The 55,820-nt window shown below is 59.3% G+C and carries 56 protein-coding genes and 2 riboswitches (1 of these 58 running past the window's edge); of the genes, 46 read left to right on the forward strand and 10 right to left on the reverse strand.

Annotation, left to right across the window (positions count from 1 at the left end):
- Positions 1–188 precede the first annotated feature (188 nt).
- Positions 189–1,055 (reverse strand): helix-turn-helix transcriptional regulator, encoded by an 867-nt coding sequence (locus GXN74_RS06755; protein ID WP_162370169.1) that lies wholly within the window; start codon positions 1,053–1,055, stop codon positions 189–191.
- A 176-nt stretch (positions 1,056–1,231) separates the two neighbouring features.
- On the opposite strand from GXN74_RS06755, the gene GXN74_RS06760 reads away from it, so the two are divergent.
- From GXN74_RS06760 to GXN74_RS06790, 7 genes are all read left to right on the forward strand, one after another.
- Positions 1,232–1,870, forward strand: coding sequence for an RpiB/LacA/LacB family sugar-phosphate isomerase (locus GXN74_RS06760; RefSeq protein ID WP_162370170.1), 639 nt, complete (start codon positions 1,232–1,234; stop codon positions 1,868–1,870).
- Positions 1,871–1,986: 116 nt separating this feature from the next.
- On the forward strand, positions 1,987–2,772 hold the full coding sequence (locus tag GXN74_RS06765; RefSeq protein ID WP_162370171.1) for a gluconate 5-dehydrogenase: 786 nt from the start codon (positions 1,987–1,989) through the stop codon (positions 2,770–2,772).
- Positions 2,773–2,850: 78 nt separating this feature from the next.
- Positions 2,851–3,825, forward strand: a complete 975-nt coding sequence (locus GXN74_RS06770) for a macro domain-containing protein (RefSeq protein ID WP_162370172.1) — start codon at positions 2,851–2,853, stop codon at positions 3,823–3,825.
- A gap of 78 nt (positions 3,826–3,903) precedes the next feature.
- Positions 3,904–4,563 carry a vWA domain-containing protein gene (locus GXN74_RS06775; RefSeq protein ID WP_162370173.1) on the forward strand — a complete coding sequence of 220 codons (660 nt, stop codon included), beginning with the start codon at positions 3,904–3,906 and terminating at the stop codon, positions 4,561–4,563.
- 157 nt (positions 4,564–4,720) lie between these two features.
- Positions 4,721–5,368, forward strand: coding sequence for a metallophosphoesterase (locus tag GXN74_RS06780; RefSeq protein ID WP_162370174.1), 648 nt, complete (start codon positions 4,721–4,723; stop codon positions 5,366–5,368).
- 53 nt (positions 5,369–5,421) lie between these two features.
- Positions 5,422–6,060, forward strand: coding sequence for a metalloprotease family protein (locus tag GXN74_RS06785; RefSeq protein WP_162370175.1), 639 nt, complete (start codon positions 5,422–5,424; stop codon positions 6,058–6,060).
- A gap of 13 nt (positions 6,061–6,073) precedes the next feature.
- Positions 6,074–6,451: a metallopeptidase family protein gene (locus GXN74_RS06790; protein ID WP_246208630.1), complete on the forward strand. Its 378-nt coding sequence runs from the start codon at positions 6,074–6,076 to the stop codon at positions 6,449–6,451.
- 67 nt (positions 6,452–6,518) lie between these two features.
- Here the strand turns inward: GXN74_RS06790 and carB are convergent, their stop codons facing one another.
- Genes carB through GXN74_RS06805 form a run of 3 tightly spaced genes read right to left on the reverse strand, consistent with a single transcriptional unit; the run spans position 6,519 to position 13,267 of the window.
- The gene (gene carB, locus GXN74_RS06795; protein WP_162370177.1) at positions 6,519–9,740 is read right to left on the reverse strand and encodes a carbamoyl-phosphate synthase large subunit; all 3,222 of its coding nucleotides are present in this window, start codon (positions 9,738–9,740) and stop codon (positions 6,519–6,521) included.
- Between the two features lie 52 nt (positions 9,741–9,792).
- Positions 9,793–11,637, reverse strand: a complete 1,845-nt coding sequence (locus GXN74_RS14850; protein WP_162370178.1) for an ATP-binding protein — start codon at positions 11,635–11,637, stop codon at positions 9,793–9,795.
- Between the two features lie 49 nt (positions 11,638–11,686).
- Positions 11,687–13,267 (reverse strand): HD domain-containing phosphohydrolase, encoded by a 1,581-nt coding sequence (locus GXN74_RS06805; protein ID WP_162370179.1) that lies wholly within the window; start codon positions 13,265–13,267, stop codon positions 11,687–11,689.
- Between the two features lie 154 nt (positions 13,268–13,421).
- Here GXN74_RS06805 and GXN74_RS06810 point away from each other — a divergent pair, with 154 nt between their 5' ends.
- Genes GXN74_RS06810 through GXN74_RS06820 form a run of 3 tightly spaced genes read left to right on the forward strand, consistent with a single transcriptional unit; the run spans position 13,422 to position 16,831 of the window.
- Positions 13,422–14,324 carry a radical SAM protein gene (locus GXN74_RS06810; RefSeq protein ID WP_162370180.1) on the forward strand — a complete coding sequence of 301 codons (903 nt, stop codon included), beginning with the start codon at positions 13,422–13,424 and terminating at the stop codon, positions 14,322–14,324.
- An 11-nt stretch (positions 14,325–14,335) separates the two neighbouring features.
- Entirely contained in the window at positions 14,336–15,589 is a 1,254-nt protein-coding gene (locus GXN74_RS06815; protein WP_162370181.1) for a coproporphyrinogen-III oxidase family protein, read from the forward strand.
- Between the two features lie 45 nt (positions 15,590–15,634).
- Positions 15,635–16,831 carry a DUF8173 domain-containing protein gene (locus GXN74_RS06820; protein WP_162370182.1) on the forward strand — a complete coding sequence of 399 codons (1,197 nt, stop codon included), beginning with the start codon at positions 15,635–15,637 and terminating at the stop codon, positions 16,829–16,831.
- Here the strand turns inward: GXN74_RS06820 and GXN74_RS06825 are convergent.
- A complete protein-coding gene (locus tag GXN74_RS06825; protein ID WP_162370183.1) occupies positions 16,828–17,082 on the reverse strand; it encodes a hypothetical protein in 255 nt (84 codons plus the stop codon). The genes GXN74_RS06820 and GXN74_RS06825 overlap by 4 nt on opposite strands.
- Positions 17,083–17,196: 114 nt before the next feature.
- Here GXN74_RS06825 and GXN74_RS06830 point away from each other — a divergent pair, with 114 nt between their 5' ends.
- The 11 genes from GXN74_RS06830 to GXN74_RS06880 are packed head-to-tail and all read left to right on the forward strand — an operon-like array spanning position 17,197 to position 24,976.
- Positions 17,197–17,718, forward strand: coding sequence for an O-acetyl-ADP-ribose deacetylase (locus tag GXN74_RS06830; protein ID WP_162370184.1), 522 nt, complete (start codon positions 17,197–17,199; stop codon positions 17,716–17,718).
- A complete protein-coding gene (locus GXN74_RS06835) occupies positions 17,711–18,235 on the forward strand; it encodes a flavodoxin domain-containing protein (protein ID WP_162370185.1) in 525 nt (174 codons plus the stop codon). Before GXN74_RS06830 ends, GXN74_RS06835 begins: the two co-directional genes overlap by 8 nt.
- Positions 18,232–18,786, forward strand: a complete 555-nt coding sequence (locus GXN74_RS06840) for a carboxymuconolactone decarboxylase family protein (protein WP_162370186.1) — start codon at positions 18,232–18,234, stop codon at positions 18,784–18,786. Before GXN74_RS06835 ends, GXN74_RS06840 begins: the two co-directional genes overlap by 4 nt.
- 13 nt (positions 18,787–18,799) lie before the next feature.
- On the forward strand, positions 18,800–19,150 hold the full coding sequence (locus GXN74_RS06845; protein ID WP_162370187.1) for a hypothetical protein: 351 nt from the start codon (positions 18,800–18,802) through the stop codon (positions 19,148–19,150).
- A 35-nt stretch (positions 19,151–19,185) separates the two neighbouring features.
- A complete protein-coding gene (locus tag GXN74_RS06850) occupies positions 19,186–20,040 on the forward strand; it encodes an ABC transporter ATP-binding protein (protein ID WP_162370188.1) in 855 nt (284 codons plus the stop codon).
- A 1-nt stretch (position 20,041) separates the two neighbouring features.
- Positions 20,042–21,157 carry an ABC transporter permease gene (locus GXN74_RS06855; protein ID WP_162370189.1) on the forward strand — a complete coding sequence of 372 codons (1,116 nt, stop codon included), beginning with the start codon at positions 20,042–20,044 and terminating at the stop codon, positions 21,155–21,157.
- 18 nt (positions 21,158–21,175) lie between these two features.
- The gene (locus GXN74_RS06860) at positions 21,176–22,177 is read left to right on the forward strand and encodes an ABC transporter permease (protein ID WP_162370190.1); all 1,002 of its coding nucleotides are present in this window, start codon (positions 21,176–21,178) and stop codon (positions 22,175–22,177) included.
- 10 nt (positions 22,178–22,187) lie between these two features.
- Positions 22,188–22,706, forward strand: a complete 519-nt coding sequence (locus GXN74_RS06865) for an SOUL family heme-binding protein (protein ID WP_162370191.1) — start codon at positions 22,188–22,190, stop codon at positions 22,704–22,706.
- Positions 22,696–22,863, forward strand: a complete 168-nt coding sequence (locus GXN74_RS06870; RefSeq protein WP_162370192.1) for a hypothetical protein — start codon at positions 22,696–22,698, stop codon at positions 22,861–22,863. The genes GXN74_RS06865 and GXN74_RS06870 overlap by 11 nt, the downstream gene beginning before the upstream one ends.
- Before the next feature lie 56 nt (positions 22,864–22,919).
- Entirely contained in the window at positions 22,920–23,264 is a 345-nt protein-coding gene (locus GXN74_RS06875; protein WP_162370193.1) for a zinc ribbon domain-containing protein YjdM, read from the forward strand.
- A gap of 17 nt (positions 23,265–23,281) precedes the next feature.
- Entirely contained in the window at positions 23,282–24,976 is a 1,695-nt protein-coding gene (locus tag GXN74_RS06880) for an S-layer homology domain-containing protein (RefSeq protein ID WP_162370194.1), read from the forward strand.
- A gap of 58 nt (positions 24,977–25,034) precedes the next feature.
- On the opposite strand, the gene GXN74_RS06885 is transcribed toward GXN74_RS06880, so the two are convergent.
- From GXN74_RS06885 to GXN74_RS06895, 3 genes are read right to left on the reverse strand one after another with little or no spacing between them, the layout of a single operon-like run.
- A complete protein-coding gene (locus tag GXN74_RS06885; protein ID WP_162370195.1) occupies positions 25,035–26,219 on the reverse strand; it encodes an HlyD family secretion protein in 1,185 nt (394 codons plus the stop codon).
- Positions 26,220–26,235: 16 nt separating this feature from the next.
- A complete protein-coding gene (locus tag GXN74_RS06890; protein ID WP_162370196.1) occupies positions 26,236–27,264 on the reverse strand; it encodes an ABC transporter permease in 1,029 nt (342 codons plus the stop codon).
- Positions 27,261–28,004 carry an ABC transporter ATP-binding protein gene (locus GXN74_RS06895; RefSeq protein WP_162370197.1) on the reverse strand — a complete coding sequence of 248 codons (744 nt, stop codon included), beginning with the start codon at positions 28,002–28,004 and terminating at the stop codon, positions 27,261–27,263. Before GXN74_RS06895 ends, GXN74_RS06890 begins: the two co-directional genes overlap by 4 nt.
- A 331-nt stretch (positions 28,005–28,335) precedes the next feature.
- Here GXN74_RS06895 and corA point away from each other — a divergent pair, with 331 nt between their 5' ends.
- The 16 genes from corA (at position 28,336) to GXN74_RS06970 (ending at position 44,312) form a co-directional block, all read left to right on the forward strand.
- Positions 28,336–29,394, forward strand: coding sequence for a magnesium/cobalt transporter CorA (gene corA / locus GXN74_RS06900; protein WP_162370198.1), 1,059 nt, complete (start codon positions 28,336–28,338; stop codon positions 29,392–29,394).
- Between the two features lie 48 nt (positions 29,395–29,442).
- On the forward strand, positions 29,443–30,564 hold the full coding sequence (locus GXN74_RS06905) for an aldo/keto reductase (protein ID WP_162370199.1): 1,122 nt from the start codon (positions 29,443–29,445) through the stop codon (positions 30,562–30,564).
- A gap of 19 nt (positions 30,565–30,583) precedes the next feature.
- The gene (locus tag GXN74_RS06910) at positions 30,584–31,954 is read left to right on the forward strand and encodes an alpha/beta fold hydrolase (RefSeq protein WP_162370200.1); all 1,371 of its coding nucleotides are present in this window, start codon (positions 30,584–30,586) and stop codon (positions 31,952–31,954) included.
- A gap of 13 nt (positions 31,955–31,967) precedes the next feature.
- Positions 31,968–32,693 (forward strand): ABC transporter ATP-binding protein, encoded by a 726-nt coding sequence (locus GXN74_RS06915; RefSeq protein WP_162370201.1) that lies wholly within the window; start codon positions 31,968–31,970, stop codon positions 32,691–32,693.
- Complete coding sequence (locus GXN74_RS06920; RefSeq protein WP_162370202.1) at positions 32,690–34,375, forward strand: ABC transporter permease; 1,686 nt, start codon at positions 32,690–32,692, stop codon at positions 34,373–34,375. Before GXN74_RS06915 ends, GXN74_RS06920 begins: the two co-directional genes overlap by 4 nt.
- Positions 34,376–34,392: 17 nt before the next feature.
- Positions 34,393–35,169 (forward strand): hypothetical protein, encoded by a 777-nt coding sequence (locus GXN74_RS06925; RefSeq protein ID WP_162370203.1) that lies wholly within the window; start codon positions 34,393–34,395, stop codon positions 35,167–35,169.
- A gap of 40 nt (positions 35,170–35,209) precedes the next feature.
- Positions 35,210–36,499, forward strand: coding sequence for a PQQ-dependent sugar dehydrogenase (locus GXN74_RS06930; RefSeq protein WP_246208631.1), 1,290 nt, complete (start codon positions 35,210–35,212; stop codon positions 36,497–36,499).
- Between the two features lie 168 nt (positions 36,500–36,667).
- Positions 36,668–36,752, forward strand: a riboswitch (cyclic di-GMP riboswitch).
- A gap of 12 nt (positions 36,753–36,764) precedes the next feature.
- Positions 36,765–36,893 (forward strand): hypothetical protein, encoded by a 129-nt coding sequence (locus tag GXN74_RS14725; protein ID WP_281355213.1) that lies wholly within the window; start codon positions 36,765–36,767, stop codon positions 36,891–36,893.
- 19 nt (positions 36,894–36,912) lie between these two features.
- Positions 36,913–36,996: riboswitch (cyclic di-GMP riboswitch) on the forward strand.
- A gap of 19 nt (positions 36,997–37,015) precedes the next feature.
- Entirely contained in the window at positions 37,016–37,777 is a 762-nt protein-coding gene (locus GXN74_RS06935; protein WP_162370204.1) for a hypothetical protein, read from the forward strand.
- Positions 37,778–37,915: 138 nt separating this feature from the next.
- A complete protein-coding gene (locus GXN74_RS06940; RefSeq protein WP_162370205.1) occupies positions 37,916–39,685 on the forward strand; it encodes a sensor domain-containing diguanylate cyclase/phosphohydrolase in 1,770 nt (589 codons plus the stop codon).
- Positions 39,686–40,522 (forward strand): DUF434 domain-containing protein, encoded by an 837-nt coding sequence (locus GXN74_RS06945; protein ID WP_162370206.1) that lies wholly within the window; start codon positions 39,686–39,688, stop codon positions 40,520–40,522.
- Positions 40,416–41,432 carry a TraB/GumN family protein gene (locus GXN74_RS06950; RefSeq protein ID WP_162370207.1) on the forward strand — a complete coding sequence of 339 codons (1,017 nt, stop codon included), beginning with the start codon at positions 40,416–40,418 and terminating at the stop codon, positions 41,430–41,432. Before GXN74_RS06945 ends, GXN74_RS06950 begins: the two co-directional genes overlap by 107 nt.
- Before the next feature lie 330 nt (positions 41,433–41,762).
- Entirely contained in the window at positions 41,763–42,071 is a 309-nt protein-coding gene (locus GXN74_RS06955) for a cupin domain-containing protein (protein WP_162370208.1), read from the forward strand.
- Positions 42,072–42,094: 23 nt separating this feature from the next.
- Complete coding sequence (locus tag GXN74_RS06960; RefSeq protein ID WP_162370209.1) at positions 42,095–42,361, forward strand: (4Fe-4S)-binding protein; 267 nt, start codon at positions 42,095–42,097, stop codon at positions 42,359–42,361.
- 21 nt (positions 42,362–42,382) lie between these two features.
- Positions 42,383–43,606 (forward strand): M28 family peptidase, encoded by a 1,224-nt coding sequence (locus GXN74_RS06965; protein WP_162370210.1) that lies wholly within the window; start codon positions 42,383–42,385, stop codon positions 43,604–43,606.
- Between the two features lies 1 nt (position 43,607).
- Positions 43,608–44,312, forward strand: a complete 705-nt coding sequence (locus GXN74_RS06970; RefSeq protein ID WP_162370211.1) for a prenyltransferase/squalene oxidase repeat-containing protein — start codon at positions 43,608–43,610, stop codon at positions 44,310–44,312.
- Between the two features lie 116 nt (positions 44,313–44,428).
- On the opposite strand, the gene GXN74_RS06975 is transcribed toward GXN74_RS06970, so the two are convergent.
- Entirely contained in the window at positions 44,429–44,833 is a 405-nt protein-coding gene (locus GXN74_RS06975) for a DUF4332 domain-containing protein (RefSeq protein ID WP_162370212.1), read from the reverse strand.
- Between the two features lie 184 nt (positions 44,834–45,017).
- Here GXN74_RS06975 and GXN74_RS06980 point away from each other — a divergent pair, with 184 nt between their 5' ends.
- The 8 genes from GXN74_RS06980 to GXN74_RS07015 all read left to right on the forward strand — a co-directional run bounded on the left by GXN74_RS06980 (position 45,018) and on the right by GXN74_RS07015 (position 54,622).
- Positions 45,018–46,568 (forward strand): ClC family H(+)/Cl(-) exchange transporter, encoded by a 1,551-nt coding sequence (locus GXN74_RS06980; RefSeq protein ID WP_162370213.1) that lies wholly within the window; start codon positions 45,018–45,020, stop codon positions 46,566–46,568.
- A 90-nt stretch (positions 46,569–46,658) separates the two neighbouring features.
- A complete protein-coding gene (locus GXN74_RS06985) occupies positions 46,659–47,714 on the forward strand; it encodes a protease inhibitor I42 family protein (RefSeq protein WP_162370214.1) in 1,056 nt (351 codons plus the stop codon).
- 150 nt (positions 47,715–47,864) lie between these two features.
- On the forward strand, positions 47,865–49,217 hold the full coding sequence (locus GXN74_RS06990) for a sodium-dependent transporter (protein WP_212505731.1): 1,353 nt from the start codon (positions 47,865–47,867) through the stop codon (positions 49,215–49,217).
- Positions 49,218–49,398: 181 nt separating this feature from the next.
- Positions 49,399–51,195: a BCCT family transporter gene (locus GXN74_RS06995; protein ID WP_162370215.1), complete on the forward strand. Its 1,797-nt coding sequence runs from the start codon at positions 49,399–49,401 to the stop codon at positions 51,193–51,195.
- Between the two features lie 81 nt (positions 51,196–51,276).
- Complete coding sequence (locus GXN74_RS07000; protein ID WP_246208632.1) at positions 51,277–52,110, forward strand: DUF4846 domain-containing protein; 834 nt, start codon at positions 51,277–51,279, stop codon at positions 52,108–52,110.
- Positions 52,111–52,195: 85 nt separating this feature from the next.
- Complete coding sequence (locus tag GXN74_RS07005) at positions 52,196–52,942, forward strand: glucose 1-dehydrogenase (RefSeq protein ID WP_162370217.1); 747 nt, start codon at positions 52,196–52,198, stop codon at positions 52,940–52,942.
- 22 nt (positions 52,943–52,964) lie between these two features.
- Complete coding sequence (locus tag GXN74_RS07010; RefSeq protein WP_162370218.1) at positions 52,965–54,158, forward strand: CHAD domain-containing protein; 1,194 nt, start codon at positions 52,965–52,967, stop codon at positions 54,156–54,158.
- Complete coding sequence (locus tag GXN74_RS07015) at positions 54,155–54,622, forward strand: NanQ anomerase/TabA/YiaL family protein (RefSeq protein WP_162370219.1); 468 nt, start codon at positions 54,155–54,157, stop codon at positions 54,620–54,622. The genes GXN74_RS07010 and GXN74_RS07015 overlap by 4 nt, the downstream gene beginning before the upstream one ends.
- Before the next feature lie 45 nt (positions 54,623–54,667).
- Here the strand turns inward: GXN74_RS07015 and GXN74_RS07020 are convergent, their stop codons facing one another.
- Positions 54,668–55,282: a 4Fe-4S binding protein gene (locus GXN74_RS07020; protein ID WP_162370220.1), complete on the reverse strand. Its 615-nt coding sequence runs from the start codon at positions 55,280–55,282 to the stop codon at positions 54,668–54,670.
- A gap of 93 nt (positions 55,283–55,375) precedes the next feature.
- Between GXN74_RS07020 and GXN74_RS07025 the strand changes: the two genes are divergently transcribed.
- Positions 55,376–55,820, forward strand: partial view of a Crp/Fnr family transcriptional regulator gene (locus GXN74_RS07025; RefSeq protein ID WP_162370221.1) — the 5' portion only. It continues 212 nt past the right edge of the window; 445 of the gene's 657 nt are visible here — the first part of the coding sequence; its start codon is at positions 55,376–55,378; its stop codon lies beyond the right edge, outside the window.

Below are 55,820 nucleotides of genomic sequence, written 5' to 3' on the forward strand. Positions count from 1 at the left end.
CGCTGTAAACAGGTCCGTGGAATAAATGCCGCTCCCTTGCATCACGCCCAAGACCAAAAAAGCACCAGCAATAGCTGGTGCCTATGTTATAAGTTTTTCGGGACATTTTCAAAAACGCTTGACACAAACGGGAAAATAAAAGAGGGGATCCTGGTCTTTACGGTACCCCGGCGGTGGAGCACCGAAAGCTAAGGGCAGCTGGTCCCCAGCTGGGAGTACTTCTTCGGTGACACCCCCACCGTTTTGGTGAAGGCCTTGAGGAAATTGCTGTAGTCGTTGAAGCCGCAGGCTTCACAGACCTTGTTCACTTCCATGCCGTTGGTCAGGAGGGATTTGGCGATGGTGATCCGCCGGGCGTTGATGTAGCGGTTGATGGTGGTTCCGGTGTGGGCCTTGAAGATGCGGCACACATAGGAGGTGCTGAGGAAGAAATCGTCTGCGATCCGTTCGATGGTGAGGGGTTCGTGGATGTTCTCGTTGATGTAGGCGAGGATCCGGTCCAACTGCCGGTTGTACTGGTAGGAGCCGGCGGGCTGGAGGACGGATCGACCGGCAAGAAAGGACCGGTTGACCAGGACCATCAATTCCAGGAAAGCGGCCCGCACGAGGATGTCGCTGCCGAATTCCTGGGGGACGGTCATCTTTCCGATGTAGTAGAGGAAGCGTGCCTGCTCGTCCTTGGTCAGACGGACCCTGTGGCCCATGGCCTGCTTCTCCAGGGTGAAGCACCCTCCCAGGTCGGTCCTGGGTGTGGAAATGTCCTGTAGGAACTGGGGGTGGATGTTGAGGACAATCCTTTCGTGCACCATCCGGTCGATTTGGGTCAGATAGTGGCTTTCGAATTGGTTGATCAGGAAGAGGTCGCCGGGTTGGATGTCGTAAAGTTCCCTGTCGATGAGGAACTGCTTCCCGCCGGTGACGGAGAAGTAGATTTCGTAAAAATTGTGGACATGCATGTCCATGGTCTTTTCCTCGCTGAACAGATGGGCGATGGAAAAGGACCTGTCCCTGTTGCATGCTTCGACTGCTTCCCTGCAGGAGGAGAACTTTTCCATATTGAATGCTCCTTTGGATGCTTCTTGCTGGATTGGTTTCAACTACAATTATAAACACCGGGTTCATGATATGCAAGTTATTGTGGAGGAAACCACGAGAAAGGTGCATAAATGTATGGTATACTTGATGCAGATAAGGAAATGAAGGCATGACCACCCAAGGAGAAGGAGAACAGATGAAAATCGCATTGATCAATGAAAACAGCCAGGCGGCGAAAAATGAAATGATCCACGCAGCCTTGAAGGAGACGGTGGAACCCATGGGCCACGAGGTGTTCAACTATGGGATGTACGGGGCGGCGGATCCTCATGCGCTCACCTATGTGCAGAACGGCATCCTGGCGGCCATCCTTCTGAATTCCAAGGCGGTGGACTATGTGATCACAGGCTGCGGAACGGGGGAAGGCGCCATGCTAGCCTGCAACGTGTTCCCAGGTGTGCTTTGCGGCCATGTGGTGGACCCTTCGGACGCATACATGTTCGCGCAGATCAACGATGGGAACGCCATCGCACTGCCCTTTGCCAAAGGCTTCGGATGGGGCGCCGAACTGAACCTGAAATACATTTTCGAGAAGCTGTTCGAAGGGGAAAGCGGGCAGGGCTATCCCAGGGACAGGGTGGTTCCGGAGCAAAGGAACAAGAGGATCCTGGACGAGGTCAAGAAGGTCACGCACCAGGACATGAAGACGATCCTGCAGAACATCGACCAGGAGCTGCTGCGGGGTGCGGTCAGCGGGGAGCGGTTCCAGGAGTATTTCTACGCCAACTGTCAGGATGCGGAAATCGCCGCAGCCATCAAGAAAGTCCTGGCGTAGGAGCAGCCAAGCGCATGCCATGAAAGCATCCGGAACGCCAGGGAGGCGGACCGGATGCTTTTATGGTATACTGTTGTAAAAGCGGGATGAAGGGAAGTTCAGAAAGGAGACTGCAAATGATAGGAAAGAACAGATTTTCACTGGAGGGCAAGGTGGCCCTGATCACGGGGGGGGGCCACGGGATCGGCTTTGGCATCGGACAGGCCTATGCGGAGGCGGGGGCAACCATCGTGTTCAACGCAAGGAGCGGGGAGGCGCTGGAAAAAGGGCTTGCGGCCTACAGGGAAGCCGGAATCCAGGCCTTCGGCCATGTGGCGGATGTGACCAAGGAAGAGGAAATCCAGGCGATGGTGGCGAAGGTGCAGGAGGAAGTGGGAACCATCGACATCCTGGTCAACAATGCAGGCATCATCAAGAGGATTCCCATGGTGGAGATGTCCGCGGAAGATTTCCGCCAGGTGGTTGACATCGACCTGACGGGCCCCTTCATCGTGTCCAAGGCGGTCCTTCCAGGAATGATCAGGAAGGGCCAGGGGAAGATCATCAACATCTGCTCCATGATGAGCGAGCTGGGAAGGGAAACGGTGTCCGCCTATGCTGCGGCCAAAGGCGGCTTGAAGATGCTGACGAGGAACATCGCCTCCGAATACGGCCAGTTCAACATCCAGTGCAACGGCCTGGGGCCCGGATACATTTCCACACCCCAGACGGCGCCCTTGCGGGAGGAAGGCCATCCCTTCAACACTTTCATCGTCGGCAGGACACCAGCCGCCCGGTGGGGGACGCCGGAAGACTTGGCGGGTCCCGCGGTGTTCCTGGCGTCGGAGGCGTCGGATTTCGTAAACGGGCATGTGCTCTACGTGGACGGAGGGATCCTGGCCTACATCGGGAAGCAGCCATGATAGGAAACGGCCATAACAGGCAGCAAGGTTGAACCAGTATCCTCTGCGCCCGTCTGACAAGGAAGGGAGAATCCTGTCATGCCGATGCGGATCGTCCGGAACGACATAACCAAGATGCGCGTGGACGCCATCGTCAACGCAGCGAACACGGCGCTCCAGAAGGGGGGCGGCGTCTGCGGCGCAATCTTCGCCGCGGCGGGAGCGGAGGCGCTCCAGGCGGAATGCGACAGGATTGGAGGCTGCGGTGTGGGCAAGGCGGTGCGCACTGGCGGACATGCCCTTCCGGCCAGGCACATCCTCCATGCGGTGGGCCCCATCTGGCAAGGGGGGGGCAAAGGGGAGGCGGAAATTCTCCGTGACTGCTACAGGAACGCCCTGGAGTTGGCCAGGGAGCAAGGCTGCAAATCCGTAGCCTTTCCCCTGATCTCCACCGGGATCTACGGCTATCCCAAGGATTTGGCCCTGGGGGTTGCGGTGTCCTCCATCGGGGAATTCCTCCTGCGCCACGAGATGCTGGTTTATCTGGTGGTCTACGACAAGGCCTCCTTCCAGCTGGGGGGCAAGCTCTTCGCATCCATCGAGGAGTACATCGACAACAACTATGTGGAGGAGCAACTCCAGGAAGGCTTGCGCAGGAAACAGCAGGTGTCTGTTTATGCCGCGGCTTCCTCCGTAGGGATGAAGCGGAGCCTGGAGGACGTTCTGGGACAGCTGGACGAATCCTTTTCCCAGATGCTGCTCCGGCTGATCGACGAGAAGGGCATGACGGACGTGGAGGCCTACCGGAAGGCAAACGTGGACCGGAAGCTGTTCTCCAAGATCCGGAACAACAAAAGCTACAGTCCCAGCAAGGGCACTGCCATCGCCTTTGCCATCGCGTTGGAGCTGAACCTGGACGAGACCCTGGACCTTTTGGGCAGGGCTGGATACACCCTCTCCCAGAGCAGCAAGTTCGACGTCATCATCCAGTACTTCATCGAGGAGGGCAACTACAGGATCTTCGAGGTCAACGAAGCGCTGTTCGCCTTCGACCAGCCCCTGCTGGGGGTGTGATTGTCGCTTCCCAGGCGACCAACCGGACCGCCGGATGTGGTATCCTTACCCTATCAGAAGGAAACGGAGGGAAAGGATATGAAGACAAACATTACGGAACTGGTGTTCATCCTGGACAAGAGCGGTTCCATGGCGGGACTGGAAAGCGACACCATCGGCGGTTTCAACGCGATGCTGAAGAAGCAGCAGGGGGAGCCGGGGGAGGCCTATGTGACCACGGTGCTCTTCGACGACAAGTACCAGGTCCTGCACGACCGGATCGACATCCGGGGGATCCGGCCGATCACGGACGAGGACTATTTCGTCGAGGGCAGCACCGCCCTGCTGGACGCCATCGGAAAGACCATCCTAAAGGCCGTGAACGTGCAGCGGCATACGGAAGAGAAGCTGCGGGCGGACAAGGTCCTGTTCGTCATCACCACCGACGGCATGGAGAACGCAAGCCGGGAGTACACCTGCGAGAAGATCAGCGAAATGGTGAAGGTCCAGACGGAAAAGTACGGATGGGAGTTCCTCTTCCTGGGAGCGAACATCGACGCCGTCGCTTCCGCGGGCAGGTTCGGGATTGCCGCGGAACGGTCGGCCAACTACCATGCGGACAGCAAGGGGACCTTGCTGAACTACGAGGTCGTTGGCAGGGCGGTCAGCGAACTGCGGGCGTCCATGTCCCTGCCGGACGACTGGAAGGCGGAGATCGACCAGGACTTCGCAAGGCGGGGCAAAAAGGGGAAGGGATAGGATGGAAGAGGAAAGCCAACCGCGCATGGATTTAGTGCGCGGTTGGCTTTTTTTGCCTGGAAAGGTTCCATGGCAAAGGGGGAAGGAGTATAATGGTAATCATCAGGGAACGAACGGGAAGGTTTGCTTGAGCCGGGACACGAGGGGAGGTGACTGCATGATCTATGTGATGAGCGACATCCACGGGCATATGGACAGGTACGACAGGATGCTGGACCTTTTGGACCTGCAGCCGGAGGACAGGATGATCGTCCAGGGAGATGTGGTCGACCGGGGGCCGGACGGCATCGGCATCCTGCTGGACATCATGGAACGTCCGAATTTCGAGATGCTGCTGGGTAACCATGAGGCGATGATGCTCCAGGTCCTGGCGCAGGGGGACATGGAGTGGCTCTGGTACTACAACGGAGGCATTCCCACAAGGATGGCCTACGACCGGCTCCCGGGAAGGGAGCGGGAGGCGGTGCTGACGTTCCTGCAGTCCCTGCCGGTGGAAAAGCGGGTGCGGGCTGGAGGAAGGGAGTTCCTGCTGGTGCACGGAAGCTGGCTGGAGGAGGACGGTCCGGAGGGGGCCGTCTGGAAAAGGATCGAACCCGATGCCGTGGTTCCGGAAGGGAGGACGGTGGTGTTCGGACACACCCCCACCTGGCAGTACCAGCCGGACCGGCCCTACGGTATCTGGTTCGGTGGGGACAAGATCGGCATCGACTGCGGGTTGGCCGGCCTGCGGGGGGACCCCGGAAGGGACAGGAACGTCCGTCTGGGATGCCTGCGGCTGGACGACCTGCGGGAGTATTACGTATGAGGACCGTGTTCCGAACAGGCTGAAAGGAAAGGTAGGACGAGGAGGAAGAGCATGTGAAACTGCGAAGGAAGATGCCGAAGTTCAACCAGGAACTGCATGCGGAGTTGCTGGAAACCGGCTGGGTCCTTTTGAAGGAACCCAGACATCTGGCCGGTTCAATCCTCATGTCCGTCCCCCTCATGTTCTTTGCGGTACTCCTCTCCCTTGGGGCGGTCAATGGGTTTTCTTCCGTTTCTTTCGAGGAATTCGGCTTCACGACCGACGCCTTTTCAATCAGAGTGGACCTGGGCGTCGTCTTCCTGCTGCTCCTTTTTACCGTGCTCCATGAGTCGATCCACCTGGTGTTCATACCGGGTTTCCTGCGGTCCGACCGGACCTATGTGGGAATCACCTGGTTCGGCGGCTTCGTGGTAACGGAGGAAGTGATTTCGAGGAGGAGATACCTGGTGGTTTCAGCCGCCCCGTTCGTTCTCCTATCCATCCTCCTTCCCCTGCTGCTGGGGGCTTTCGGAGTGCTGATGCCTGCGGTGAAGTTCCTGGTCCTGCTCAATGCGATGGCTTCCTCCGTGGACCTGCTGAACCTGCTTCTGGCCGTCCTGCAGGTGCCGAAGGAAGGGGCCCTGAGGAACAACGGACCCAAAACCTACTGGAAAAACACGACAAAGGAAAGGAAGACGAATGGTCTCTTTTGAGGAAATTGAAGCGATGCTGGACGAGATAGCGGAAGGGTTCCCCGGAGAGCTCTACAAGGAGCTCAACGGGGGCATCCTACTGCTGCCTGAAGAGAAGCTGAGCGACGTCAGCAGGAAGAGGGACCTCTACACCATGGGGGAATACCACAGCGGCGGGAGCATGGGAAGATACATCATCATCTACTACGGGTCCTTCATGCAGGTGTACGGACATCTGGAGAAGAAAGCCCTGAAGAAGAAGCTGGAGCACACCCTCAAGCACGAGTTCACCCACCACCTGGAATCGCTGGCCGGCGAGCGGGATCTGGAGATCGAGGATGCGGTCTACATTGAGAACTACCTCCGGCGCACCAGGCGGAGAGACGGCCGCACGGAGCGGAAAACGCCATGATACCGACGGCAACAAAAAAGCAACCACACTACGTGGTTGCTTTTTTGTTGCCGTTTTCTTCATGAGGCTATTGGATGTCCCCATGGTACTCCTGCAGGGACTTGGGCTGCGGGGGGGAATCCTTGTGTTCCTGCATGGAAGCGATTCCCTTGGCGCTTGCCAGTGCGGCCGTGATGGTGGTGATGTAGGGGACCTTGTGCCGGATGGCGGATTTCCGGATCATGGAACCGTCGCTCTGGCTCCTCTTGGTGGATGGGGTGTTGACGACCAGGTCGATCTCCCCGTTGGCGATCCCGTCCAGAATGTTGGGTTTCCGCTCGTGCAGCTTGTTGATCTCTTCCGAATCCACACCGTTCTCCTTCAGATAGCTGTGGGTTCCGCTGGTGGCCTTGACCTTGAAGCCGATCCGGCGGAATTCCCTGGCCAGCTCCAGCGCTCCCGGCCTGTCGCTTGCATTCACGCTGATGAGGACCGTGCCTTCCACGGGCAGGGGAGACTGGGTGGCTTCCTGGGCCTTGTAGAACGCATGGCCGAAGGAGTCGGAAAGTCCCAGCACTTCGCCGGTGGAACGCATTTCCGGTCCCAGGAGGGGATCCACCTCGGGGAACATGTTGAAGGGGAACACCGCCTCCTTGACACCGAAATGGGGAATCCGCTTTTCCTGGAGGCTTTCCACAGGATAGTCCTCCCCCTTGGCATGGGCCATGATGATTTCCGTTGCAATCCTGGCCATGGAGATGTTGCAGACCTTGGATACAAGGGGGACCGTCCTGGAAGCCCTGGGGTTCGCCTCCAGCACATAGACCTTGTCGTCCGCGATGGCGTACTGCATGTTCATCAGGCCGATGACATGGAGCTCCTTGGCGATCCTTCGGGTATACTCCTTGATGGTCGACAGGTGCCTGTCGGCAACGGTCGTGGGGGGAATCACGCAGGCGGAGTCTCCGGAGTGGATTCCCGCAAGCTCGATGTGCTCCATGACGGTGGGAACAAATACTGCCTTACCATTGGAAATGGCATCGGCCTCGACTTCCGTGGCGTTGTTCAGGAACCGGTCGATGAGGATCGGCCGCTCCGGGGTCACACCCACCGCTGCGGACATGTAGTGGCGGAGCATGCCGTCATCGTGGACGACCTCCATCCCCCGGCCTCCAAGCACATAGGAGGGGCGCACCATCAGGGGGTAGCCGATACGTGCGGCAATCTCCAAGGCCTCTTCCGCATCCACGGCCATCCCGGATTCGGGCATGGGAATTTCCAGCCGTTCCATGATTTCCTTGAACTGGTCCCTGTCCTCGGCCAGGTCGATGGTTTCCGGGGTCGTCCCCAGGATCCGGACACCGGAAGCCTCCAGCTCCCTGGCGATGTTGAGGGGGGTTTGGCCGCCGAACTGCACGATCACCCCCAGGGGCTTTTCCTTTTCGTAAATGCTCAAGACGTCTTCGACGGTGAGGGGTTCGAAGTAGAGCTTGTCCGAAGTGTCGTAGTCGGTGGAGACCGTTTCGGGATTGCAGTTCACCATGACCGTCTCATAGCCCAGGTCCCGAAGGGTGAAGGCCGTGTGGACGCAGCAGTAGTCGAATTCGATGCCCTGGCCGATCCGGTTGGGGCCGCCCCCGAGGATCATCACCTTGGGCCGCCCGCTTGCGGTGGATGCGTCCGGGGCATTGTAGGTGGAGTAGTAGTAGGATGCGTTCTCCACGCCGCTGACCGGAACGGCCTCCCAGCCCTCGGAGATTCCAAGGGCGGTCCTTCTGGCCCGGATGTCGCTTTCCTTCAGGTTGAGGAGCTGGGCAAGATAGCGGTCCGCAAATCCGTCCCTTTTGGCCTGGAGCAGGAGGGCGTCGGGGAGACTGCCGTCCCGGTGCTTGAGGATTTCCTCCTCCAGCTCCACCAGTTCCCGCATCTGTTCAAGGAAATGGCGCTTGATGAAGGTGAGGTTGGAAAGGTCGTCCAAATCCGCGCCCTTGCGGATGGCCTCATAGAGGATGAAATGCCGCTCGCTGGTCGGCTCCGCTAGGAGGGCCAGCAGGTCCTCCAGGGGTTTTTCGTGGAAGTCCCTGGCGAATCCCATGCCGTAGCGGGCGATCTCCAGGGAGCGGATCGCCTTCTGCAGGGCTTCCTTATAGTTCTTCCCGATGCTCATGACTTCGCCCACGGCCCGCATTTGCGTTCCAAGCTTGTCGATGGCGCCGGGGAACTTCTCGAAGGCCCACCGGGCGAACTTGACCACGACGTAGTCCCCTGAGGGGGTGTACTTGTCGAGGCTTCCCTCCCTCCAGTAGGGCAACTCGTCCAGGGTGACACCCGCGGCCAGCATGGCGGACACGTAGGCGATGGGGAACCCGGTGGCTTTGGATGCCAAGGCGGAGGACCTGGAGGTGCGGGGATTGATCTCGATGATCACCACCCGGCCTGTTTTCGGGTCATGGGCAAACTGGACGTTCGTGCCGCCGATGACCTGGATGGCTTCGACCACCCTGTAGGCGTACTCCTGCAGCCGCTCCTGCAGTGCGGGACTGATGGTGAGCATGGGGGCGGTGCAGAAGGAGTCGCCGGTATGGACGCCGATGGCATCCACGTTTTCGATGAAACAGATGGTGATCATCTTGTTGTTGGCATCCCTGACGACCTCAAGCTCCAGCTCTTCCCAGCCCAGGACGGACTCCTCGATGAGGATCTGTCCGACCCTGCTGGCGGCGATGCCCCGCTGGGCGACGGTACGCAGCTCCTCCACATTGTAGACCAGCCCGCCGCCGGTTCCACCCATGGTGTAGGCAGGCCGGATGACGACGGGATACTTCAGTTCCTGGGCGATCCTTTCGGCCTCTTCCACGGAGTAGGCGGGGGCGCTTCTTGCCATTTCAATCCCTAGGGAGGTCATGCTCTCCTTGAAGGCGATCCTATCTTCCCCGCGCTCGATGGCGTCCAGTTGGACGCCGATGACCTTCACGCCGTAGCGGTCCAGGATGCCGGCGTTCATCAGATCGATGCTCAAGTTGAGCGCGGTTTGGCCGCCCAGGTTGGGCAGCAGGGCGTCCGGCCGCTCCCTTGCGATGATGGTCTCCAGGCTCTTCAGGTTGAGGGGCTCGATATAGGTCCTGTCTGCGATGTCCGGATCCGTCATGATCGTTGCGGGATTCGAATTGACCAGCACGATCCTATAGCCCAGGTTCCGCAAAGCCTTGCAGGCCTGGGTGCCGGAATAGTCGAATTCGCAAGCCTGGCCGATCACGATGGGGCCCGATCCGATGATGAGTATCTTGTGGATGTCTGTTCTCTTTGGCATTTTTACCTCCAGGTTGGAATGGTTTGTGTGTGCGTAGTAAGCAGTGTTTCCTTCAAGGGCCCAGGGGGATGGTCATGGTGAATCTAACCCCTTCCCCCACCCGGCTTTCGCTGCGGATCTGTCCGTGCAGCTTGTGCACGACGATGTTGTAGACGATGCTCATCCCCAGACCGCTGTTGCCCCCCAGCCGGTTGGTGGTGAAGAAGGGCTCGTAGATCCGGGCGAGGTTCTCGGCTTCGATGCCGCATCCATCGTCGGTGTATTCCAGCGTCAGGACCTTGCCCGCCTCATCCATGTGGGCCTTCAGCAGGATCTTGCCCGCGTTCTTGTCCGCGAATCCGTGCCGTAGGGAGTTCATCACCAGATTGGTGAAAATCTGGGAATACATGCCGGAATAGCTGTTCAGCATGATGTCCTCGGGACACTCGTTCACCAGTTGGTGTCCGGCGTTCTTGTATTCGTGCTTCAGGCTCAGGACGACATCCTGGAAGCACTGGTACAGGTTGAAGGGGGCGACGACTTCCTTGCTTTGGTCCACCGCCACCTGCTTGAAGCTCTTGACCAGCTCCGCCGACTTCCGGAGGTTGATCCGGAGAAGCGACAGGGACTCCAGGGTGTCCTCCACATATTCCTTCAGCATGTTTTTCGACAGGCTGCCGTCATTGAGGCGCTGCATGAATTCCTGGTTGATCTTGTCCATGAAGGTGACGGTGGTGATGCTGACGCCCAGCGGGGTGTTGATCTCATGGGCCACACCGGCCACTAGTCCGCCCAGGGAAGCCATTTTCTCGGATTCGATCAGATGGTCCCGGGTCTCGTGCAGCTGGTCGATGGTCCTGTTCAAGGTGTCGTTCTTGTCCTGCAGGTCCTGGTTGACGGAATGGAGTTCCGTCGTTCGTTCCTCCACCAGTTCCTCCAAGCGGTTGGAGTAGGTCCGGATTTCCTCCTGCTTGTCGTCCAGGACCTGCAGGTAGATGGAAAGCCGCCGGCGGGCGCGGAGGAGCAGGTAGGTTGCCAGGCCCGCAAGGACGGACAATGCCGCCGCCAGGAGGAACAGGCCGAGCCGCTCGGCCAGGACGGCATGATGCTCCACCAGTTCCAGGGTGAACACACTGGAGAGGGCGGCGGTCGAACGGTAAAACCGGTAGCTGTAGGGAAGGATTCCCGCCGCTGCTGGTTCCTTTCTCCGGAGGGTCTTGCTTGGTTCGACACCGTGCATGTACTCCAGCTGCAATTCCAGATTTGTCCCGTGCAGGAAAGGGGTGTCCTCCAGCAGAATGGAGGGATCCACCGAAACCGCCAGGAAGCCGCGGATGTGCTCCATGCTCCGCAGGCTGCTGCCTTCCTCCGGAATCATTCCCCCGGTATAGATGGGGGTCAGGACAACCAGATAGCCAGGGTCCCGGTCCACGAACCGCAGGATGGGGGTACCTTCCCGGGCGGAACGGATCAAAGTGACAAGGATGCTCCTGTCTGCGGCCAGGTCATCACCAAACAACGAGGGGTTCCGGGATGTGGACTCATGGTGTTTGAGGGGGAAGCTATGGTTCCCGGGAAGGCCCTCCGAACCTGGGGCGGCTTCCTGGAGGTAGAATTCCACCGTCCGGATGTAGGGGTCCCGGAACATCAGGTTTCTGGATATGTTCCTGAAAGCCGTCCCGTCCAGAGGGGCGTCGGTGCCGTGGAAAACCGCCTGGAGCGTCTGGGAGACCGCCTCCAGGGTCTTCAGGTTCCGCTCCAGGCCGCCGAGGGTCAGCTCGGACTGGATCATGAACAGCTCCCGTTCGGAACGGGTCGCCGACTGGAAAAGCACCGGTGTGAGGACGAGGAAAAGGAGGAGGCCGGTAATGCCTCCCATCAATTTGTAATGGGTCTTCGTAAGCGGATCCCTCTTCACGGCAATCACCTCTCAGGCAGGTCATACGGAGGGACCGCCGAGGACACGGCTAGTCCCGGTATTGCTCGAACAGTTCGACGATCCTATCCTTGTGTGTCAGCACGATGTCCACAAGCTCCGGATCGAACTGGGTTCCCTTGTGCTCCGCGATGTAGGCGAACACCTTGTCCATGGGCCAGGCTTCCTTGTAGTACCTTCGATGGGCTAGGGAATCCATCACATCCACCAGTGCGACAATCCGGGCGCTGAGAGGGATGCTGTCCCTCGTCAGATGGTTGGGGTAGCCGGTACCGTCATACCATTCGTGGTGGTTCAGGCAGATGCTGGCCGCCTCCCGGAGGACAGGCAGCCTGGAATGCTCGAAAATCTTGTGGCCGATGATGGTGTGGATTTTCATCCGTTCGTACTCCTCTTCCGTCAAGGAAGCGGGTTTCGTCAGCACCTGGTCGGAGATGCCGATCTTGCCCACGTCATGCATGGTGGCGGCGATCTTCAACGTCTGGATGGCATCGTCCGTGTAGTCCAACTGTTCGGCGATGAATGCTGTCAGTTCCGCCGTGCGCTTGACATGGTTGGCGGTCTCGTGGGAGCGGCTCTCGATGGCCTCGCCCAGGGTGTTGATCAAGGTGAACTGGGTCTCCTTGATCCGCTGGTTGGCAACGAATCCGTGCAGGGCAAGGGTATAGTTGACCAGGAAAATCCTTACCAGGTCAAGGTCGTAAAGGTCCAGCCGGTTGTTGATGAAGATGAAGGCGGAATAGCCGGGTCCCAGGTCCTTCCAGATCAGGAAACCGTTTCCCACCTCGATGAGGTCCGGTTTCCCCAGATATTCCTTCCGGCGGATGAAGTCCCTAAGGAACTCAAGGTCCTCCACATCGTCCAGCTTCCTGCCCAGAAGGGGCTGGAACTCTCCTGTGGCGGCGATGATCTGGCAGCCCTCCTGGTTGGAGACATAGGCCAGCATGTCCTCCGGAGGGCTTTCCGCAATGCAGACGGTGGAGGTGGAGGATTTCAAGTCCGTGATGGCCTGGAGTATGCTGGAGAAGAAGTCCTGGAAGGACTTCTGGACGAAAAGGTCCGAACTGTGGAGTAGGATCTTCTCCAATCCACGCCGGTTGTTGTCGATGCGCACCAGGTCACGATAGGCTCGGAAAGCCTGGTAGAGGGACGTGAACAGCCTCTGGACGGTGGTGTCCGTCTTCAGGAGGTAGTCGTTGATGTCGTACTCGACCACAATCCGCTCCTCGGGGGCTTCACCCGGCTGCCCGGTCCTGAGCAGGATGCGGAGCAAGCTGTTCCTCCGTTCTTCCCGGATGTACCGGATGATCTTGAGGCCGGAATCCTTTTCGTCCATAACCACATCCAGCAGCAGGATGGCCGCATCCGGATGGTCGTCGATCGCCTGGAGCGTCTCCCGGGTGTTGTAGGCGTGCACGAAGGTGATGCCCGCCCCCTCGAAGGTGAACCGCTTCAGGACCAGGGTGGTGGAATGGTGCACTTCGGCGTCGTCGTCCGCAAGGATGACCTTGTAGTCGGGTCGAGCGGCTTCTGCCTGCGGGGGGGCGTCCCCCTGCAAAAAATCGAAATCGTAGTCGTTGTTGCGGTACTTATCCTCCATATCGTCGTCCATTCGGATGATCCCCCTTCCTTACAGGTGTCCTATAGGAAAGTATAGCACAAAAGTTCCGGGGTGTCTTCGGTGTGTTTGGACCAGAAAAGGCTTTCAGGAAAAATCGCAATCTGGCGTGAAAAATGGTACAATGGAAGCAGAAAGGTGGGATGACATGAGGCTGGGAATGTGGCTGAAGCTCGCTTGCGTGGGAAGCGATGCGTTCCTGTTCAAAAGGGACAAGCCTGTGGTGGGGTCCATCATCCTGACGGACAGGTGCAATTTGTCCTGCAGGCATTGTGCGGTTGGAAATAGCACGGGTTTGGTCTATCCCCATGCGGAAATACGGTCGGAAATGCGGAAGCTGCTTTCGGACGGAGTCAGGATCCTGTTCTTCTACGGTGGGGAACCGTTCCTTTGGGAGGACGAGGGGGTGACCCTGGGGGACCTGGTGGCGGAGGCGAAGGGGATGGGATTCCTGCTGGTGAACGTGGTCACCAATGGGACGTTCCCGCTGGACCTGCCGGAGGCCGACCTGCTTCTGGTGAGCCTGGATGGAGGCAGGGAGAGCCACAATGCGATCCGGGGCGACACCTATGACAGGGTCCTCGGGAATGTCAGGTGCGCCCCAACCGGCAACATCTGCCTGTACATGGCCGTCAACCGGATCAACAAGGGCGACATCGGGGAGGTCTGCAGGACGGCGAAGCGTCTGCGGAACGTGAAGGCCGTTTCCTTCAATTTCCACACTCCCTATCCCGGGACGGAAGACCTGAAGCTGGACAGGGAAGAGAAGCGGGCCTGCTGCGAAAGGATCGGGGAGCTGATGGACCAGGGATTTCCCGTCCTGAACCTTAGGAGCGCCTTCGGGCAGATTGCGGACAACAGCTTCCCGACCCCGTGCCGCCGGTGCGTTGTCCTGGAGAACGGAAGGGAATGGGTGTGCGGCCGATGCATCGACATCGACGGGCTCTGCCGGGAATGCGGATATTTTTTCGCGGCGGAATTCTCGCTTCTCTTCAGCGGGCACTGGAAGGTGGTCATGGACATGGTCAGGACTTACGCAAGATACATCTAGGAGGGGTCGAGATGCTGTTCACATCGATGTTGCGGGTGGTGCTCACCCGTTCTTTCAAGCCGTTCGTGTTCAAGGGCGGGAGCCGGAACGGGCTGGAGTTCCAGGGGCTGGAGGATTTGGGCCTCTATGTCCATATCCCTTTTTGCCGGTCCCTGTGTCCCTTTTGCCCCTACTGCAAGGTAATCCATGACAAACAAAAGGCGGATGCCTACAAGGCGGCCCTGCTCAAGGAGATCGACCTGGCCTGTGGGGGCATGGCGGGGAAAAAGAAGGCCACAAGCCTCTATTTCGGAGGGGGTACCCCTGCGCTGATGATTGACGACCTGAAGGACATCATCGACCGGCTGATGGGAAGCTTTTCCCTCACGGGAGGGATTGGAGTGGAGCTGCATCCCGACGACATCACGGAAGAAGTCCTGGGGAAGCTGAAGGAGGCGGGGGTGACCATGGTGAGCGTCGGCATCCAGTCCTTCGACGAGGGATGCCTTCGGGTGCTTGGGAGAAGCGGAGAGGATTATGGCGGGAAGCTGCGGCTTGTCCGGGAGCACGGGTTCGATGTGGTGGACGTGGACCTGATTTTCGCCATCCCCGGACAGACGGAGGACATCCTGGAGAAGGACATCGGCACGGCCTTCGAACAGGGGGCGACGCAGGTGTCCGCCTATCCCTTCATCGACTTCACGTTTGCGGACAACCCGGCCAAACCCCTGAGCGGAAGGGTCAAGAAAAGGATGCTGCAGTCCCTGGCCGGGTATTGCAGAGGGATCGATGCCGACAGGACTTCCGTTTGGACCTTTGCGAAGCCGGGGACAGAAAAGTATTCCTCGGTCACAAGGGACACGTTCCTGGGGTTCGGGGTGTCGGCGACGACACTCCTTAGGGACAGCTTCAAGATCAACACCTTCTCCATCGGGGAGTACGTAAAAAGGGTGGATGCCGGTGTCCTGCCCACTTCCCTGACCCTCCGGTTCACCAAGCGGCAAAGGGCTGTCTACCATCTGTTCTGGAGCGCCTATGGCATGGGAATCGACGGGGGAAAATTCGAGAAGGTCATTGGAACGCCCATGGAAAAAATGTTCGGCGCCGAACTGTTCCTCGGGCGGAAGTTGGGATTCCTCAAGAAGGAAGGGAATTCCTATGCCCTGACCGACAAGGCGGCTGAACTTTACCACAGCATCGAGCAGGCATACACGACGGCATACATCGACAAGATGTGGAATGTGTCTAGAAAACAGGCCTTCCCGGACCGGATCGTACTGAAATGACGGTCGGCCGGGGAAGACGCAATCCAATATGGGAGGAGGAGCATCATGTACAAGGGAAAAAGGAAGCGCCAAGGGAAAGGTTTGCTGCTGGCGGTGGCGGCGCTGCTGGCGGTGACAGTCCTGTCAGCCACCGGGTACGGCAGGGAAAGGGTTGTCCGGCAGGAGGTCACGTTCCTGGAAAAGGGCGTGTTTCTGGACGGGCCGGGATTCTTTGCAGGCACCAGCGTTCGGGTTGAGGGGGATGTGGAAGGGACGACCTTCGCATCCGGCCAGGATGTGGTGGTCAACGGAAACATCAACGGGGACCTTTTTGTGGCAGGTCAAACGGTCACCATCAACGGAAAGGTGGAGGGGAACATCTACTGCGCCGGACAGAACCTGAGTCTGGGAATGCAGAATACAGGAGACGTTTTCGCCGCAGGGCAGGAGATCCGAATCGGGCAGGGTGCCGTTGTCGGCCGGGACCTGTTCGCGGCCGGTTACAGGATCGTCCAGAACGGCGTGGTGGGACGGGACTTCAACAGCGGAGCCTCGGTGGTTGGAATCGGGGGTTCCGTTGGAAGGGATGCGAACCTGGATGCGTCCGTCATCGAAATCGGAGACGGGGCCATGCTGGAAGGAGACCTGTCCTACAGGAGCGAAAGGGAGGCGGAAATCGCTCCGGGTTCCCGGATCAGCGGAGAGCAGGACTGGACCTATGTCGACCGGACTCCGGAGAAGAGGGCCGGTTCGACCATGAACATGCTGAGGGGCAAGCTGGTCTCCAGGTTGCTGGGCATCGCCAGCGCCCTGTTGCTCTGGTTCGTGATCAGGCTGTGGAAGCCGGAATTCTGGAATAGGACCGCGGAGCTTGTCCAAGGGCAGCCACTGAAGACCTTGGGCATCGGTGCGATTGCGCTGGTCATGACGCCAATCCTGGTCATCCTCGTGATGGTCACGGTCATAGGGATTCCGCTGGGCGTGCTTCTGGGCATCGCCTATGGGGTTTCCCTGTACCTGTCGAAAATCGTTGCGGCCGTCTTCATCGGGTCCTGGCTTGCCAAACGCTTCGGATGGACTGAAATCCACAAGGGCGTCTGGCTGGTCCTGCTGGGGCTGGTGGTGGTCACCGCTTTGGGAATGGTCCCCATCGTCAGGGTGCTGGTCTGGTTGCTGGTGGTCTTCGCCGGACTTGGGGCGATCATCGGTGCCAACGGCCGGACAACGAAGCCGCAACCGGAAGAGGCGGACCCCTTGGTTTAGAAAAGGCTTGTCAAGAGGTCCCTGTAGATCCTGTCGTCCACTTCAAGCAGGGACTTCCTGCCGTTGCGGAAGGTCAGCGACACGATATGGATCCCCTTGGAGGTTTCCCCGTAGGACAAATCGTGTTCCGCAACCATGGCTTTGGTGACCGGTTGGTAGGCCGTCGTGCTGGTGATGCCGACGCTGCCGGATGTGCTTGTGACGAAGGCGCCCAGGTAATCGCCGGCGATGACTTTGTTTTTAGCTCCCATGCTGGTTCCCTCCTTGTATTGTTTATGCTACCATTTTAGCACATGCCGGTGGGGTTGGGAACCGCCTTGTGGGAGGGGACTGCATCAGGATGTTTCAGGAAGGAGGAGTGCAAAATGGTCAAGATCACAGTCGAATTGGGGGACATCACGAAGGTGGCGTGCGACGCCATCGTTAATGCCGCCAACACGTCCCTGCTGGGGGGCGGAGGTGTGGATGGAGCCATCCACAGGGCGGCAGGGCCGGAGCTGCTGGAGGAATGCAGGACGCTGCACGGATGCGAAACCGGCAAGGCGAAAATCACAAATGGATACAACCTGCCGGCGAAGCAGGTGATCCATACCCCGGGACCCATCTGGCGGGGGGGAAGCCATGGGGAGGAGGCGCTCCTGGCCAGCTGCTATAGAAGCTGCCTGGAGCTTGCGGAGGCGAACAACTGCAGGAGCATCGCCTTCCCGTCCATCAGCACAGGGGTCTACCATTTTCCCCTGGAGAGGGCGGCGTCCATCGCCGTGAGGACCATCCGGGAGCATTGCGTGGAAGGCTGCGGTCTCGACGATGTGCGGATCGTCTGTTTCGACCCGCAGACCAAGCAGGCCTACGAGGCCGCTTTGAAGGGAGGGCTGCGGAATGGGTGAAAGGATCCTTGTGGCCTACGGGTCCAAGCACGGGGCGACAGCGGAAATCGCGGAAAGGATTGGGGTTGTGCTGCGGCGGAGAGGGGAGCAGGTGGATGTCTTTCCGGCGCAGAAGGTCAAGGACCTTTCGCCCTACGGGCAGGTGGTCCTGGGGAGTTCCGTCTATATGGGCCTCTGGCGAAAGGGAGCCGCCGGGTTCTTGAAACGGAACGAAAAGGAATTGGGGAAGGTCCCCGTCTGGCTCTTCTCCAGCGGTCCCACCGGTCCGGGAGACCCGGAGAAGCTGCTGGAGGGTTGGCGCTATCCGGAATCCTTGCGGGCCGTGGTGGAACGGGTAGGGCCCAAGGGAACCGCCTGCTTCGGCGGCAAGCTGGATGCGGAAAAGATGAGCGCCTTCGAGCGGATGGTCATCAAGATGGTGAAGGCCCCGACGGGCGACTTCCGGGATTGGGAGGCCGTGGAGGCATGGGCGGAAGGGATCGCAGGCAATCAAGCGTTGGGGGGAAGTGGAAGATGAGCCATATCAGGGAACCCCGCAGGATTCCACCGCCCCTCCGCTTGGGGATCTTCATCGCCGAAAAGGTGACGGGGAAACGGATGGAACCGGCCAGGATCCTTTCCTGGCATCCGAAGGCCGCCGTAAGCTCCGGCGTGCTTGAGGCGCTGGTCAGCCACAAGGAAAAGGGAATCAGCAAACGTCTGCTGCAGCTGGTCCGCATGCAGGTGTCCGTCATGGTCAATTGCAGCTTCTGCATCGACATGAATGGGAAGGAATTCGAGAAGCAGGGGATCACCACCGAAGAGGTGGAGGCGCTTCAAGGAAGAAGGAAATTGGAGGAGGTCCCCAGTTTTTCCCGGAGGGAAAGGGTCGCCCTCCAGTACACCCGGGAGCTCACCAGCACGCCGGCGGTGGGGAACGGGACGACCATCAGGAGGATGAAGCGGCATTTCGATGAAAAACAGTTCGTTGTCATCGTGTCGACAATAGCCCAGGTGAACTATTGGGCAAGGCTGATCAAGGGATTGGGGGTGCCGCCGGCCGGGTTCAGGCCGGATTGTTCCCTTTGATCAGGACGTATTCTTGAAAGGGGTGTTGAGCCATGGAGAATACTATGGGGAGAACCGGCTGGACGCGTCGGCCCTGGTGGTCACAGTGAAGAACGGGCAGCGGGACCTGGTCCTGGAATATGATGGCACATGGCTTGCGTTGAAAGGACAGCCGGCGGACATCCTCCTGGCATTCGACGACGAGACGCCCTATGGCAAGGTGCTGGGCGCCCGGCCCCGGTATGACGAGGACGTCCAGACCGGAACCGTAGCCAAAGGCTTGCTGGACATCGCCGCCGGGGACAGGATCGACTACCTAAGCGACTACTACGCCTACGACGGCAACTACGACAACAAGTATTGGACGCCGTCCATCACCGACTGAGGCGGGAGGAAGCGGACGCGCAGTGGAGGATCCCTATGATTTCTGTCAGGAACCTGTACCATTCTTACAGCAATGACGACAAGTACGCGGTGAAGGATGTGAGCTTCGAAGTCAAGGAGGGGGAGGTGTTCGGATTTCTGGGGCCTTCGGGAGCGGGCAAGTCGACCACACAGAACATCCTGACCGGCCTTCTGCAGCTGCAGAAGGGGGAAGTCGCTGTGGCAGGCTACAACATCAAGAAGATCGACAACAGGATGTTCAACGAGATTGGCATGTCCTTCGAGGAATCCAACCTGTATGGCAAGATGACCGCCAAGGAGAATCTGGACTTTTACCGGAAGCTTTTTGACGTGGAAACCAGGGACTCCATGGACCTCATCCGGATTGTGGGGTTGCAGGGCAAGGAAAACATCAGGACAAAGGAGTTTTCAAAGGGGATGAAGCACCGGCTCACCTTTGCCCGGTCCATGATCAACAACCCCCGCATCTGGTTTCTGGACGAGCCCACCACGGGGCTGGATCCGGCCATCGCTTCAGAGATCAAGGACATCATCCGCGAGGAGAACAAGAAAGGCGTCACCGTATTCCTGACCACCCACAACATGTACATTGCCGACGAACTGTGCGATCGGGTCGCCTTCATCGTGGATGGGGAAATCAGGCTGATCGACTCTCCGAAAAGCCTGAAGCTGGCCTATGGAGACAAGCTGGTGGATGTGGAGTACATCAAGGACGGCAAAGTCCTCAAGGAAACCTTCTCCACGGTCATGGAGGAGGACAAGCAAAGGCTTATCCGGGTCATAGGCAGCCATGACATCCAGACCATGCACACAAAGGAAGCGACCCTTGAAGAGATTTTCATCAAGGTGACGGGAAGGGGCCTGGTGTGAGATGAAATTGTGGCACAGTTTCAAGAAGGAATTGAAATTGGCGTCGAAGGGCATGTACTTCTACATAGAGGTGGGCGTTGCGGTGGTGATGCTTCTGGTCCTGCTCCTCTTCGTGCCCAAGGAATTGGACGGACGGCACGATGAATATCTGTATTTGGACCTGCCCCAGGGGGCCAAGGAACTTTACCTGGAGAAAATCAGGTCGGAGGACCTGGATGGACAGGAAGAGTCTGTCACGCTGAAGCAAGGCGGTCGAATGATTTCCGCCAGAAAGTTTGTGTTGGAGGATGTGCGGCTGTACGTGCTGGAGGACAGGGAGGCGGTCATAAGATACGCTGAAGAGGAGCGGGAGGTGGCAGTTGTGGTTGCCTTGGATCCGGACGATGGACTGGCGTATACCTATTATCTGCAGGGCTATGAATCGGAGAAGCTTCGCAACCTTTACCTGATCTTCTACAACAAGGTCGTCTCCATGGAGGAAATTGAGGCGTTTTTTGATGATGTCGAGGTCAGGACGCTGGAAGGCAATCCCCAGATGTTGAATGACAGGGAAAACCTCTTGCCGCCATTCCTAACCTTCAACGGCAGCCTTATGGGACTGTTCATCCTTGCCGCATATGTGTTTTTGGACAAGCAGGAGGGCGTCGTCAAGGCCTACGCCGTCACAGCGGCTTCCGTATGGCAGTATCTCATGAGCAAGGTGGGGGTGATCCTCTTCGCCTCCGTCCTCACCAGCATCATCCTGGTGGCGCCTGTCATGGGGACTGGACCGAACTATCCTCTGTTGCTGGTGTTCCTTGCGGCTTCGGGATTTTTCGCATCCGCACTCGGTCTGGTGCTCACCAGCTTCTACAGGGACATCGAACAGGCTTTCGGAGCCCTGTACATCCTGATCATGGTTTTGATCCTGCCCAACATCGCCTATTTCACTCCCAGTTGGGAGCCTGCCTGGTTGAAAGCCATACCGTCCCATGCCATGCTGGAGAGCTTCAAGGAAATCATTCTGGACAGGGGAGACATGGGATACGTGCTGGGAGCATCGGCTGGATTCCTGGCAGCTGGAGCGGTTCTGTTCCTGTTCGCAAACCACAGGTTCAAGAAAACACTGACGCTTTGACGGAGGGAGGGAAAAGGCATGCTTGGAAAGGTATTCGTCCTGTTCAAAAGGGACCTGAAGGTGGGGCTGCGGGACTTCATCTCCCTATACATCATCGTTTTTCCGGTGCTATTTGCCCTTGTCATCAACATCTTCATCCCAGGAATCAACGAAACCACGGTGAACCTGGCCCTGCTGGAGGGGGAAAACCTGGAGCAGGCAGCCTACTTGGACAACTTTGCCGATGTGGAGCTCTTCGACAGTGAGGAGGCCATGGAGGAAAGGCTTCGGAAACGGGACAACATCATAGGGATCCTGCCCGGAGAAAGCGGGTATGTGCTTGCGACCCAGGGAAATGAGCCGGAGTCCGTCGTGGAATACGCAAAGGCGCTGGTCACCTATCACGCTTTCGGTGTTACGGTCCAGGACACGAGAGGGGAGATTGTGGACTTCGGTCGGACGATGCCGCCTCTGAAAAGGATGCTGGTGGCCTGGGCGGTGCTGTTTGCGTCCGTGCTGGGGGGCATGCTGATTGCCATCAGCATTGTGGAGGAGAAGGTGGACAACACAATCAGTGCGGTGAACGTAACCCCCCTATCCCGGGGCGGCTTCATCCTGGGGAAAAGCCTGATTGGCATCCTGGTGCCTGTGGCCGGTACCGTACTCCTGCTGGGTGCAACCGGTTTTGCCGGTGTGAACCTCGGACAGGTGATCCTGTTGCTCCTGACGCTGTCCCTCATCAGCGTCCTCATCGGATTCATCCAAGGAATCAACAACGACGACATCATGAATGCGGCGGCCAGCATCAAGATCCTGTTCCTTCCCCTGTTCGCTTCCGTGGCCGCGGTGGAGGTTATGGGGGAAAGATGGCAGTTCCTGTTCTACTGGATTCCTTTCTATTGGGTATACAAGGGCATCAGGGAAGTGTTGGCGGATAGCGCCAGCTGGGGAGACGTGCTCCTGTATGCGGGCATAGTGGCTGTCATCGGGGGTGTGGTCTACGCGGTGCTGGCTCCAAGGATCAGAAAAGGATTGGAGTGAGGTGAAGCATATGTCCAAATATGAAACGCCGGAATACCAGGTGGTGCTGCAGGAGGAGCCTTTCGAGCTCCGCAGGTATTCCGACTTCCTCGTGGTGGAGTATGAGAATGAAGCCGACCCCTTCAGCAGCAATGGGTTCGGGACACTCTTCCGCTACATCGGCAGCGACAATGCGGAAAGACAAAAAATCAGCATGACGGTGCCCGTCCTGGAAGAGATGAGCGGGGAGGGAAAGAAGATGGCCTTCGTTGTTCCCAAGGAACATTGGGAGCAGGTGCCTAGGCCCAACAATCCGTACCTGCACATCAGGGCCTTTGACAGCGGCACGTTCGCAGCCATCCGCTACGGCGGACTGTCGAACAGGAGCAAGGAGAAGGAGAAGCTGCAGCTTCTGGAGGCATGGATGGTAGATAAGGGCTTCCGGCAGCGTTCAAGCGCCATGCTGGCGTTCTACGACGCGCCCTTCGTGCCCCCCATGTTCCGCAGAAACGAAATCCTGGTCCAGGTGGAGGAAATGCATGGAGAATGATGGAAAAGTTGAGACGATCGAAAGGTTCGCGGACAGGCTGGCGGGCTACAAGATCTCCAAGGGCGCAATCCGGTTGCCTAAAGAGGTGCCTTTGGATGCGGACCTCATCCAGGAGATTGTGAGATACAATCTTGAAAAAAACCGCCAAGTCCGTTAGGATGGGAGAAACGGCCTGCCAACGGTCCGAAAAACAAAAACGATTGGAGAACGAAAATGAACGAACTGCCAAATTGCCCGAAATGCAACTCGCCCTATACCTACCAGGACGGAAACCTGCTGGTCTGCCCCGAATGCGGCCATGAATGGTCCCCGGAAACGGAAGCATCCGAAGAAGCGGAGGGGCTGGTGGTCCGGGATGCCAACAACAACATCCTGCACGACGGGGACTCCGTGACCATCATCAAGGACTTGAAGGTGAAGGGAAGCGCTTCCGACCTGAAGATGGGGACAAGGGTCAAGAACATCCGTCTGGTGGAGGGGGACCACAATATCGACTGCAAGATCGACGGCTTCGGCGCCATGAAACTGAAGTCGGAGTTCGTCAAGAAACTGAGCTGAAGTTAGGAGGTGTTTCCATGAAAAGAACGGCGGTCTGCATCCTTGTGAGCCTTTCCCTGCTGGTTGCCGTCCTGCCGGCCGGGGTTTCCGCCGTTACCCGCTATTCCGACGTGCCTGGGGGGAACTGGTCGGAGGAATATGTGGATGCGGCAAGCAGGTACGGACTGATGCAGGGCACAGGAGGCGACAGTTTCGGATTCGGTCGGCCGGTGACGAAGGCGGAGTTCGTGACGATCCTGTGCCGCATGTTCCAGTGGGAGCCGGTGGAGCCGCCGACGCCTTCCTATCCGGATGTGGCCCGGGGGCAATGGCATTACCCTTATGTGGAGACCGCGCTGGCAAACGGCGTCGTGGAGAAGACTCCGACTTTCAACCCCGACGCTCCAATCCTCCGGGAGGAAATGGCGGTGATGCTGGTGCGGGCCTTCGGATACCAGGGGATCGCCGGGAACGCCGCGCGCTACGGCCATCCCTTTGCGGATGTTTCGGACAATGCCGGATACATCACCGTCGCCTATGACATCGGCATGATCCGGGGCACCGGCGCCACGACCTTTGCGCCCAAAAGCACCGCGAAGCGGGAGGAAGCGGCGGCGATGCTGGTGCGGGTCTACGAGAAGCGGAAAAGCCCGACAACCTGGTTCCACGGGTTCTATGCTTTTTCCTCCTTCGGCCAGCGGGAGCTGACGGGGGAGATGGATGCGGTCAGCGCAGGCTGGAGCCAGATGGGCTTCGACCCCGAAGAGGGGGCGTTGCTGGACACCACCGGCAGGAGCGGCAACGAGTGGCGTGTTCCGGATTCCTACGAAGACATCACCGGCTACCTGGAGACCAACGGCACGCCGCTCAAGTTGAACGTCTTCATGGACGCCAGAAGGAACGTGACGCTTCCCGACGGAAGCAACACGAATATGGGGAAAGCCATCCTGTTGGATCCGGTCCAACGCACCCAGGCGGTCCAGGCAATCCTGGAGGAGCTGGCCCGGACCTACGAGGCTGCGGGAAGGAACCCCTACAGCGGCGTGACGGTGGACTTTGAAGGACTGCGGGGCGGGGAAATGAAGGAAGGGTACAACGCCTTCCTGGAGGAGCTGGCCGCAGGACTTGCCTCCACGGGAAAAACCTTGTATGTCATGGTGCATCCGGCGGTCTGGAATTCCCCCTATTTCGACGGTTACGATTACCGGACCATCGGCCGTCTGGCGGACAAGGTGGTCCTGATGGCACACGACTACCAGCCGACCTCCCTCCAGGGTTATGAAGGGACCGCCTGGCACAGGAACGCAGCGCTGACACCCATCGGCCAGGTGTATTATGCACTCCGGGCGGTCACCGACCCCATCACCGGCGTGGAGGACAGGGAAAAGGTCGCGCTGGCCATCAGCTTCACGAGCATTGCATGGACGGTCTCCGACGGTCTCCTGGTCAGCGGCACGCCGGTCCAGGTCGCCACACCCACGGTGTACAGCCGTCTTACGGCGCCGGGAACGGTCATGGGATATTCGGAAGTCTACAGGAATCCGTACATCACCTACCGAACGGAGAGCGGGACGGAGATTTTCCTCTGGTATGAGGACGGGCGCAGCGTCCGGGACAAGGTGCAGTTGGCCAAGATGTTCGGAATCCGGGGCGTCTCCTTCTGGCGGCTGGGCCTGGTGCCGGACTACCCGGATGGAGGGCTTCACTACGATGTCATGGAAGCCTGGAAGTGAAGCAACGCAAACAGGGCCGGTCCTTATTGGACCGGCCCTGTTTGCGTTCAGTGGGACATCAATGGGAGAGGGGGATTTCCACCAGCGCCTGCATCCCGGACTTCCAGGTGCCTTGCTGGTCGTCGATGGCCACCTTGAGCTTGACGGCGGTCCGGCCGCTTTCAGCCACCGACTGCTGGTCCTTGGGGACATAGGCGCTCTGGAGGCCGATGTGGACCACCCTGCCGGACAATTCCCGCCCCTGGGGGCCCGCCAGGACCTTCAGCTCCTGGTTGTAGACGACCCTTTCCAGGTGCTCCACGGGCAGATGGCAGAGGACATACACCTCCCCCGCCGCGGCGATGTCGGCGATGCAGGCCCCCGGATTGACCATGTCGCCGACGGTATGGTTCCTGCTGACGACGGTGCCTGACTCCGGTGCCAGGATGGTGTGCCGGGTCAGCCAGCTTTCGGCCTGGGCCAGCTGGGCCTTGGCCTGCTCCAGCTCCGCCCGGGCCATTTCCAGCGCCTGGGGCGTAGGGCCGCTCTCCAGCAGCGCCAGCTGGGACTTGGCCATGTCCACGTTCGCCACAGCCGCCTTGATGGCTTGGGCGGTGGAGCCGGACCTGAGGAGCTGGAGCTGCTGGCGGCTGTTTTCCAGCTGGTGCTGGGCCACGGCCAGCTGGGAGGCGGCGGCGTCCAGGCGGTGGCTGGCGTTGTCAGCCTCGACCCGGGTGCCCACCCCTTCCTCGTACAGGTAGAGCAGGTCGTCGCGCTGCCGTTCCAGGAATTCCAGGTTGGCCTGGGCTGCATCCACCCCTTCCAAGGCGATGGCCTCCCCGGTTTCCGCCTGGGCGATCTGCTCCTGCCGGTTCCCGGCGCGCAGCAGTTCCACCTGGGCCTGGGCGGCACGGACCTGGGCTTGGGCCTGGGCCAACTGTTCGGGGCGGGCTCCTGCCAAGAGTTCACCCAGACGGGCTTGGCGCATCTTCACGATGGCCTCCATCTGTCCTGCCGCATGCCGTGCGTCCGTGTCATCAACCACCGCCAGGACCTCCCCTTTTTCCACGGTCTCCCCCATTCCCTTTTCCATCCGCACAAGCTGGCCCTGGACGGTGGCAGTCACCGGATGGATGTTGTTCTGGATGTCTCCCGCAAGCACCAGGGTGTCCCGGTCCGGTGCGCAGCTGGCGACGGATAGGCCTGTCAGGACCGCAAGTATCCCCGGAATCAGGGTGTTCCGGAAACGATTCCTTTCTTCCATGGTTTCACCTCCCGGGTCAGAGTCGCCTGTACTTCTTCAGGGCCAGGACGTTGGCGGTGGCGAAGAGCAGGCAGGTGGCCGCCAGCACCCCCATGTGGAGCAGGATTTCCTCGAATCCGGTTCCACGGATCATGATGTTGCGGAGGGCGTCGGCCACATACCAGAGGGGCATCCCCCGCCCGGCCATCTGGAGGGGCTTCGGCATGGTCCCCAGGTCGAAGAGCCCCGAGAAGAAGAGCTGGGGAACGATGACCACGGGGACGAACTGGATCATCTGGAGTTCGTTGTCGGCGAAGGCGGAGATGAAGGTTCCGATGGCCAGGCCGACCATGGCCGTCAGGGAAGTCACCGCCAGGACCAGGGGGAAGGAGCCTACCATGAAGATGCCCAGGACCCGGATGGAGTACCAGGCGATGAGGCCCGACTGGAGGACGGCGAAGAAGCCGAACCCCAGGATGTAGCCGGCGACCACCTCCCACCGCCGCAGGGGCGTGGCCAGGATCCGCTCCAAGGTCCCGTTGTTCCGTTCGCCGATGAAGGAGACCCCGGCGATGAGGAACACGAAGAAAAAGACATAGAAGCCGATCAGGATGGGGCCGAAGCTGTCGAAGGCGGCCATGTCCTTGTAGCCGTGGAGGTAAGTGACCTCCAGCAGGGGAGGCCGGGCGATGGAGCGTGGGGGCTCCCGAAGGACGGCTTCCACCAGACGCTGGACAGCCATGCTTTTTCCGGGGTCGCTGCCTTCCATCTCCAGGGTGGGCAACCCGTTGGAGAAGTCCACCACACCGTCCACCAGGTCCTTTGCCAGGGCCATTTCCGCTCCATATGCGTCGTACCGGAAGAGGACCGCATCCTTCTCCTCCAGCCGTTCCACGAAGGAGGCGGGGGCGTTCACGATGCCGATCCGGGGGTTGTACTCCTCGCTGTTGAAAATAAGGGACATGAGTGTCATCACGAAAATCGGGGAGAGGACCATCAGCGCCATGGTGCGCCAATCGTGGCCCAGCTGGCGGAGGATCCTCAGGGCGACGGCCCATATCCTCATAGGCCTCCACCCCCCAACCGGATGAAAGCCTCTTCGATGGTTTGTGCATCCGCAGCCGCCTTGACCTCCCCGGGAGAGCCGGAGCCGATCAGACGGCCTTCCCGGAGCATCCCCAGGGTGTCGCATTTTTCCGCTTCATCCATGGCGTGGGTGCTGATGATGATGGTCACGCCCGCATCCTTTTGACGGTAAAGCTCCTCCCAGATGGTCTGGCGCAGGAGGGGGTCCAGGCCGATGGTGGGTTCGTCCAGGATCAGGACCGGCGGCTGGTGGAGCAGGGCAATCCCCAGGGAAAGGCGGCGTTTCATGCCCCCGGAATATTCCCGGACCAGGCGGTCGGCGTCGGGGGTCAGTCCCAGGAGATCCAGCACCACCTGGATCCGCTCCTTTTTCCGGGACCGTCCCAGGGGGTACATGGAGGCGAAGAAGCCCATGTTCTCCCGGGCGGTCAGGTCCCCGTAAAGGGCGTCCGCCTGGGCCATGTAGCCGATCCGGCCCATCATGGAAAGCCGGGGGAGACGCTCTCCCAGAAGATGGACCACCCCCCGGTCGGGACGGTCGATGCCTGCGACCAGACGGATCAGAGTGGTCTTGCCGGAGCCCGAAGGTCCCAGCAGCCCCAGGATTTGGGCATGGCCCAGGCGCAGGCTGATGTCGAACAGGACCTGCTTCCTTCCGTAGGACCTGTCCACATGCTCCACGATGACGCAATGGGTGTTCCGTTTAGTTGCCTCTTCCATGCCCATCCCCCCTTTCTTGTCATGCTGGAAAGTACTGCATACCTCCATGCTATACCAAAAACGGCCTTCCGTAAAGCACCAAATGGTCCGCGGGGACGGTTCTTCCGGCCCAAACTTGGGCAGATGAAAACCCTCCGGACCCGTGAAAAAAAAGCTGTTTTGTGGTATGATGAAGGTGCCGGAACAACGAGGCGTTTCATGGAAGCGGATTAAGTATGGGAGGGGGGCGGCCCGGATTTTCGCAGGAGAATCCGGGCCGCCCTTGGACCAGGACTGGTCCGGAAGAACCGTCCCCCGGACCAGTCCCAACCGTGCAGACAGGAGGTGGAACATGCGGCTGCTGGACCCTTTCAACATCAACCATCTGAAGAAAAGCGGCGTGGGGGAACTGCCGGGGAGCCTGAATTACACCGGGACCCACAAGAAGGTGGAGGTCACCCTGGAGGTCCTTGCCTATGGCAAGGACGGGTGCCAAAGGTACCTGCTGCGGGACATCGACGAACTCCAGATTGAAGACAAGAAATACTGGATCAACGTGACCGGACTCCATGACATCGAGCTGATCAGGAAGATCGGGGAAAAGTTCCAGGTGCACCTTCTGGACCTGGAGGATGTGGTCCACGTGTCCCAGAGAAGCAAGATAGAAATACGGGAAGGGTACTTGTTCTCCATCTTCAAGATGGTGTACCTGAAGGAGGAGCTGGTCCAACACGAACATGTATCCATGGTGCTTGCGGACAAGGTGCTGATCTCCTTTCAGGAAATCGCCGGGAACGTCTTTGACGGAGTGAAGGAGCATCTGGTGCAAGGGAACGGGAGGATCCGTGCCATGCCCATCGATTACCTCTTCTATTCCCTGTTGGATGCCCTGACCGACCAGTACTTCCTGATCATCAACAGCTTCGCCTCCGCCTTCAACGAACTGGAGGTGAAGGTCCTGGAGGAGAACCTCTCCAACACCGATGAAGTCTACCGCCTTCGAAAGGAGCTCCTCTACCTGATGAGCGTCATCGGCCCGATCAGGGAAGCCATCCAGAACTTCACCATGGGGGAAAGCGACTACTTCAGCCACGGGATCATCCCCTATTATGCGGACCTCATGGACCACCTGAAGCAGATTTCCGATTCGGTGAAATCCTACCGGGAGATGACCGACAGCCTTTACGCGATGCAGATGGCCAAGGTGAGCACGGACATGAACAAGACCATCATGACGCTGACGGTGTTCTCCACCATCTTCATACCGCTTTCGTTTCTGGCCGGGGTGTTCGGGATGAACTTCAAATATTTTCCCGGAATGGATTACCGCAATGCGATCCATATCTTCACCGCAGTCTGTGTGGCGATTGCCGCCGGCATGCTGAGCTATTTCAAATTGAGGAAATGGTAGGGATGTGGCTGCTGGAGGAGTTGTGGGAGGACTGGAAGGAGGAGTGTCATGGAAAAGAGAAAGTTAGGAAATACGGGACTGGAGACGACGGTGCTGGGGTTCGGCGGATTCCATCTCTGCGAGGTCCCCTATCCGGTGGCGGCGGAGCTGCTGAACGCCTATCTGGACGGAGGCGGCAACTACATCGAGACCGCCCCCAGCTACGGGGACGGGGAATCGGAAATCAAGATCGGCCGGGCCGTGGCCCACAGGAGGAACGAGTACGTCCTGGCGACCAAGGCCCACGACCGGGACTATGCGGGTTGCAAGGCACGGCTGGAGCAGAGCCTGCAAAACCTCCGTACGGACCGCATCGACCTGCTGCTGATGCATGCGGTGGACTCCAACGAGACGCTGGAGAAGATACTCTCCCCGGACGGCGCCCTTAGGGCCGCGGAGGAGGCGAAAATCCAGGGGAAAATCGGGCACATCGGCATCTCCATGCACGGCCAGCCGGACGTACTGGTGGAGGCCCTTAAGCGGTACGACTTCGAAGCGGTCATGACCACCATAAACTATTTCGACCACTGCAATTTCCCCTCGATCCTGGGAGAGCTGGTCCCGCTGGCCCGGAAAAAAGGGGCCGCCGTCATCCTGATGAAGGCTCTGGGGGACGGGTATCTCCATAGAAGTCCGGAGGCGGCCTTCCGGTTTGCCCTGAGCCAGCCGGTTTCCGTAGTGGTCGCTGGAATCAACACCAGGGAGATGCTGGAGATGGACCTGGAGCTGGTCGGAACCCACCGGCCGATGACGGAGGAAGAGGTGGAGGGACTGCTGCGGACGGCCCCGGAACTGGGCAACTATGTATGCCGCCAATGCGGCGCCTGTGCCGGTTGTCCACAGGGCATCGACATTCCCGGAATCTTCCTTCTGGAGGGGATCTTCGACCGCCAGATGGGGGACGGGGATGTGGCGGATGCGGGGAACTATGCCCTGAAGGAGCGGTTGAAGCACTGGTTTGGAACCAAGGAGCGGGCGGAAAGGGAATACGCGGCCCTGGACATCGATGCGAAAGCCTGTACCGGCTGTGGAGAATGCATGCCCAAATGCCCCTATGCTGTTGATATCATCGCCAAGCTCAGGAACGTGGACTACAAGCTGGACAGGGAATACGGAAAAATCTACGAGTAGACGCCATAAGGAGAAGAACATGGAAAAAAGACTGCGGATCCTGCTGACGATGCTTTGCCTTGCCCTGCTGGGGATGGCATCCTGCAAGGTGAAGGACCCGGAAGGGCAAGAAAAGAACGCCCCGTTCGCAATGACGGAAGCGTATGCGCGGACGGAAGGGGCCGCCTACCTGGAGGACCTGCTGGAGGGAAGGTACGAGGACGCATACGGGAACCATCCCCACGACAGTGCAATGACCAAGGCGGTCGGTCCCGAGCGGTATGAGGAGATTTTCATCCAGGTGATCCAGACCTACGGAGAGTTTGTGGGCTACACCGGGGAAGAGATTTCGGAAAAAGGGGACTACACCATCTACACCCGGGGGCTCGCCTTTCGGACAGCGTCCCTGAACGCCAACGTGGTCTTCGACAAGAAGGGGCTGATTTCCGGTTTTAATTTCACCCCCCACACCTTCGAAGCCCAGGACGACGCCCCCCTGCCCCAAGGCCTGCGGGAGGAGGAAAAGACCTTCGGCCTGGAAGGGTTCCCGCTGCAGGCCAGGATCACCCTTCCGGAGGGGGAAGGCCCCTTCCCGGCGGTGGTCCTGGTCCACGGCTCCGGCCCCAACGACATGGACGAGACCATCGGACCCAACAAGCCTTTCCGGGACCTGGCCTGGTCCCTGGGCCAAAAGGGGATTGCGGTGTTCCGGTACGACAAGCGGACCTACACCCACGGCCAGGCGGTGGCTCAGGACAAGGGGTTCACCGTGCAGGGGGAGACCATCGACGACGCGGCGGAGGCGGTCCGGTTCGTCTCCTCCCTGCCGGAGGTGGACGGATCCAGGATCTTCGTTCTGGGGCACAGCCTGGGGGCCCATCTGGTGCCGCGGATTGCAGAGGCCGCTCCCGAGGCGGCGGGCTTCATGATGGCGGCGGGCATGCTCACAAGCCTGCCGGAGCTCTTCCCCTACCAGGTGGAGTACCTGGCCATGCTGGACGGCACATTGAGCCCGGAAGAGGCGGAAAATCTGGATCGGACCAGGGAACTGGCGGAGAAGGCAAGGTATCCGGAACGGATCGGGGCGGACGAGTCCGTCCTGGGGGCCTACAAGGCCTACTGGGAGGACCTGGCCGCTTACGACCCGTTGGGCATGGCCAAAGCCATGGTCAAGCCCGTGCTGGTCCTCCACGGGGAGCGGGACTACCAGGTCCCGCTGAAGGAATATGAGATCATGCGGGAAGCGCTGGAGGAAAAGGAGAACTACAGCTTCCGGCTCTATCCCGGCGTCAACCACCTGCTCATGGAGGGGGAGGGGATACCCTCTCCGGCAGAGTACCAGGTGAAGAACCAGGTCCATCCGCCCCTCGTGGAGGACGTGGCGGAATTCATCAAGGGAAACCAAAGATAACAGGAGGACTTTTATGCTGCAGATACGTAACCTGACGAAAACCTACGCAAAAGGCGGCGTGAAGGCGGTGGACAACATTTCCTTCCATGTGGAACAGGGGGAGATTTATGGCTTCCTGGGCCCCAACGGCGCCGGAAAGACAACCACCATCAAGATGATCACCGGCCTGCTGAAGCAGGACGGGGGGACGGTCCGCATCAACGGATTCGACACCCTGGTGGACCCCCTGGAAGCCAAGTCGAAGATCGGCTATGTGCCGGACAACCCCCAGGTCTACGAGAAGCTGAAGGGGGTGGAGTACCTGAACTTCATGGCGGACGTCTACCGGGTGACGAAGACGGACCGGCAGGAGCGGATGGCCAGATACCTGCAGCTGTTCGATCTGGAGGCCGCGGCGGGGGACCTGATCGACTCCTATTCCCACGGAATGAAGCAGAAGATCGTCCTGACGGGGGCCCTGCTCCACGACCCGGACCTCTTCGTCCTGGACGAGCCCATGGTGGGGCTGGACCCGAAATCCGCCTTCAACCTGAAGGAGGTCATGCGGGACATGTGTGGGCTGGGAAAAACGGTGTTCTTCTCCACCCATGTCCTGGAGGTGGCGGAAAGGATCTGCGACAGGATCGCCATCATCGACAAGGGCCGGATCATTTCCGAGGGAACCATGGAGGAATTGCGGGCCAAGGCGGGCAGGGAGGAATCCCTGGAACAGATTTTCCTGGAGGTGACGGGCGCATGAGGGAAATCCTTATCCTGACCAGGGCCGCGCTGGTCAACAATTTCAATCTCCACGGCCTGCATCCCAGGAACTACAGGACAAAAAGGGCGAGGCTCATGCTGCTCTTCTTCGTGGTCATCTTCCTATCCCTCATCCCTTCCTATGTGCTGTACATCCGTTTCGTCCGGCAGGTGGGGATGTCCCTGCTGATGATCAACCAGGAACGGTATTTCATCGGCCTGTTCCAGCATATGGCCGTATTCCTGGTTTTCTTCCTGGGACTGATGTATGTCCTGTCCTACTACTATTTTTCCAGGGACACGGACATGCTGATCCCCCTTCCGGTAAAGGGGCGTTCCATCGTCGTTTCCAAATTCCTCGCCGTGCTGGTTTTCGAGTATCTGGTCGTAGGCGTGTTCTTCATTCCGGTGCTGGCGGTGAACGCCTCCTTCGCCGGGAGCGGCCTCTGGTATTTCCTGCGGGCGGCCTATGTTTTCCTGCTGGTGCCGGTCCTGCCCTTGGCCATAGCCTCCATCCTGGTCATCGCCCTCATGCGGGTGACGAACGTGAAGGGGAGGAAGGATCTCATCCGCCTGGCGGGCATGTTCCTGTTCCTGTTTTTTGTCCTGGGCGGGCAGATCTTCGTGCAGAACCGGATGATGCAGGTGCCGCCGGGGGAGGAGCAGGCGTTCTTCGCCCAGCTTTTCCAGGACAGCAAGGCCCTCATCGACATGCTTTCCAGGGTCAATCCCCTTTCCGGATGGAGCTCCCAGGCGCTGTACGTCAAGGGGGCGGGGGTCCTGGTCCCCCTGGCCCTGCTGGGAGTGTCCAATGCCGGGGCGTTCCTGCTGATGGTTCTGGCGGGAGAGAAGCTGTATCTGGGAGGGATCGTCGGAGGGAAGGAGTCCCAGGCCAGGAAAAAGGCCCTCACCAGGGAGCAGATGGAGAAGGCCGCGGGGAAGCCCGCCAAGGCTGTCCTGTCCATCTTCAAGGTGGACTTCCTGACGCTGATGAAGACGCCGATCTTCATGTTCAACTGTGTGAGCATCGTGGTGCTGGTCCCATTCCTGCTGCTGGCCATGCCGGTCCTTACAGGGACGGTGTCTGGAATGGAGATGCTTCAGGGGCTCCTGGTGGAACACCGTACCTTGTTCACCTTTGGGACCGCCGGGGCCCACATGCTGCTTGCGGCGATGAATCCCACGGCCTCCACCGCCTTCTCCCGGGAGGGGAAATGCTTCTGGATCACCAGGACCATCCCCGCCCGGCCCTGGGAGCAGATCGGGGGCAAGGCCCTGTCCCCCTTGCTGCTGCAGGTGGTAACGGTGGCGGTGGTTTCCGGAGGCATCCGGTTCCATCTGCCCATGAGGGCCACCGACCTGGCGTTGGCCGCCCTGTTGGGCATCGCCGGCTCCCTGCCCCTGATCCTGCTGGGCCTGCTCATAGACATCAACAGGCCGCTCCTCTCCTGGGACAACCCCCAGAGGGCGGTGAAACAGAACATGAACGTGCTTTTTGCCATGGGGGCGGGAGCCCTGTTGACGGCGGGCATCGGGTTTGCCGCCTACCGGATGATCCGTGCGGAGGTGTCTGCACTCCTCCTCTCCGGTTCCATCCTTTTTGTGCTGCTCCTGCTGGCGGCCCTTCTCTACAGGGTCCTGGTCCGGCGGATGCTGACACGGTTTGCGACCATCGAGGAATAGGAAGGAGGTGGTGACCCATGGGATATCTGCGGATGCTGGCCAAGGTGTTGGTCTTTCTCCTGGTGGTGGTGCTGGGGGCAGGATGGGTGGTCTGGCTGGAGGTGGAGCGGACGATTCTGGACGACTCCTATTACGGAGCCCTGGTTGTGGAAGGCAAGATGCCCTTCCAGGTGGAGAGGCGCCTGTCGGAGCTGGTGCCGGGGGAGGTGACGGAGCAACTGGAAGAACTGGAAGGGACGATACTGGGGGCACCGGTCGCCTCCGCCATCGGGAGGGTCATCGAGGATACACGGTTGACCCTGGAGACCCAGGCAGTGGTGGAGGACGTGCTGGATTACCTGGAGGGGAGAAGGGAGGTCCTGGAAACGGCCGTGGACCTGGGGCCCAGCAAGGAATTGGTGGGGACCTACCTGACGGAGGAGCTGGACAGGTTGTCCCTGCCACCGTTCCTGCGCCCGGAGGAAGGCCAGATGCGGGTTGCGGCCGCAGCGGTGCTGGAAGGAATGGGTGTTCCGGACCGGGTGTTCCTTCGGGACATGCTGGGGGAGGAGGAGCTGGGCCGGCTGGAGAAAGCCCGGACCTGGATCGGAAGGGTCCGGAGGGGCTTCCAGGTGGCTCCAGCGGTGTTCGCCGTGCTGCTCTTGTGCAGCTTCGGGTTGCTGGGCTGGAAGCGGGGGTTGGCCTTCTTCGGGACGGGGGTCCTGGTGGCCTGCCTTCTGGGTCTGGGGGTCTGGATGTTTTGGGCCGCCCCCTTTTTGCAGGACCTGATCCTGCGGGATGTGGAATTTTGGTGAACGTTCGTGGAAATGGATTCGTTGCTGGGAGGCGATGGAGATGAAGAAGATAAACTTGTGGGGCCTGACCGCCGTGTTGTTTGCGGCCTTCCTCCTTGGGGCCTGCGGACAGCCCCTGGAAATGCCGGCCAGACCGCCGGATCCCCTGCCGTCCCTGCCTGCGGACGTCTTGCCGGAAGAACCCGGGGAGGCGCCTGTGGCGGAAGAACCGACTGAAGAAGAGGTTCCCTTGCCGGTCCTGGTGTTGCCGGAGCCGGAGAAGGTGGCGGGAAGGTTCGCCCTGGAGGAAGCCTTCCCAGGGGTTTCCTTCAACAGGCCCCTGGACCTGCAACACGCCGGGGACGGCAGCGGCCGGATCTTCGTGGTGGAGAAGCAAGGCGTCATCTTTGTGTTGCCAGGTCCGGGTGCCGGAGTTGGGGAGATGTTCCTGGACCTGCGGTCCCGGGTGGACGACAGCGGTTCGGAAATGGGCCTTCTGGGGCTGGCCTTCCATCCCGAGTTCTCCCGGAACGGATTCCTTTATGTGAACTATACCGAGGCTTCCCGTACGGTGGTGGCCCGGTTCACCGCCACAGGCGACCGGGCGGACCCGGGGAGCGGGACCACCATCCTGGCCTACGGCCAGCCTGCCAGGAACCATAACGGCGGACAGCTGGCCTTCGGTCCCGACGGATATCTCTACATCGCTTCCGGCGACGGGGGAGGCGCAGGGGACCCCCAGGGGTACGGCCAGGACCGCAAATCCCTTCTGGGGAAGATTCTCCGGATCGACGTGGACAGGAGCGGCCCCCAGGGGAACTACGCCATCCCCCCGGACAACCCTTTTGTGGGGAACGGGGAGGGGTTCCGGGAGGAAATCCATGCCTATGGCCTGCGCAACCCCTGGAGGTTCAGCTTCGACTACCCCACGGGCCGGCTGTGGGCCGCGGACGTGGGGCAGAATCGGATGGAGGAAATCAACCTCATCCAAAGCGGAGGGAACTACGGCTGGAACATCATGGAAGGAACCCTCTGCCATAACCCCTCCACAGGCTGCAACCCGGAGGGACTGGAGCTTCCGGTCTTCGAGTACGGTCATTCCTTGGGGCGCTCCATCACGGGAGGGCATGTGTACCGGGGCAGTTCCCTTCCGACCCTTGGGGGAGCCTATGTCTACGGGGATTATGTGTCCGGACGGATCTGGGGACTCTGGTACCTGGACAGGGAGACCATGGCCAACCATCTCCTTGTGGAAACGGGGCGGAATATCGCCTCCTTCGGCGTGGACGAGGCTGGCGAGCTGTACGTGGCGGCGTTCGACGGAAGGATCTACCGGCTGGCGGCCCGCTGAGGGAAGGGAGACCACACCGCTGGTGTCAAGCACCGTGAACAAAATGTGAACGGCAAGAGGAAAATTTGTGGAGCACAGGGCAAAAAAACAGAAAACGCTCAAGGAAACGTCAAGTTGCATTGACATTTCCGCGGGAAGAGGCTAAAATGGTGTCAACACGCAAATGCGCTTTTATTTGGGAGCTATGACCCTCAGGGATGATTTGGACGCTTTTCCCCGGGGCGAGCTGGTAGCGTAACCGACCAGGAAGGAGCATTTTTTTTGGATGGGAGTCTGCACTTCCATCCATGTTTGCCAGCAAGCCCTGCAGGAAGAGGATTCCATGCCATGGGGCCGCAGCATGCCGAAGGGGAGCGGGGTGGTCGGAAAAGAAGAGATGTTGGGGGAACTGTAGGGAATCGCAATTTTGAAAGGTTTGGAAGGGAGGCGACGATGTGCAGCCTGTAATTGGACACTTGGGCTGTACGGAGCCAATAGTGTAACCGGCCCTCTTGGTTGGAATTGGGAGGGAAGACTATGAAGAAGAGAATGTTGACTTTGTCATTGGTTCTTGTCATGATTTTGGGCACAACGATAATAAGCAATGCGGAAACAGCCATCGACACCCGGATATCGTCCACAGATGCCTATAGGGTGGAACAAGGAAGCACCATCACCTTGACCGCAACGACCAGCATTACAGGCGACAACGAAGGGCAAGTGACCGTGCAGTTCGTGTCGGACAGCTGGACCGGGGCGACGGAGCAGTCGAGTCCTGCCGTTGGTGCCCTGCCCACAGGAATTGGAGGTTCAGGAGGCTCCTGGTCAGGAAGCTATACGGGAACCGCCCTGTTCGATGCGACAGTAAAAAATCCGGGCTTCTACGAAGTGACGTATCAGATTGAAGTCAGGAAACAAAGGGGAGCCAGCAGCAATTATGACGAGTGGGAGGATGCGGACGAAGTAGATGTCGAGGTCTATGAAGTCGTCGTTCCGGTATATGTGGAACCGATGGCGGCCCCAGCCGTAGCGGCTAAAATCCTGGAGTTCAATGGAATAGGCGCCCGCTATGGAAGCGGAAGGACAGGCGGAAACTTCATTGCCGATGTGGCAGCTGCCATGGGGCCCCAGACACTGTTCAACGGCGTTCCCAAGGAAATGACCGTTGAGACCGGAGGTGTCCCGACGGTAGTCTCCAATCCAACTTATCGCCAGGAGGTCCTGGAGTTCTTGAACGACCATGTCCGAATGACGGAGACACTGGAAATGCCCACAGAGGAGTTCCTTTTGGGATTGTAAGGATCGTTATGCGCAAGGCAATAGAAAAAGACTCTCAGAAGCGGGAAATCTTTCTGAGAGTCTTTTTCCATTTCCGATACCAATTCTCCATTGGGCATGGTAAAATCTACCTATGTGGTGGAGAGAGGGGATCGTGTCATGGAAGCACTGGAATTGGAAAGGTTCTTCGAGGTCAATTTGGACCTGTTGTGCATAGCGGAGATGGACGGGCGTTTCCGCAAGCTGAACAGGGAATGGGAAAACGTGCTTGGGTATGGGATGGAGGAACTGGCCGGCATGTCCTTCATGGAACTGGTCCATCCCCAGGATGTGGAGGCGACCCTTGGAGCGGTCTCCAGCCTGAAGGAAGGGGAGGAAATCCTGAATTTCGTCAACCGGTACCGTTGCAAGGACGGAAGCTACCGGCACATCGAATGGAGGTCCCATCCCCACGGGAACCTGATCTACGCCGCCGCCAGGGACATCACCGAAAGGAAGGCGGTGGAAGACGCCCTGCGGAGAAGCGAGGAGAAGTACCGTTTCCTGACGGAATATGCTTCGGATGTGATCTGGATCCTGAACTTGACCAGGAACAGGTTCAGCTACATCAGCCCGTCGGTGGAGGCCTTGCGGGGGTTCACGGCGGAGGAGGCAATGACCCAAAGCCTGGAGGAATCCCTGACGCCGGAGTCCCTGCAGGTCGTCCAGGAGGGAATCGCCCAGACTTTCCAGACGTTCTTGGAGAATCCGGACATGCCCAACAGCCACATCACGCAAATCCAGCAGCCCTGCAAGAACGGGGGGGTGGTCTGGGTGGAGGTGGCGACCAAGTTCCGCTTCAACGAGGAGGGGGAGATCGAAGTCGTGGGGGTGAGCCGCAACATCCAGGAGCGGAAGCGGGCGGAAAGGAAAGTCCACTACCTGAGCTACCATGACCGGCTGACGGGGCTCTACAACCGCCATTTCTACGAAGAGGAGCTCCGGAGGATGGATGTGGGGGCGAACCTCCCCCTGACCCTGGTCATGGCCGACGTCAACGGACTGAAATGGACCAACGACGCCTTCGGGCATCTTTCGGGCGACCGGTTGCTCCAGGCCTTTGCCGGAATCCTGAAAAAGGAGTGCCGCAGCGGGGATGTGGTTGCCCGGATTGGCGGGGATGAATTCATCGTACTGCTGCCGGGGACGGACGGGTGGCAGGCGGAAAAGATCGTGCAGCGGATCCAGGAGGAAATCGGAGCCTATAGGAACGACAAGATCCTCCTGTCCGTTTCCTTCGGGTGGAAGACCAAGCACAGGACGGATGAGGGAATCCGGGACATCTACAAGCAGGCCGAGGACCATATGTACCGTAGGAAACTGATGGACAGCAACGGCTTCCGGGCGGACGCGGTCCGCCTGATCACGGAGAGCCTCTACCAGAAGGATTCCCAGCAACAGCCCCATGCGGAGCATGTGGCACAGCTCTGCAGGAAAACCGCTGCAGCCTTGGGGATGGGACCGAAGGAAGTGGACGAGGCGGGGATGGCGGGTCTCTACCATGACATCGGCAAAATCGGCATCGATAGCCGGCTGCTGGACAGTCCGGACCCTTTTTCGGAAGGGGACTGGGAACAGATGCGGCGGCATCCGGAAATCGGCTTCCAGATCCTTAGACACACCCGGGAATTGGCCAGGATTGCAGAGCATATCCTGGCCCACCATGAGCGCATGGACGGGAACGGGTACCCCCGGGGTCTGGCAGGGGAGGCGATTCCGTTGCCGTCCAGAATCATCAGCATCGCGGAAGCCTACGACTCCATGACCAGGGGCAGCGCCTTCAGGAGTGCCCTGGGCAGGGAAGAAGCCATGACGGAGATGCAGGCGGGGGCGGAAGGACAATTCGATCCGGATATCCTCCGGGTCTTCATGGAAAAGGTGGCCAGGTAGATGCGCAAGGAAACCGCAAGGGGATTCGCCCCCGACGATCCGTTGGAGTTCGGGCCTTCCTGGGCGAAAAAGATGGAGCGGGCCGCAGAGGAGCTGGTTTTTCTCCTGGACCGGGGCTACGGCCTGAAGCAGTCCGTAAGCTTCGTGGGAAACCACCACTTCCTTTCCGAGAGGCAAAGGCGCGCGCTGGGAAGGGTCACGGCTTCTGGAGAGACGCTTTCCCGGCGCAAGGAGAGGGAGATGGCCACGCTGGAAGCGGGAGGAAGGGTCCACATCGACGGATTCAACACCATCATCACCCTGGAGACCGCCCTGTCCGGTTCCCTCCTTCTGGAGGGGATGGACGGTTGCATCCGGGACCTGGCGGGACTGCGGGGCACCTACCGGATCATCGACAAGACTGCGGCGGCCATCTCCCTGGTCCTCCAGCATCTGGAGCGGGCGGAGGTGGGGGAGGCCGTCCTCTACCTGGATGCGCCCGTCTCCAATTCCGGCAGGCTGAAGAGCCTGGTCCTGGAGTTGGCTTGCGCAAGCCCTGTCCGACTCCAGGTACTGACCATCAACCAAGTGGACAGGACCCTGTCGGAAAAGGAGTGTGTCGTCACCAGTGATGGGGGGATCCTGGACCGTTGCGGAAGGTGGTACAACATGAACGGCAGGATCATCCGGGAACGGATCCCCCAGGCGTGGGTCTACAGGGTCCCCCTGGAGAAAGGAAGGGCAGGGCAGGATGTCGAAATGGAAGACTGCGGCGGTGCTGGGGGTGCTGTTGGGGCTGGTGCTCCTGCTGAATCTGGCGGGCCGGTGGGGGAATTCCCAAAGCCGCCGATACAATGAAGGGGAACAGGAAAAGAACGACCGTCACATGGTGTTCATCGTCACAGGGAACGGGGTCCGGTCCCATGTGGCGGGGGTGGCCCATGCCGCCAGTCCAGACCAGTATCCCCTGCGCGGGGACTTGCTGGCAGCCTTCGACGAAAGCGCCGTCCTGGTGACGGAAAGGGACCTGCGCCAACCGGTGCCCCAGCCCGTACAGTCGGAATCCTTCGAGCGGCATGTCTCCCCGGAGACCGTGGAGCGGGTCAGGGGATTGGCCAGGGTGTACGGCCTGGAATACGGACGGCTGCGCGGATGGGATGCCATGGCCGTGGCCGGCGCATTCCGCTACACCGTTCTGGAGCGGGAAGGGTATTCGATGGAATACGGCCTGGACACCTACTTCACCCACAGGGCCGCAGCCGGCGGGAAGCCGATCCAGGAGGCGGAAGGGCTGGCCCTGTCCAAGGAAATCTCCAACCGGATCAACCGGGAGTGCGGGGAAGAGGCGCTGGCGCTGATTCCGGAGGATCCGGAAAAGGTCCTTGAGGAGTTCCGGACCATGGAATCCCTCCTCCGGGAAGGGAACGCCGAAAAAGCCGGAAGGATTGTGGAGGCGGAGGCGTCCAAAGGGACCAGGCTGGCTGAAATCTACTGGCTGGAGAGGAACAGGAACATGACGGAGCGGATTGAAGGGTATCTGGAACAGGGGAAGAGCTGCTTCATCGTCATCGGCGCGGGACATGTGCTGGGGAAGGGAGGGATCCTGGACCTGCTGGAAAAAAAAGGGTGGAAGGTGGAACAGATGGAAGGGGCGGAGGAGTTCTTCCGGGACGAGGCAAAAGTCCAGGCCGGAAGCATGCGCAGAAGGAACCAGGGAATCGAATACGTGGACCGGGAGCGCTATCATCTGTTTCGGAAGAAGGGGTAGAGCCAGGGCAGACATGCCAAGTTCCGCCCCTGATTGTTTTACGGGAGGTTCTGGAGTATAATGGACCTATGGAGGAGGTGCATCCCATGGGAGACAAAAGTATCAGAAAGAACGACAAGAAGAAGAAACAGGCCAAAAAGACCGTTCCGGTTTCCAAGCCCGTAGCTTCAATCGTGCAAAAAGTGGAAGATCTGAAGTAGAAGCAGGCGACCGTCTGGGTTGCGACAACTGAATCAAGCGGCTCAAATTACAGATGCTCGAATTTGTAAATTGGGGCGCTTGTTTTGTACACTAGGTAAGTTTGTTGGAAAATGTGCGAGGTGCGACAGGATGGAGAAAATTTACAGCTATACGCTGACGGACCGGGAGATTTTCGAAAACGTGTTCACAGCCGACAACCTGCTGATGAACCATGTGGTGATCCCCCCGGGAAAAGTGTTCCCCAAGCACCCCACGGATGCGGAGGTTTATGCCCTGATTGTCCGGGGGCAGCTCAGCGTGGGGTTGGAGGACGAGGAAGTAAAGGTCTATGGGAAAGGGCAGGTCGTCAACATCCCCAAGGGGGTCCAGTCCGAGCTAGGAAACAGGACGGGAGACCTGGTGGAACTGTTCGTCCTGAAGACGCAGCTGGACACCTAGAGACTCTAACAGGGAGGAAAATCATGGACAACGGGAAGAAGCCGCAAGACGAGCAGGAATTGCTGGAGAACGGCTACAAGAAGTACTGCGGGGATAGGATAGACGTCTATTTCAACAAATGCCTCTGCGTGCACTCGGGGAACTGCCTGCGGGGGAATCCGGCGGTGTTCAAGTTCGGCCGGAAACCCTGGATCATCACGGACGCTGCGGATGCGGAGGAGGTGGCCCGGGTGATCGACACCTGCCCCACCGGTGCGCTGAAGTACATCTGGAAGACGGAGAAACCCTAGGCGAAGTCGGGAGGTGTTCGGATGTCAACGAAGTTATGCGGTCGGATCCGGGAAGACCTGGAGGTGCTGTGCCTGCGGACCGGGAACCGCCATGTGGGAAGCCCCGGGAACCAGGAGGCGGCCCGGTACATCGCAGACCGGATGCGGTCCTGCGGATTCCAGGTGGAGACACCGGAGTTTGCCTGCATCGACTGGCGGGACGGAGGAAGCAGGCTCCTCCTGGGGGAAGAGGCGCTGGAGGTGCTGACGTCCCCCTACTCCCTGCCCTGCGACCTGGCGGAGCGTCCTTACGAGACCGCAGGGACGCTCCAGGAGCTGGAGGGTAGGGATTTCACAGGCAAGATCGCCGTGCTGCATGGTGCACTTTGCAGGGAGCAGGTCATGCCCAAGAACTTCGTCTTCTACAATCCGGAGGAGCACCGCCGCATGGTGGCGACGCTGGAGGCGAAGAAGCCTCTGGCCATCGTGGCGGTCACCGCCAGGAATCCTGCACTGGCCGGAGCCGTATACCCGTTCCCCCTGTTCGAGGACGGGGATTTCCACATCCCTTCCGTCTATCTCACTGAGGAGGAAGGGGGAAAGATCCTCTCCAAACGGTCGGAGAAGCTTTCCCTGGAGATCGACTCCCAGCGGATCCCTTCGACGGGAAACAATGTCATCGGGAGGAAAAAAGGAAGGACGGAGAAGAGGATCGTGTTCTGCGCCCATCTGGATACAAAGAAGGGAACCCCCGGCGCCCTGGACAACACCACGGGTGTCGTCCTGTTGCTGGCCATGGCGGAGCTGCTGGAAGGCTATGGGGGGGACTACGGAATCGAGCTTCTGGCGGTCAACGGGGAGGATTACTACGCCGCCTCCGGCCAGATGCTGTATCTGGAGGAAAACAGGGGAAGGATGGGAGAAGTCGCCCTGGCCGTCAACATGGACGGGGCGGGGCACAAGGGACAGCCCAGCTCCTACTGCCTCTTCAACTGCGGGGAAAGGGAACGCAGGGGGTTCACCGAGGCGTTCGGGGATCCGGAAGCGTTCCTCGAAATCGAACCCTGGCACCAAGGGGACCACATGCTGTTCGTCATGGAGGGCGTCCCCGCCATTGCCATCTCCTCCGGGAACCTCTGGGAGATCCTGTCGGAAATCGTCCATACCCCAAAGGACACCCTGGACAACGTGGACCCGGAGAAGCTGTGCGCCATCGCCCTGGCCTGCAGAAGGCTGGTAGGGCTCCACCTGGAAAAGAGGTTTTGACATGGACATGCGGAAACAGGCGGCGGAGGACCTGGAACGGATCCTTGGGTTCCGCCACAGCAACGGTGGGGATTTCTGGGCGACCCCGGATGGGAAGCTCGGCATCGAGAAACCCATCAGCACCCTTACGGCGCTCCTGGTCATGGGGGAACTCCAGGTGCCCGGATCCCACGAAGCCCTCCGGGGTGCGGCCCAGCTCGTGCTGGACGCCTGCGGTCCGGACGGGCGGGTCCGCATCGCCCCCAAGGGGTCGGTCTACCCCTGCCATACGGCGCTGGCGGCAGCCGCGCTCTGCCGGAACGGGTATGCAGAGGACGGGAGGGTGCAGGCAATGCTGGACCACTTGCTGGCCCACCGGTATGAGGACGGCGGCTGGCGCTGCAACAAGTTCTCCTACGGAAGGGGACCGGAAACCGAGCACTCCAATCCGGGAGTCACCCTTTTCATGCAGGTCGAATACCCTTTTCTACGCTACAACCTCTTCCAGTATGTCCATGTGCTCTCCTACTATCCCAAGGCCAGGAAGGACCGACGTTTCCAGGAAGCCCTTGCCGCCCTGGCGGGGAAGCTGGACAGCCAGGGCAGGATGGTGGTGGAGAGGCCCAGCCGGAAGCTGGCGGACCTTTGGATCTGCAGGAAGGGGGAACCTTCCGAAGCTGCTACCCGGCGTTATAGGGAAATCGTCGCCCGGATGGAAGGAAGGTGAGACCATGCATCACGACGCGAACGACCCGGAGGAGTACATCCGCCAGCTGCCCGAGGAACGCAGGAAAAATCCCGGATTCCAATTAGGAAATCCGGGATTTTTCCTGCGTTCCATCTTCAATAGCTCAAGGTTCGGGGCAGGGTTGCGGCCTGGTGGATCCAGTCCGCCACCTGTGCCTGGGTGGGCATCTTGTGCACATGCTCCTTGGTTGCGTTGGTTTCCTGCAGCTTGTGCAGGAGGTGCTCCGCATTGCGGGTGGCCAACTCGGGAACGGTATCCACGCCGGACGCCTTCAGCAGTTCGGCGTACTCGCCCCCCACCCCTTTGATCCGGGTCAAGTCCGCATAATTGGCCCATGTCAGGATCTGCTTTTCGGGAAAACCGGTCTTGGCGGCAAGTTCGCTCCGTCCCTTCCTGGTGGCGCAGACCGCCAGCAGGTCATCGACATTCCTCACGCCGGCATCCTCCAGTGTGGAGATGGATGCTGTGGTCATCCCTTCGATTACAGTCAGTTTGTACATGGTTCAACCCCTCTCTGGAAAAATGGGACAAGGATGGTTTCAACTAAATTATAGTCTTCTTGCAGGGGGATTACAAGGGTGGAAGGGCGGATTTTCAGAAAGGCTCTTGGGTTGGCGAGGGATGACTTGAATTCTAGGGAAAAAAGGAGGATAATTGAAGTAGATTAAAACAAGGAGAGAATGCATGAAAAACAATTTGAACAGCATGACGTCCCATGACTACAGGAAGATACCGCTGGTTCTGGCCAGCCTGGCCGTAGGACTTGTTGCGGGAGCCGTTGTCGTATTGTACAGGATCGTGCTGGGGATGGCGGAGGAGTTCGCCTTCGCCATGTACGGTTTTTTCAAAACGCACATGGGATGGATTCCCTTGCTGTTTGGGGGACTGGTGCTTCTAGGATTCATCGTGTCCCATCTGGTCGCGAAGAACAGGATGATCAGCGGAAGCGGCATCCCCCAATTGAAGGGAATCATCCTAGGCTACTTCCAGCAGCGATGGCTGCACACCGTGGTGATGAAATTCATCGGGGGGACCTTGGCCATCGCTGGGGGCCTTTCCCTGGGGCGGGAGGGTCCGTCGATCCAATTGGGGGCCAGCGTGGCCGAGGGATTGGGCAACAAGGTGGGGAGAAGCCGGATGGAGAGGAAAATACTCATGGCCAGCGGTGCCAGCGCGGGCCTGGCGGCTGCGTTCAATGCGCCCCTGGCGGGCGTGCTGTTCGCACTGGAAGAGATCTTCAAGTACTTTTCCCCTCTGATCCTCCTGTCCACCATGGCGGCGGCGGTTGTTGCGGAATTCGTCTCGAAGCAGGTGTTCGGATTCGAGCCCGTCTTCCATTTCGCCTTGACTAAAACCATGCCGCTGGAGAATTACTGGATGCTGGTTGTCATGGGTGGACTGCTGGGACTGTTGGGGGCCTTCTACAACCGGACCCTGCTGCAGGTGCAGTCCCTCTACAAGAAGAACGGCTTTCTGACGGAGCGCAACCGGATCGTCCTGCCCTTCCTGCTGGCGGGTGTGCTGGGGCTGGCGTTCCCCATCGTCCTTGGGGGAGGGCACCGGATTGTGGAACAGCTGAATCTGGAAAACGGCCTGGGCCTTCTGCTTCTTATTTTCACGGTCAAATTCGGTTTTTCCATGGTAAGCTTCGGGTCGGGAGCTCCAGGGGGAATCTTTCTGCCGCTGCTGGTACTGGGTTCGGTACAGGGAGCCATGTTCGCCACGGTGGCCATCCGGTATCTGGGCGTTGACCCTGCCCTTTTCCACAACTTCGTCATCTTCGCCATGGGGGGCTATTTTGCCGCAATCGTAAGGGCTCCCATCACAGGCATCGTGCTGATCCTGGAGATGACAGGAAGCCTGCACCACCTGCTTGCCCTGTCCATCGTCTCCATGACGGCCTACATCGCGGCGGACCTGATGAAGAGCCTGCCCATCTATGATTCCTTGCTGGACAGGCTGGTTTCCGACCATCATATACAGGAAGAGGAGGAGCACAGCCACAAGGTGATTGTGGAAATCGTGGTGCAGCACGGATCCTCTATGGAGGACAAGGCCGTGAGCGCAATACCTTGGCCGAAAAAGTGTCTGCTGGTGAGCGTCAAGCGGGGCGAAAAGGAGATTCTCCCCCGGGGCAATACGGTGCTGAAGGCTGGGGATTACCTGTTCGTGCTGACGGACATCAACAGCGAATGGCTGACGCGGAAGACGCTGGAGGAACTTAACGCCTACTGATCCCATGAAAGGGGGTGGTCCATCGGTTTGATTGTTTCCGGACCCAGGCAGCCGCAAGGCTGCATCAGCAGATCGACGGAGGTGAAAGAAATGAAGAAGAAACTGTTTGCAACATGCATGGCAGCCATCCTTTTGTTTGGCATGGCTGTGCCGGCAATGGCGGAAGATTCTGAAATGCTCCGGTTGCGTGACAGGCTGCAGATCACCAGTCCCGCACGGATCCAACAGCAGGACCGCCTGCGGGACGGAACCGGCCCCGGCTTCCCTGATGTCCAGCGCCACTGGGCTTTGGAACCGGTACAGGAGGCGGCCCAGTGGGGACTGGTCAAGGGCTATCCCGATGGAAGTTTCGGACCGAACAGGAACATTTCCGGTCCGGAAGGCGTGATGATGCTGAGCCGGATGCGGAACTGCCTAGCGGGCGTAGACACGGCCACGGGCCCGGCCATGGAAGTGGTGACGGGACCTGCCGTTGAAATCGATTGGGACCGGCTGCCGCCTTGGGCAAGGGAGCAGATGCGGGAAGAGACCGCACTGAGGATCGCCACCCAAAGCGAGTTCTACAAGGAGCTCCAGCTGAACCGGCTGCAGCTGGCGGTGATGCTGGCGAAGGCGTTGGATCTGGAACCGATGGACGTCCCGGCGGGAACAACGGTGTTCTCCGATACCGGAGCGCTTCCGGCGGAAGACCTGGGTCATCTGCACGCGCTCAAGAGCTTGGGAATCATCCAGGGCTACCAGGGGGCCTTCAATCCGGAGAGGTTGGTCAACAGGGCGGAAGCGGCCGTGATGATGGTCAATGTGTTGCGGAGTCTGGACGAAAAAGCCGGGGAATACAGCGTCCTTGACCTATTCCTCACCGTGAAGCTGCAGGAAAACCCCAGCACAGGCTATGCCTGGGCATACCAGATGGACAAGGAAGGGATACTGGAGTTGGACAGCGACGCCTATGCCGCACCGGATGCCGATGGAGGCATGGTGGGTGCCGCCGGCCAGCACACGTGGGTTTTCAAGGGTGTGGGTGAAGGCACGGTGCGGCTGGAATTCCACTACTACAGGCCCTGGGAAGCCGTGGATACGGCTGTCGATGCCCGCATTTTCACCGTCAGCGTAGGTGCGGACAAAACAATCGTGGATGTCCGGTGACAGCACATGAAAGCCCCCGCAAGGAGAGGTCCGGTTGCCGGCAACCATCCTCCCCTGCGGGGGGTTTCTGTTTCCGGGGAGCATTTTCCGGTTGACACTGCTGGAGACGATGTTATAATGTGTTTTGGCGAAAGAAGAAAGGAGCACATTATGCAAGAAAGAAGCGAGTTTTCCAGCAAGATCGGTTTCGTACTGGCGGCAGCCGGTTCCGCGGTAGGATTGGGCAACATCTGGAGGTTTCCCTACCTTGCGGCAAAGTACGGCGGAGGGCTGTTCGTACTGATTTATATTTTCTTCATCACAACCTTCGGATATGCCATCATGACATCGGAAATCGCCATCGGCAGAAAGACAAGGCTGAGCCCCATTGGCGCTTATGCAGCCCTGGACAAGAGGTTCAAGTTCATCGGGGTCATCGCCGTGCTGGTGGCGGCGCTGATCGTCCCCTATTACAGTGTGATCGGCGGCTGGATCATCAAGTATCTGGTCACCTTCGCATCCGGTGGGCATCTGGCGGCGGCAAAGGACGACTTCTTTGTGGGCTTCATCACAAGTCCCCTGGAACCTGTGCTTTGGCAGATCGTATTCGTGTTGCTGGCGGCCTTTGTGGTGTTCAAGGGAATCAAGGACGGCATCGAGAAGGTCAACAAGGTCCTGATGCCGGTGCTGATCGCCCTTTCCCTTGGGATCGGAATCTATGCCATGACCCTTCCGGGGGCTTTGGATGGACTGAAGTATTACCTGATTCCCGACTTTTCCAGGTTCTCCATGGAAGGTGTCCTGGCCGCCATGGGGCAGATGTTCTATTCCCTGTCGCTGGCCATGGGCATCATGATCACCTATGGTTCCTACCTCAGCAGGAAGGACGACATCAAGAAATCGGTGAAGCAGATCGAGGTCTTCGACTCGGGTGTGGCCATGCTGGCGGGTTTCATGATCGTACCTGCCGTATTCGCCTTCTCGGGCGGGAGCGCGGAAGCCCTGAGTGCAGGGCCGGGACTGATGTTCATCACGCTGCCCAAGGTTTTCGGCAGCATGGCCCTGAGCTCCCTGGTGGGAAGCGCCTTCTTCCTGATGGTGCTTTTCGCGGCAATCACCTCCGGCATCTCCCTGATGGAGGTGGTGGTTTCCACACTTTGCGACAAGTACAGGATTTCCAGGAACAAGTCGGTTGCGGTCACGACAATCTTCACCATCCTGATGGGTGTGCCCTCTTCCCTGGGCAACGGCATCTGGAGCCACATCACCATCTTCGATCTTGCGATCCTGGATTTTTTCGATTTCGTCACAAACGCCGTTCTGATGCCGGTGGGTGCCTTGTTCATGTGCATCTTCATCGGCTACATCCTCAAGACCGACGAAATCGCGGAGGAAGCCAACGAATCCTCCACCATACAGACCAAAAGATTCTATACCGTCATGGTCCGGTATGTCGCCCCCGTCTTCATCATCGCGGTGTTGTTGAGCTCCGTGCTGGCGACCTTCGGCATCATCAAATGGTGACCGCAAACGGCATGTCCATGGACATGCCGTTCTTTTTTTACACTAGGAAAGTTCGTCCAAGCTTGTTTGGGACCAAGCTTTCCTAGTGTAGTCTGAATGCATACGAAGTATGCTTTCTTGTAGAGGGCTGTTGTAAGAGGGGCGCTGTAGGATTATAATGGGTACAAAAGGAGGTATGGATATGGAGGAGGACAAGAAAAGGGAACTTGATTCCAAACGGGCGTTGGCGAAGAAGTTGAAGAAGGCCGAAGCGGAAGCCAGAAGGAAAGCGATCAAGGAGCGGCAGCCGTTCAAGGGACTGCAGATCAGACCTACGGCATCCCTGTTCGACGATGCAGGCAGGAAGGAGCCCGGTGAGGGGAACTGGGAAGGGTTCGGCTTCGACATCCATCCCCATGTCACGCTTATTTCCAGCGTTCTCCTGGCGATCTTCATTGGAGGCACGCTGTTGTTCTCCGAGGCGGCGGAAGCCTTTTTCGGAAGCGCATTGGGTGCCATCACCAAGGAGGCGGGATGGTTTTTCATCCTGGCCGCGAACTTCTTCATCGCAGCCGCCCTGTTCTTTTCCCTAGGCAGGTTTGGCGGCATCCGGATCGGAGGGAACAATGCCAAGCCGGAGTTCAGCAAGCCTGCATGGTATGCCATGCTCCTTAGCGCAGGGATGGGGATCGGGCTGCTGTTCTGGAGCGTAGGGGAACCGGTGCTGCACCTAAGCACGCCGTCCCCCATGTTCGGGGATGTGGTGTCCGGGTCGGCGGAAGCCGCCCAAGCGTCCATGGTCACCACCTATTTCCACTGGGGAATACATCCGTGGGCGATCTACTCCGTCGTGGGCCTTGGCCTGGCGTTTTTCGCCTATAACCGGGGACTGCCCCTGACCATCCGCTCCGTCTTCTACCCGGTCATCGGAAACAAAATCTACGGCTTCTGGGGCAACATGATCGACGTCCTGTCGGTCCTTGCCACCCTCACCGGTCTGGCGACCTCCCTGGGCTTGGGAGTCGCCCAAGTGAATGCGGGCCTAAACTTCCTGTTCGGCATCAGCATCAGTACAACCACCCAGGTGCTCCTGATAGCGGGCATCACAGCCCTGGCCACCACATCGGTTGTCATGGGCCTGGATGGGGGTGTCAAGAGGCTGAGCGAAATCAACATGGTGCTGGCGGGCGTATTCCTGCTGTTCATCCTGATAGTGGGCCCCACCGTCTACATCCTGAGCGGATTCACCCAGAATCTGGGGTATTACCTGGCCACCATGCCGCAGATGAGCTTCTGGGCGGAGACCTTCAAGGACACCAACTGGCAGGGCGGTTGGACCATCTTCTATTGGGCCTGGTGGATTTCCTGGTCCCCCTTCGTGGGGATGTTCATCGCCAGGATCTCCAAAGGGAGGACCGTCAGGGAGTTTGTGTTCGGGGTCATGCTCTTCCCCACGCTGCTGTCCTTCCTCTGGATGTCCGTTTTCGGAGGAACCGCCATATTCCTGGAGACCAACGGGCTTGCGGACCTGGTCGCAATCGTGGAGCAGGACGTGTCCATCGCGCTCTTTGCCATGCTGGAGCATCTGCCGCTGACGAAGCTGCTTTCCGTCGTGGGCATCATCCTGGTGACGGTGTTCTTCGTGACCTCTTCGGATTCGGGTTCCCTGGTTGTGGACCATCTGACCTCCGGGGGAAAACTGGAATCCCCCGTGCCCCAGAGGGTGTTCTGGGCCGTGATGGAGGGGGTTGTGGCGGCGACCCTGCTGATCGGGGGCGGCCTGTCTGCGTTGCAGACGGCATCGGTGATGACCGGACTGCCCTTTGCCATCATCCTGGTGCTGATGGTATACTCCCTGTATGCCGGATTGTCCCAGGAGTACGACATGGAAGAAGCCGTGCGGCAGAAGCTGCGGGAAGTGGAGGAAAAGCATCTTCTGGAGGAAGCCATCAGTGCGGCTGTGGAAGACGAAGCTTTGGTGAAAAAAGACAACGAGTGAGGGGGTGCAGGTCCAATGAGGGGCATGCGGACAATGAGGCAACCCATCAGGATGTTCCTCCCTCTCCTGGTGGCCCTTCCAATGGTTGGCTGCTTTTGGGCCGGGGGCGAGGAAGGGGAGGTGCAAAGGGGACGTCTGGCGATGGAGGCTCCTGCGGCTGCCTCCCAGCGGGTCCATGTGGAGGGGACGACCGTCGAGGAGCGTTATCCTCCACCGACCGGGTATGCAAGGGTGCCTGCGGAGGAAGGCGGTTTCGGCGCATTCCTCCGCAGACAGAAGCTGAAACCCTATGGGGAGAAGCCCCTGTACCATGACGGCAGCGAGAAGGAGAAATACTGGGTGTACGACAGCGTCTTCGATGTGGACATCGGAGACAGGGACCTGCACCAGTGTGCGGACGCCGTCCTGCTCCTGCGGGGGGAATACCTGTATTCCATCGGGGCGTACGAGGAAATCGGCTTCCGGTTCGTGTCCGGCTTTAAAGCGGAATACGGCAAATGGATGGAGGGATACCGGATCCGGGTGAACGGCAGGGAGGAGAGCTGGCATCTGGTGGGGGAACCTGGGAACAGCTATCCGTCGTTCAGGAAATTCATGGACATGGTGTTCGCCTATGCGGGAACCCGGTCCCTGGAGCAGGAGCTGCATCCGGTGGAGGTGGAGGACATGCGGATCGGAGACGTGTTCATCGTGGGCGGCAGCCCGGGACATGCCGCCATCGTGGTGGACCTTGCCCAAAACAGGGAGGGCGGGAAGGTCTTCCTGCTTGCCCAGTCCCATATGCCGGCGCAACAGACCGAACTGATGGCCAACCCGGTGGATTGGGACCTGAGCCCCTGGTATACGCTGGAAGGCAAGCGCGGGTTGGTCACACCGGAATGGACCTTTGCGCTGGAGGACTTAAAGCGGTTTTAATGGAAAAAGAAGCGTTGAACCTGCCAGCGGTTGCAGCCTTCCTCCGGGAGCACCACGGCATGGGGATAGGATAGGGGGATTGCAGATGAAACATGAAGGGAAAGTTGTGGTGGTCACCGGAGCTGCCCATGGGATCGGACGCCGCATCGCCCTGGCCTATGGAGCGGAAGGGGCCCGGGTCGTTCTGGCGGACATCGATGGGGAAGCAGGCACCGCGACTGCAGCGGCCATCCAAGACGCCGGGGGAGAGGCGCTTTTCGTCCGTACGGACGTGGCGAATCCCCGGGAGATCCAGGCCCTGATGAAAGAGGCGGTGGAGGCATTTGGTGCCATCCACATCCTGGTGAACAATGCGGGCGTTTCCGTCTGGAAATCCCCCTATGAACTGGCGGTGGAGGAGTGGGACCGGATCCTGGACACGAACCTGCGTGGTGGATTCCTATGCTCCAGGGAAGCGGCCAAGACCATGCGGGAAAACGGTGGCGGCTCCATCGTGAACATCGCATCCACCCGGGCGCTCATGTCGGAGCCCCATGGGGAAGCCTATGGGGCTTCCAAGGGCGGCCTCCAGGCGCTGACCCACGCATTGGCGGCCTCCCTGGGGCCGGATGGGATCCGGGTGAACTGCATCAGCCCCGGATGGATCGAAACAGGGGTGTACGGCATGCTCAAGGAAAGGGACCATGCCCAGCATTTCTCCGGAAGGGTGGGCAAGCCGGAGGATGTGGCCAGGGCCTGCCTCTACCTGACCGAGGAAGGCAACGACTTCATCAACGGTGCCAACCTCGTCTTGGACGGAGGGATGACAAGGAAAATGGTCTACGAGGAATGAACAGGGAGAAGGGAGGAGACCTATGCTATTGATACTGGTCCGCCATGGAGAGGCGGAGGAGCGGAAGGAACAGCAGAAGGACGGGGAGAGGAAGCTGACCGCAAAGGGGGCCCGGGAATTCGGACGGGCCGCCCAAGGGATGGCGGGAATCCTGCCGTCCGGATTGAAGGTGCTGAGCAGTCCCCTAGTGCGGGCTTTGCAGACGGCAAACCTGCTGGCGGACGCCGTAGGTGTCCCTGCGGTCGGACAGGTGGAGAGCCTGGAGACAGGGGACCTGGAAACCTTCCTCGAAGAGGTGAAGGGGCGGGGAGCGGTGGTCGCAGGGGTGGGCCATGAGCCCTCCCTCAGCCGGTGGGTCCATGCGTTGACAGGGGAACATGTCCCCATGGACAAGGGAAGTGCGGCCTTCATCGAATGGGAGGAAGGAGGCCAGGGCCGGCTGTTGCTGCTTCTGCACCGGGAGGAGGCCGGAAACCTGGGAGGATTCCTCCTCCAGGAGATTCCCCAGCTGCGGGTCTGGGAGCTGGCGAACATCCAGGCCCGGTTGAAGGACGAGGGGATGCGGGTCTACGCCCTCCACCACTTCAGGATCGCCATGCGGAACGTCTTTGTGCTGCTCTCCATGCGCGAGCCGGAGGGGAGGAAAGACCTGGCCAAAGAAGTGAAGTCGTATGGGAAAAAGGTGTTCGCACACACGGACAAGATCCGGGAGTACGACGTCCTGCTGAAATTCCTGGGGAGCGGGGGAGAAGGGGTTCCCCAGGATGCAGGGGGCTATACCGCCTATTTCACCGAAGAGCGCAGGAAGCAACTGGAGGAGCTGATGGAGGTAACAGGCAGCGGCAGCTATGCGGCGTTCATCCTGAAGCTCCTCTCCCTGCTCCTTGAGATGAAAAACCTCCGGGAGCAGGAGAAGTCGGAGGCCGTCAGGAAATCCTTCAAGAGGATGTACCATGCCTATCAACTGATGCGCTTGGACATCAACCTGGAGGATTTGGACGCCAACGACCAGGACCGGCTCCACAAGTTCCGGATCGCCGCCAAGAAAATCGAGTACGGGGCGGCCCTTTTTCCGGGGCTGAACAAGAAGAAATACAGGAAGACCGTGAAGGAAGCGAAGCGGCTGCACCAGGTCCTGGGAAGGCACCGGGACAGTGTGCGCAACCGGGAGCTCTTGGAAGAGGCAAGAAAAACCATCGAGGAGGAAAAACAATGATCAGAGGAAACATCAACAGACGGGAAGATTGGGCGGCATATCCGGAAGCGGTGCAAAGGGCGCTGGCATATCTGGGGGACACGGATTTCAGCACATTGGAGCCTGGAACCTATGAAGTGGAAGGGAAGGACATCTACGCCATGCTGCAGACCATGCAGACGGACCTGTTGGAGAACAGAAGGCCGGAAGCCCATGTGGTCTACATCGACATCCAATATCTCCTGGAAGGGGAGGAACGGATGGGTTGGGCGGAGGTCAACGGGGACGCGGTGGTCACGGAAGACAAACGTCCCGACAAGGACATGGTCTACTACCAGGCGCCGGCGCAGGAAGCGTTCATCGACCTGGTCCCTGGGGAATTCGTGGTGTTCTTCCCATCGGACATCCATCGTCCGGGATGCTGCGTATCGGAGCCGATGCCCATACGGAAAGTGGTCGTGAAAATCAGGGCTGCCTTGGCCTAATGACAGGAAAAGCCCCGGTTCCCATTGCGGGAACCGGGGCTTTTCCTAACGGTAGCGGATGGCGTCCTGCCGGCAGCTCCGTTCGCACTCCATGCAGACCAGACAGTCCCTCTGGTGGATGAAATGGTGGCTGCCACCTTTCTCCACAGCAAGCGCGGGACAGGCGCGCCTGCAGGCCCCGCAGTTGTTGCAAAGGTCCGCATCGATGGCCATCCCCCGGGGACTTTTGGAGGCGGGATAGAGCATCAGGGTTCCATAAGGGCACAAGTGCTGGTGCCAAAGCTCCTCCGGGAAGAAGAAGGTGGCAAAGGCCCCCAGAGCAAACAGGGCTGGCAACACGGGAACCTTCCTGCCGGTAGCCATGGAGAAGAGGAAGAGGCCGATGAAAACGCCCAGGGCCAGATGCCGCACCCAGGGTTTGGAGAATGCGGAAGGGACCGGCAGGCTCTTGATGTGCAGCTTCTTCTTGAGCCGGGAAACACCCAGCATGACCGTGTTGATGGAACAAATCCAACCGCAGTAGACGCGCCCGAGGAGGAAGGAGGCCAGGATGCCCAGGAGCAAAAGGCCCATCCACATCTGCACGCGTCCTGCGGCGAAGAGGAAGAGGAAGAGGGCCAGGAAACCGATCTGTACGGTCCTCTGCAGTTTTCTTTTCATGGTTGATGACTCCTTTCAATCCGTTGTTGTTTGTAGTATACTGGAAAACAACACAGAAGTAAGTTACCGAAGCAACTTTTTGGAGGGGAAATCATGCAGTTGGATCCGACCGTGGATGCGCTCACCCGCATCCGTCTTTTTAAGGGATTAGGGAAGGAAACTTTGGGACGATATTTGGCCGCCGGACATTGCGAGGTCAGGGAGTATGGGAAGGAGCAGATCATCCATCTGCAGAACGAGGAGTGCAGGACCATCGACATCGTGCTGTCGGGAAGGGTTGCGGTACAGAAAATCGATGAAAACGGAAACATCCTGACCATTTCCGTCTTTACCGACAGGGACCTGCTGGGGGCAAACCTGCTGTTTTCCAGCAGGAACTACTATCCCATGACCGTCATCGCCATCGCCAGGACAACGGTCCTGCAGATCCGAAAGGAACTGGTGCTGGAGCTCTGCAGAAGCAACCGGGAGTTCATGATTGGGTTGTTGGGAGAGATTTCCGACAAGGCAAACGTCCTGGCGGAGAAGATCAACGCCA

The organism is Anaerotalea alkaliphila (assembly GCF_010179735.1).
Lineage (GTDB): Bacteria > Bacillota > Clostridia > Lachnospirales > Vallitaleaceae > Anaerotalea > Anaerotalea alkaliphila.

Excerpts from the sequence above, each read along its gene's own strand:
- GXN74_RS06755 (WP_162370169.1), bottom strand. The coding sequence starts at position 1,055 with ATGGAAAAGTTCTCCTCCTGCAGGGAAGCAGTCGAAGCATGCAACAGG.
- GXN74_RS06760 (WP_162370170.1), top strand. The coding sequence starts at position 1,232 with ATGAAAATCGCATTGATCAATGAAAACAGCCAGGCGGCGAAAAATGAA.
- GXN74_RS06765 (WP_162370171.1), top strand. The coding sequence starts at position 1,987 with ATGATAGGAAAGAACAGATTTTCACTGGAGGGCAAGGTGGCCCTGATC.
- GXN74_RS06770 (WP_162370172.1), top strand. The coding sequence starts at position 2,851 with ATGCCGATGCGGATCGTCCGGAACGACATAACCAAGATGCGCGTGGAC.
- GXN74_RS06775 (WP_162370173.1), top strand. The coding sequence starts at position 3,904 with ATGAAGACAAACATTACGGAACTGGTGTTCATCCTGGACAAGAGCGGT.
- GXN74_RS06780 (WP_162370174.1), top strand. The coding sequence starts at position 4,721 with ATGATCTATGTGATGAGCGACATCCACGGGCATATGGACAGGTACGAC.
- GXN74_RS06790 (WP_246208630.1), top strand. The coding sequence starts at position 6,074 with ATGCTGGACGAGATAGCGGAAGGGTTCCCCGGAGAGCTCTACAAGGAG.
- carB (WP_162370177.1), bottom strand. The coding sequence starts at position 9,740 with ATGCCAAAGAGAACAGACATCCACAAGATACTCATCATCGGATCGGGC.
- GXN74_RS06805 (WP_162370179.1), bottom strand. The coding sequence starts at position 13,267 with ATGGACGACGATATGGAGGATAAGTACCGCAACAACGACTACGATTTC.
- GXN74_RS06810 (WP_162370180.1), top strand. The coding sequence starts at position 13,422 with ATGAGGCTGGGAATGTGGCTGAAGCTCGCTTGCGTGGGAAGCGATGCG.
- GXN74_RS06815 (WP_162370181.1), top strand. The coding sequence starts at position 14,336 with ATGCTGTTCACATCGATGTTGCGGGTGGTGCTCACCCGTTCTTTCAAG.
- GXN74_RS06820 (WP_162370182.1), top strand. The coding sequence starts at position 15,635 with ATGTACAAGGGAAAAAGGAAGCGCCAAGGGAAAGGTTTGCTGCTGGCG.
- GXN74_RS06825 (WP_162370183.1), bottom strand. The coding sequence starts at position 17,082 with ATGGGAGCTAAAAACAAAGTCATCGCCGGCGATTACCTGGGCGCCTTC.
- GXN74_RS06830 (WP_162370184.1), top strand. The coding sequence starts at position 17,197 with ATGGTCAAGATCACAGTCGAATTGGGGGACATCACGAAGGTGGCGTGC.
- GXN74_RS06835 (WP_162370185.1), top strand. The coding sequence starts at position 17,711 with ATGGGTGAAAGGATCCTTGTGGCCTACGGGTCCAAGCACGGGGCGACA.
- GXN74_RS06840 (WP_162370186.1), top strand. The coding sequence starts at position 18,232 with ATGAGCCATATCAGGGAACCCCGCAGGATTCCACCGCCCCTCCGCTTG.
- GXN74_RS06850 (WP_162370188.1), top strand. The coding sequence starts at position 19,186 with ATGATTTCTGTCAGGAACCTGTACCATTCTTACAGCAATGACGACAAG.
- GXN74_RS06855 (WP_162370189.1), top strand. The coding sequence starts at position 20,042 with ATGAAATTGTGGCACAGTTTCAAGAAGGAATTGAAATTGGCGTCGAAG.
- GXN74_RS06860 (WP_162370190.1), top strand. The coding sequence starts at position 21,176 with ATGCTTGGAAAGGTATTCGTCCTGTTCAAAAGGGACCTGAAGGTGGGG.
- GXN74_RS06865 (WP_162370191.1), top strand. The coding sequence starts at position 22,188 with ATGTCCAAATATGAAACGCCGGAATACCAGGTGGTGCTGCAGGAGGAG.
- GXN74_RS06870 (WP_162370192.1), top strand. The coding sequence starts at position 22,696 with ATGGAGAATGATGGAAAAGTTGAGACGATCGAAAGGTTCGCGGACAGG.
- GXN74_RS06875 (WP_162370193.1), top strand. The coding sequence starts at position 22,920 with ATGAACGAACTGCCAAATTGCCCGAAATGCAACTCGCCCTATACCTAC.
- GXN74_RS06880 (WP_162370194.1), top strand. The coding sequence starts at position 23,282 with ATGAAAAGAACGGCGGTCTGCATCCTTGTGAGCCTTTCCCTGCTGGTT.
- GXN74_RS06885 (WP_162370195.1), bottom strand. The coding sequence starts at position 26,219 with ATGGAAGAAAGGAATCGTTTCCGGAACACCCTGATTCCGGGGATACTT.
- GXN74_RS06890 (WP_162370196.1), bottom strand. The coding sequence starts at position 27,264 with ATGAGGATATGGGCCGTCGCCCTGAGGATCCTCCGCCAGCTGGGCCAC.
- GXN74_RS06895 (WP_162370197.1), bottom strand. The coding sequence starts at position 28,004 with ATGGAAGAGGCAACTAAACGGAACACCCATTGCGTCATCGTGGAGCAT.
- corA (WP_162370198.1), top strand. The coding sequence starts at position 28,336 with ATGCGGCTGCTGGACCCTTTCAACATCAACCATCTGAAGAAAAGCGGC.
- GXN74_RS06905 (WP_162370199.1), top strand. The coding sequence starts at position 29,443 with ATGGAAAAGAGAAAGTTAGGAAATACGGGACTGGAGACGACGGTGCTG.
- GXN74_RS06910 (WP_162370200.1), top strand. The coding sequence starts at position 30,584 with ATGGAAAAAAGACTGCGGATCCTGCTGACGATGCTTTGCCTTGCCCTG.
- GXN74_RS06915 (WP_162370201.1), top strand. The coding sequence starts at position 31,968 with ATGCTGCAGATACGTAACCTGACGAAAACCTACGCAAAAGGCGGCGTG.
- GXN74_RS06920 (WP_162370202.1), top strand. The coding sequence starts at position 32,690 with ATGAGGGAAATCCTTATCCTGACCAGGGCCGCGCTGGTCAACAATTTC.
- GXN74_RS06925 (WP_162370203.1), top strand. The coding sequence starts at position 34,393 with ATGGGATATCTGCGGATGCTGGCCAAGGTGTTGGTCTTTCTCCTGGTG.
- GXN74_RS06930 (WP_246208631.1), top strand. The coding sequence starts at position 35,210 with ATGAAGAAGATAAACTTGTGGGGCCTGACCGCCGTGTTGTTTGCGGCC.
- GXN74_RS14725 (WP_281355213.1), top strand. The coding sequence starts at position 36,765 with ATGGGAGTCTGCACTTCCATCCATGTTTGCCAGCAAGCCCTGCAGGAA.
- GXN74_RS06935 (WP_162370204.1), top strand. The coding sequence starts at position 37,016 with ATGAAGAAGAGAATGTTGACTTTGTCATTGGTTCTTGTCATGATTTTG.
- GXN74_RS06940 (WP_162370205.1), top strand. The coding sequence starts at position 37,916 with ATGGAAGCACTGGAATTGGAAAGGTTCTTCGAGGTCAATTTGGACCTG.
- GXN74_RS06945 (WP_162370206.1), top strand. The coding sequence starts at position 39,686 with ATGCGCAAGGAAACCGCAAGGGGATTCGCCCCCGACGATCCGTTGGAG.
- GXN74_RS06950 (WP_162370207.1), top strand. The coding sequence starts at position 40,416 with ATGTCGAAATGGAAGACTGCGGCGGTGCTGGGGGTGCTGTTGGGGCTG.
- GXN74_RS06955 (WP_162370208.1), top strand. The coding sequence starts at position 41,763 with ATGGAGAAAATTTACAGCTATACGCTGACGGACCGGGAGATTTTCGAA.
- GXN74_RS06960 (WP_162370209.1), top strand. The coding sequence starts at position 42,095 with ATGGACAACGGGAAGAAGCCGCAAGACGAGCAGGAATTGCTGGAGAAC.
- GXN74_RS06965 (WP_162370210.1), top strand. The coding sequence starts at position 42,383 with ATGTCAACGAAGTTATGCGGTCGGATCCGGGAAGACCTGGAGGTGCTG.
- GXN74_RS06970 (WP_162370211.1), top strand. The coding sequence starts at position 43,608 with ATGGACATGCGGAAACAGGCGGCGGAGGACCTGGAACGGATCCTTGGG.
- GXN74_RS06975 (WP_162370212.1), bottom strand. The coding sequence starts at position 44,833 with ATGTACAAACTGACTGTAATCGAAGGGATGACCACAGCATCCATCTCC.
- GXN74_RS06980 (WP_162370213.1), top strand. The coding sequence starts at position 45,018 with ATGAAAAACAATTTGAACAGCATGACGTCCCATGACTACAGGAAGATA.
- GXN74_RS06985 (WP_162370214.1), top strand. The coding sequence starts at position 46,659 with ATGAAGAAGAAACTGTTTGCAACATGCATGGCAGCCATCCTTTTGTTT.
- GXN74_RS06990 (WP_212505731.1), top strand. The coding sequence starts at position 47,865 with ATGCAAGAAAGAAGCGAGTTTTCCAGCAAGATCGGTTTCGTACTGGCG.
- GXN74_RS06995 (WP_162370215.1), top strand. The coding sequence starts at position 49,399 with ATGGAGGAGGACAAGAAAAGGGAACTTGATTCCAAACGGGCGTTGGCG.
- GXN74_RS07000 (WP_246208632.1), top strand. The coding sequence starts at position 51,277 with ATGGTTGGCTGCTTTTGGGCCGGGGGCGAGGAAGGGGAGGTGCAAAGG.
- GXN74_RS07005 (WP_162370217.1), top strand. The coding sequence starts at position 52,196 with ATGAAACATGAAGGGAAAGTTGTGGTGGTCACCGGAGCTGCCCATGGG.
- GXN74_RS07010 (WP_162370218.1), top strand. The coding sequence starts at position 52,965 with ATGCTATTGATACTGGTCCGCCATGGAGAGGCGGAGGAGCGGAAGGAA.
- GXN74_RS07015 (WP_162370219.1), top strand. The coding sequence starts at position 54,155 with ATGATCAGAGGAAACATCAACAGACGGGAAGATTGGGCGGCATATCCG.
- GXN74_RS07020 (WP_162370220.1), bottom strand. The coding sequence starts at position 55,282 with ATGAAAAGAAAACTGCAGAGGACCGTACAGATCGGTTTCCTGGCCCTC.